This window comes from Natronorubrum thiooxidans (assembly GCF_900156475.1).
In the GTDB taxonomy this organism is placed as follows: Archaea; Halobacteriota; Halobacteria; order Halobacteriales; family Natrialbaceae; genus Natronorubrum; species Natronorubrum thiooxidans.
In genome coordinates this window covers 1-57,671 of sequence record NZ_FTNR01000017.1, presented here as the reverse complement: position 1 = coordinate 57,671, position 57,671 = coordinate 1, and the positions used below count along the sequence as shown (strand labels likewise).

General features: G+C 59.2%; 47 protein-coding genes, 2 rRNA genes and 1 pseudogene (1 of these 50 running past the window's edge). 20 read left to right on the top strand and 30 right to left on the bottom strand.

The features are described from left to right. The 3 genes from BW940_RS18030 to BW940_RS18020 form a co-directional block, all read left to right on the top strand. A protein-coding gene (locus tag BW940_RS18030) for an IclR family transcriptional regulator (protein WP_076610589.1) crosses the window boundary here: on the top strand, window positions 1–87 show its final stretch. Its footprint begins 681 nt before the window's first position; 87 of the gene's 768 nt are visible here — the last part of the coding sequence; the start codon falls outside the window, past its left edge; the stop codon is at window positions 85–87. A 79-nt stretch (window positions 88–166) separates the two neighbouring features. Further along, window positions 167–1,405: a Zn-dependent hydrolase gene (locus BW940_RS18025; RefSeq protein WP_076610588.1), complete on the top strand. Its 1,239-nt coding sequence runs from the start codon at window positions 167–169 to the stop codon at window positions 1,403–1,405. Beyond that, a complete protein-coding gene (locus BW940_RS18020) occupies window positions 1,402–2,439 on the top strand; it encodes an LLM class flavin-dependent oxidoreductase (RefSeq protein WP_076610587.1) in 1,038 nt (345 codons plus the stop codon). The genes BW940_RS18025 and BW940_RS18020 overlap by 4 nt, the downstream gene beginning before the upstream one ends. Before the next feature lie 120 nt (window positions 2,440–2,559). Here the strand turns inward: BW940_RS18020 and BW940_RS18015 are convergent, their stop codons facing one another. After that, entirely contained in the window at window positions 2,560–4,041 is a 1,482-nt protein-coding gene (locus BW940_RS18015) for a CoA-acylating methylmalonate-semialdehyde dehydrogenase (protein ID WP_076610586.1), read from the bottom strand. Window positions 4,042–4,220: 179 nt separating this feature from the next. On the opposite strand from BW940_RS18015, the gene BW940_RS18010 reads away from it, so the two are divergent. Then, entirely contained in the window at window positions 4,221–5,570 is a 1,350-nt protein-coding gene (locus tag BW940_RS18010) for an aminotransferase family protein (protein ID WP_076610585.1), read from the top strand. Window positions 5,571–5,645: 75 nt separating this feature from the next. Further along, window positions 5,646–6,161 carry an Lrp/AsnC family transcriptional regulator gene (locus BW940_RS18005; protein WP_076610584.1) on the top strand — a complete coding sequence of 172 codons (516 nt, stop codon included), beginning with the start codon at window positions 5,646–5,648 and terminating at the stop codon, window positions 6,159–6,161. 18 nt (window positions 6,162–6,179) lie between these two features. On the opposite strand, the gene BW940_RS18000 is transcribed toward BW940_RS18005, so the two are convergent. The 3 genes from BW940_RS18000 to BW940_RS17990 form a co-directional block, all read right to left on the bottom strand. Further along, window positions 6,180–6,641 (bottom strand): GNAT family N-acetyltransferase, encoded by a 462-nt coding sequence (locus tag BW940_RS18000; protein WP_076610583.1) that lies wholly within the window; start codon window positions 6,639–6,641, stop codon window positions 6,180–6,182. 142 nt (window positions 6,642–6,783) lie between these two features. Beyond that, entirely contained in the window at window positions 6,784–8,757 is a 1,974-nt protein-coding gene (locus BW940_RS17995; protein WP_076610582.1) for a hydantoinase B/oxoprolinase family protein, read from the bottom strand. Between the two features lie 2 nt (window positions 8,758–8,759). After that, window positions 8,760–10,784, bottom strand: a complete 2,025-nt coding sequence (locus BW940_RS17990) for a hydantoinase/oxoprolinase family protein (protein ID WP_076610581.1) — start codon at window positions 10,782–10,784, stop codon at window positions 8,760–8,762. 186 nt (window positions 10,785–10,970) lie between these two features. Between BW940_RS17990 and BW940_RS17985 the strand changes: the two genes are divergently transcribed. Further along, entirely contained in the window at window positions 10,971–12,404 is a 1,434-nt protein-coding gene (locus BW940_RS17985; RefSeq protein ID WP_076610580.1) for an amidase, read from the top strand. Window positions 12,405–12,560: 156 nt separating this feature from the next. Here BW940_RS17985 and BW940_RS17980 read toward each other — a convergent pair whose 3' ends face one another. Further along, a complete protein-coding gene (locus BW940_RS17980) occupies window positions 12,561–14,393 on the bottom strand; it encodes a hydantoinase B/oxoprolinase family protein (protein ID WP_076610579.1) in 1,833 nt (610 codons plus the stop codon). Then, window positions 14,390–16,489, bottom strand: a complete 2,100-nt coding sequence (locus BW940_RS17975) for a hydantoinase/oxoprolinase family protein (protein WP_076610578.1) — start codon at window positions 16,487–16,489, stop codon at window positions 14,390–14,392. The genes BW940_RS17980 and BW940_RS17975 overlap by 4 nt, the downstream gene beginning before the upstream one ends. A 128-nt stretch (window positions 16,490–16,617) precedes the next feature. Between BW940_RS17975 and BW940_RS17970 the strand changes: the two genes are divergently transcribed. Then, window positions 16,618–17,823, top strand: a complete 1,206-nt coding sequence (locus BW940_RS17970) for an acyl-CoA dehydrogenase family protein (RefSeq protein ID WP_076610577.1) — start codon at window positions 16,618–16,620, stop codon at window positions 17,821–17,823. 869 nt (window positions 17,824–18,692) lie between these two features. Here BW940_RS17970 and BW940_RS17965 read toward each other — a convergent pair. From BW940_RS17965 to BW940_RS17955, 3 genes are all read right to left on the bottom strand, one after another. Beyond that, window positions 18,693–19,430 (bottom strand): aspartate/glutamate racemase family protein, encoded by a 738-nt coding sequence (locus BW940_RS17965; protein ID WP_076610576.1) that lies wholly within the window; start codon window positions 19,428–19,430, stop codon window positions 18,693–18,695. An 82-nt stretch (window positions 19,431–19,512) separates the two neighbouring features. Next, window positions 19,513–20,955, bottom strand: a complete 1,443-nt coding sequence (locus BW940_RS17960) for an acetyl-CoA hydrolase/transferase C-terminal domain-containing protein (RefSeq protein ID WP_076610575.1) — start codon at window positions 20,953–20,955, stop codon at window positions 19,513–19,515. Continuing rightward, window positions 20,952–21,518 carry a MaoC family dehydratase gene (locus BW940_RS17955; RefSeq protein WP_076610574.1) on the bottom strand — a complete coding sequence of 189 codons (567 nt, stop codon included), beginning with the start codon at window positions 21,516–21,518 and terminating at the stop codon, window positions 20,952–20,954. The genes BW940_RS17960 and BW940_RS17955 overlap by 4 nt, the downstream gene beginning before the upstream one ends. A 213-nt stretch (window positions 21,519–21,731) precedes the next feature. On the opposite strand from BW940_RS17955, the gene BW940_RS17950 reads away from it, so the two are divergent. Continuing rightward, the gene (locus BW940_RS17950) at window positions 21,732–22,388 is read left to right on the top strand and encodes an SHOCT domain-containing protein (RefSeq protein ID WP_076610573.1); all 657 of its coding nucleotides are present in this window, start codon (window positions 21,732–21,734) and stop codon (window positions 22,386–22,388) included. A 19-nt stretch (window positions 22,389–22,407) separates the two neighbouring features. On the opposite strand, the gene BW940_RS17945 is transcribed toward BW940_RS17950, so the two are convergent. Both BW940_RS17945 and BW940_RS17940 read right to left on the bottom strand, forming a co-directional pair. Next, on the bottom strand, window positions 22,408–23,169 hold the full coding sequence (locus tag BW940_RS17945; RefSeq protein WP_076610596.1) for a polysaccharide deacetylase family protein: 762 nt from the start codon (window positions 23,167–23,169) through the stop codon (window positions 22,408–22,410). A 183-nt stretch (window positions 23,170–23,352) separates the two neighbouring features. Then, a complete protein-coding gene (locus BW940_RS17940; protein ID WP_076610572.1) occupies window positions 23,353–24,168 on the bottom strand; it encodes an ABC transporter permease in 816 nt (271 codons plus the stop codon). 168 nt (window positions 24,169–24,336) lie between these two features. Between BW940_RS17940 and BW940_RS17935 the strand changes: the two genes are divergently transcribed. Continuing rightward, window positions 24,337–26,109 (top strand): TCP-1/cpn60 chaperonin family protein, encoded by a 1,773-nt coding sequence (locus BW940_RS17935; protein WP_076610571.1) that lies wholly within the window; start codon window positions 24,337–24,339, stop codon window positions 26,107–26,109. Window positions 26,110–26,178: 69 nt separating this feature from the next. Here BW940_RS17935 and BW940_RS17930 read toward each other — a convergent pair whose 3' ends face one another. Beyond that, entirely contained in the window at window positions 26,179–27,087 is a 909-nt protein-coding gene (locus BW940_RS17930; protein WP_076610570.1) for an ABC transporter permease, read from the bottom strand. Window positions 27,088–27,135: 48 nt separating this feature from the next. After that, window positions 27,136–28,464, bottom strand: coding sequence for a type 2 periplasmic-binding domain-containing protein (locus tag BW940_RS17925; RefSeq protein ID WP_235847850.1), 1,329 nt, complete (start codon window positions 28,462–28,464; stop codon window positions 27,136–27,138). Between the two features lie 153 nt (window positions 28,465–28,617). Here BW940_RS17925 and BW940_RS17920 point away from each other — a divergent pair, with 153 nt between their 5' ends. The 4 genes from BW940_RS17920 to BW940_RS17905 all read left to right on the top strand — a co-directional run bounded on the left by BW940_RS17920 (window position 28,618) and on the right by BW940_RS17905 (window position 32,285). After that, on the top strand, window positions 28,618–29,601 hold the full coding sequence (locus BW940_RS17920) for an asparaginase (protein ID WP_076610568.1): 984 nt from the start codon (window positions 28,618–28,620) through the stop codon (window positions 29,599–29,601). 33 nt (window positions 29,602–29,634) lie between these two features. After that, on the top strand, window positions 29,635–30,408 hold the full coding sequence (locus BW940_RS17915) for an SDR family NAD(P)-dependent oxidoreductase (RefSeq protein ID WP_076610567.1): 774 nt from the start codon (window positions 29,635–29,637) through the stop codon (window positions 30,406–30,408). Window positions 30,409–30,413: 5 nt separating this feature from the next. Continuing rightward, window positions 30,414–30,854 (top strand): DUF3830 family protein, encoded by a 441-nt coding sequence (locus BW940_RS17910; RefSeq protein ID WP_076610595.1) that lies wholly within the window; start codon window positions 30,414–30,416, stop codon window positions 30,852–30,854. A 174-nt stretch (window positions 30,855–31,028) separates the two neighbouring features. Next, entirely contained in the window at window positions 31,029–32,285 is a 1,257-nt protein-coding gene (locus tag BW940_RS17905; RefSeq protein WP_076610566.1) for an RNA-guided endonuclease InsQ/TnpB family protein, read from the top strand. A 20-nt stretch (window positions 32,286–32,305) separates the two neighbouring features. On the opposite strand, the gene BW940_RS17900 is transcribed toward BW940_RS17905, so the two are convergent. Both BW940_RS17900 and BW940_RS17895 read right to left on the bottom strand, forming a co-directional pair. After that, window positions 32,306–33,505, bottom strand: a complete 1,200-nt coding sequence (locus BW940_RS17900) for an ABC transporter ATP-binding protein (protein ID WP_076610594.1) — start codon at window positions 33,503–33,505, stop codon at window positions 32,306–32,308. 2 nt (window positions 33,506–33,507) lie between these two features. Then, window positions 33,508–34,635, bottom strand: coding sequence for an ABC transporter ATP-binding protein (locus tag BW940_RS17895; protein WP_084776805.1), 1,128 nt, complete (start codon window positions 34,633–34,635; stop codon window positions 33,508–33,510). A 645-nt stretch (window positions 34,636–35,280) separates the two neighbouring features. Between BW940_RS17895 and BW940_RS17890 the strand changes: the two genes are divergently transcribed. After that, entirely contained in the window at window positions 35,281–36,519 is a 1,239-nt protein-coding gene (locus tag BW940_RS17890; RefSeq protein ID WP_394329409.1) for an MFS transporter, read from the top strand. A gap of 352 nt (window positions 36,520–36,871) precedes the next feature. Here BW940_RS17890 and BW940_RS17885 read toward each other — a convergent pair. Then, a pseudogene (locus tag BW940_RS17885) lies at window positions 36,872–37,834 on the bottom strand (formate/nitrite transporter family protein); the annotation flags it as partial. 136 nt (window positions 37,835–37,970) lie between these two features. Between BW940_RS17885 and BW940_RS21190 the strand changes: the two are divergent. From BW940_RS21190 to BW940_RS17870, 4 genes are all read left to right on the top strand, one after another. Beyond that, a complete protein-coding gene (locus BW940_RS21190) occupies window positions 37,971–38,189 on the top strand; it encodes a hypothetical protein (protein WP_143823934.1) in 219 nt (72 codons plus the stop codon). Window positions 38,190–38,345: 156 nt separating this feature from the next. Continuing rightward, window positions 38,346–39,119: a pyrroline-5-carboxylate reductase gene (proC, locus tag BW940_RS17880; protein ID WP_076610562.1), complete on the top strand. Its 774-nt coding sequence runs from the start codon at window positions 38,346–38,348 to the stop codon at window positions 39,117–39,119. Further along, window positions 39,112–39,951, top strand: coding sequence for a glutamate 5-kinase (gene proB, locus BW940_RS17875; RefSeq protein ID WP_076610561.1), 840 nt, complete (start codon window positions 39,112–39,114; stop codon window positions 39,949–39,951). Before proC ends, proB begins: the two co-directional genes overlap by 8 nt. Further along, window positions 39,944–41,281, top strand: coding sequence for a glutamate-5-semialdehyde dehydrogenase (locus tag BW940_RS17870; RefSeq protein ID WP_076610560.1), 1,338 nt, complete (start codon window positions 39,944–39,946; stop codon window positions 41,279–41,281). The genes proB and BW940_RS17870 overlap by 8 nt, the downstream gene beginning before the upstream one ends. A gap of 644 nt (window positions 41,282–41,925) precedes the next feature. On the opposite strand, the gene BW940_RS17865 is transcribed toward BW940_RS17870, so the two are convergent. The 8 genes from BW940_RS17865 to BW940_RS17835 form a co-directional block, all read right to left on the bottom strand. Further along, window positions 41,926–42,921: a cytochrome d ubiquinol oxidase subunit II gene (locus BW940_RS17865; protein ID WP_076610559.1), complete on the bottom strand. Its 996-nt coding sequence runs from the start codon at window positions 42,919–42,921 to the stop codon at window positions 41,926–41,928. Next, on the bottom strand, window positions 42,914–44,383 hold the full coding sequence (locus BW940_RS17860; RefSeq protein WP_235847848.1) for a cytochrome ubiquinol oxidase subunit I: 1,470 nt from the start codon (window positions 44,381–44,383) through the stop codon (window positions 42,914–42,916). Before BW940_RS17860 ends, BW940_RS17865 begins: the two co-directional genes overlap by 8 nt. 193 nt (window positions 44,384–44,576) lie before the next feature. Continuing rightward, the gene (locus BW940_RS17855) at window positions 44,577–45,335 is read right to left on the bottom strand and encodes a helix-turn-helix domain-containing protein (RefSeq protein ID WP_076610558.1); all 759 of its coding nucleotides are present in this window, start codon (window positions 45,333–45,335) and stop codon (window positions 44,577–44,579) included. Window positions 45,336–45,539: 204 nt separating this feature from the next. Then, complete coding sequence (locus BW940_RS17850) at window positions 45,540–46,595, bottom strand: sulfite exporter TauE/SafE family protein (RefSeq protein WP_216819679.1); 1,056 nt, start codon at window positions 46,593–46,595, stop codon at window positions 45,540–45,542. After that, on the bottom strand, window positions 46,582–46,743 hold the full coding sequence (locus tag BW940_RS21885; protein WP_173834913.1) for a DUF7512 family protein: 162 nt from the start codon (window positions 46,741–46,743) through the stop codon (window positions 46,582–46,584). Before BW940_RS21885 ends, BW940_RS17850 begins: the two co-directional genes overlap by 14 nt. A gap of 113 nt (window positions 46,744–46,856) precedes the next feature. Continuing rightward, the gene (locus BW940_RS17845) at window positions 46,857–48,032 is read right to left on the bottom strand and encodes an MBL fold metallo-hydrolase (RefSeq protein ID WP_076610557.1); all 1,176 of its coding nucleotides are present in this window, start codon (window positions 48,030–48,032) and stop codon (window positions 46,857–46,859) included. A 427-nt stretch (window positions 48,033–48,459) separates the two neighbouring features. Continuing rightward, the gene (locus tag BW940_RS17840) at window positions 48,460–48,732 is read right to left on the bottom strand and encodes a hypothetical protein (RefSeq protein ID WP_216819678.1); all 273 of its coding nucleotides are present in this window, start codon (window positions 48,730–48,732) and stop codon (window positions 48,460–48,462) included. Between the two features lie 132 nt (window positions 48,733–48,864). Further along, window positions 48,865–49,929, bottom strand: a complete 1,065-nt coding sequence (locus BW940_RS17835; protein ID WP_076610555.1) for an NAD(P)/FAD-dependent oxidoreductase — start codon at window positions 49,927–49,929, stop codon at window positions 48,865–48,867. A 184-nt stretch (window positions 49,930–50,113) separates the two neighbouring features. On the opposite strand from BW940_RS17835, the gene BW940_RS17830 reads away from it, so the two are divergent. Next, entirely contained in the window at window positions 50,114–50,422 is a 309-nt protein-coding gene (locus tag BW940_RS17830; protein WP_076610554.1) for a hypothetical protein, read from the top strand. Window positions 50,423–50,678: 256 nt separating this feature from the next. Here BW940_RS17830 and BW940_RS17825 read toward each other — a convergent pair whose 3' ends face one another. From BW940_RS17825 to BW940_RS17810, 4 genes are all read right to left on the bottom strand, one after another. Then, the gene (locus BW940_RS17825; RefSeq protein ID WP_076610553.1) at window positions 50,679–51,353 is read right to left on the bottom strand and encodes a peroxiredoxin; all 675 of its coding nucleotides are present in this window, start codon (window positions 51,351–51,353) and stop codon (window positions 50,679–50,681) included. A gap of 219 nt (window positions 51,354–51,572) precedes the next feature. Next, entirely contained in the window at window positions 51,573–52,418 is an 846-nt protein-coding gene (locus tag BW940_RS17820) for a helical membrane plugin domain-containing protein (RefSeq protein WP_076610552.1), read from the bottom strand. A 3-nt stretch (window positions 52,419–52,421) separates the two neighbouring features. Beyond that, window positions 52,422–53,594 (bottom strand): NAD(P)/FAD-dependent oxidoreductase, encoded by a 1,173-nt coding sequence (locus BW940_RS17815; protein ID WP_076610551.1) that lies wholly within the window; start codon window positions 53,592–53,594, stop codon window positions 52,422–52,424. Between the two features lie 206 nt (window positions 53,595–53,800). Further along, window positions 53,801–54,904 (bottom strand): rhodanese-like domain-containing protein, encoded by a 1,104-nt coding sequence (locus BW940_RS17810; RefSeq protein ID WP_076610550.1) that lies wholly within the window; start codon window positions 54,902–54,904, stop codon window positions 53,801–53,803. A 732-nt stretch (window positions 54,905–55,636) separates the two neighbouring features. Between BW940_RS17810 and BW940_RS17805 the strand changes: the two genes are divergently transcribed. Then, on the top strand, window positions 55,637–56,635 hold the full coding sequence (locus tag BW940_RS17805) for a transposase (RefSeq protein ID WP_076610549.1): 999 nt from the start codon (window positions 55,637–55,639) through the stop codon (window positions 56,633–56,635). 765 nt (window positions 56,636–57,400) lie between these two features. Here BW940_RS17805 and rrf (BW940_RS17800) read toward each other — a convergent pair. Together rrf (BW940_RS17800) and rrf (BW940_RS17795) are read right to left on the bottom strand one after the other, a co-directional pair. Beyond that, a 5S ribosomal RNA gene (gene rrf / locus BW940_RS17800) occupies window positions 57,401–57,522 on the bottom strand. Window positions 57,523–57,582: 60 nt separating this feature from the next. Next, window positions 57,583–57,671: ribosomal RNA gene (gene rrf / locus BW940_RS17795) — 5S ribosomal RNA — on the bottom strand; the annotation flags it as partial.

Below are 57,671 nucleotides of genomic sequence, written 5' to 3'. Positions count from 1 at the left end.
ATGCAAGGTGAGTGGTTCACCGAGGAAGTGCCGTCGATGCTACTGGGCACAGTCAACGAACTCGAACTCGATATTACGTTTTCGTAGCGACGACGTTCCCGTTTGTGATGAATATGCGTGTTGTTTCCACACAAAGGCTTATCTATGGTTCCCGAGAGGTAGCTGTATGCCCATTGCGTTACAGCGAGAGCGCTTCGTATCGACGATGAAAGAGCAGGCCGAAATCGGTGGGACTGCCGATGGTGGCTTACACAGACTCGCGCTGTCCGACGACGACAAGGAGATCCGCGACTGGTTTATGGAGCAGCTGACTGCGGCCGATCTCTCGGTCCGGGTCGATGAGTTCGGAAACATGTTCGGACGCCGTGCGGGCACTGATCCCGACGCAAAGCCAGTGTTGGTCGGCTCTCATCTCGACTCCCAGCCCTACGGCGGTATCTACGACGGTGCACTCGGCGTCATCGCCGCTCTGGAGCTGATCCGGACGCTTAACGACAACGAGCTCGAGACCGAACACCCCATCGAGATCGTCAACTGGACCAACGAGGAAGGGTCGCGGTTCCAGCCCGCGATGCAGGGCAGCGGCGTCTGGGCCGGCGCACACGACCTCGAGGAAGAGTACGCCAAGACCGACGTCGATGGGAACGTCTTTGAAGAAGAACTCGAGCGCATCGGCTACAAGGGCGAGGAACCCTGTGAGCCCCCCGAGGAGTACGAGGCGTATCTTGAACTCCACGTCGAGCAGGGCCCCTACCTCGAGGAAAACAAAAAGGACGTCGGCGTGGTCACGGGAATCGTCGGCTTCACGTGGGGGGCGATCACGTTCTACGGCGAGGCCGACCACTCCGGGCCGACACCGATGCACTACCGACAGGACGCGCTGGTCGCGGCGGCCGACGTCATCACCCAGATCCGGCGCATTCCGAGCACGCTCGGCGAGCGCACTGTCGGCACCACGGGCTACATCGACGCCAAGCCGAACTCGATCAATATAATCCCCGAGGAAGTCACCTTCACCTGGGGGTTCCGTGATCCCTCCGACGACGTGATCGACGAAGCCCGTCGGCGCGTCCTCGAGGAAGCGGAGTGGGCCGCCGAGCGGGAGGGCCTCGAGTGGGAGTACGAAGACCGAATGCGTGCTCCAGCGGTCGAGTTCGCCGACGGGTGTGTCGATGCGGTCCAGACGGCTGCGGACGAGCTCGGCTACGATAGTATGCAGATCTTCAGCGGCGCGGGACACGACGCAACACATATGCACAGCATCTGCGATACGGGAATGGTGTTCGCGGTGAGCGAGAACGGCAAGAGCCACAACGAGTCGGAGTACACGAGTTGGGACGACTGCTACAAGGCGTCGTCGACGATTGCGAACGCTGCCGTTGACCTCGCCGGAGGTGCGAAATGAGCGATCCGACGTTCGATCGACTCGGCATCTGGAACTGGGAGAGCGAGGATGTCGCCGACGAAATCGAGTACGCAAAGTACGCCGAGTCCAAGGGATTCGACTCGGTCTGGCAGGGCGAGTCGCGGCTCGTTCGCGACGCCATGACGATTATGGGGGCGTACACGCAGGTGACTGACTCGGTCAAGTTCGGGCCGGGCGTGACCAACTGTTATACGCGAAACGTCGCCCTGATGGCTCAGACGTTCTCGACGCTTCATGAACTGTCTGGCGGCCGGGCGATGCTCGGTATCGGCGCGTGGTGGGATCCGCTTGCGAGCAAAGTGGGAATCGACCGCCAAAATCCGCTTCGGTACATGTGGGAGTACTGTACCGTGCTCAGGAAGCTACTCGATCTCGAGACCGTCACCTACGACGGGCAGTACATTCAGGTCGACGACATCGAACTCGATCTGGTGCGGGCCAACGCCGAGCCGCGGACGGTGCCGATCTACATTGGGGCGACCGGGATGACGATGAACAAGATGGCTGGCGAACTGGTCGGTAACGGCACCATCGACGGCGTCTACATGAATTACCTGATCCCGCCAGCACACAACGAACGGGCGATGGAGAAGCTCACCGAGGGCGTCGAGAAACAGGGCGGGACGATCGACGACGTCGACCGGCCACAGCTGATCGCGGTCTCGATGGACGAGGACGCGGACGTCGCCATCGACAACGCTCGCGGGCTGGTCACCCAGTACATCGGCCAACAGCCCCACATCACGAAGGCGTCGGGGATCGACCCCGAAGTCGGCGAACAGGTCGGCGAGGAACTCGGTGGCTGGCCTGCCTCGGCCGAGGATATCGAGCGCGCCAGCCGACTGGTCCCCGACGAGGTCGTCACGAACATCGTCGCCGCCGGGACGCCAGAAGACTGTGTTCAGAAGGTCGCGGAGTACTGTGATGCTGGCTGTACCGAACCGTCGCTGTACTCGCTCGGCCCGAACGTCAAGGAAGTGATCGACGTCTTCGCGGAGTTCAAAGCCGAGTGAACCGCCTCGGGGCGTGACCCCGAGGCACTCGGCCTGCTCTGCCTGCAGATACTCGAGGACGGCGTTTTGGTTTGTCGACAACGCGACTCTCGCTTGAGACGGATATCGAGCTAGCCGGGATCAGTTATCTGGCCAGCGCTCGATGTAGACGTTCTTGTCCGTGTAGAAGTGGATCATGTCCTCTCCCTGTGCGTGGAGGTCGCCGAAGAACGAATCGCGCTGGCCGCCGAAGTGGAAGAAGGCCATCGGGGCGGAGGTGCCGACGTTGACGCCGAGGTTCCCCACGTCGGCGCGGTGGCGGAACTTGCGGGCGTCGAGGCCGCTGCCCGTGAAGAGACTCGCCGCGTTCCCGAAGTCGCTCATGTTGAGGACCTCGAGTGCCTCGTCCATGTCTTCGACAGCCATCAGTCCGAACACCGGCCCGAAGATCTCTTCTCGAGTGATGGTCATCTCCGGGGTCAGGCCGCCGAACACGGACGGTGCCAGGAAGTTGCCGTCCTCGTAGCCGTCGACGGTGACGTCGCGGCCATCGAGGAGGAGGTCGGCACCTTCGTCGATGCCGGTTTCGATGAACTCACGCACGCGCTGTTCGTGTTCGGCTGTGATGAGCGCGCCGATGTCGACGCCCTCGTCGAGGCCGTAGCCGACCGTCTGGGCCTCGGCTTTCTCGAGCACTAGTTCCTCGAACTCGTCGTAGACGCCTTCTTCGACGAGGACGACGTCGTTAGCGAGACAGCGCTCGCCGGCGCAGGCACACGCCGATGCGACCGTTTTTTCGGCGGCGAACTCGAGATCCGCCGTTTCGGTGACGATGATGTGGTTTTTCGCGCCGCCTTGGGCTTGGACACGTTTCCCGTGTGCGGCGGCGGTCTCGTAGACGTGTTCCGCGACGGGGGTGCTGCCGACGAAGGAGATGCCGGCGATGTCCTCGTGCTCGAGCAGCGTGTTGACGGTGTCGACGCTCCCGTTGACGAGTTGGACGACGCCGTCGGGAAAGCCCGCCTCGTCGATGAGTTCGAACATGCGCTGGGCGACTAGTGGATCGCGTTCGCTCGGCTTCAGAATGAAGCTGTTGCCGGTCGCGACGGCGTACGGCAGGAACCACAGGGGAATCATGCCTGGGAAATTAAAGGGGGTGATAGCTGCGAAAACCCCGAGCGGTTTGCGAACGGCGCTCTCGTCGATATCGGGAGCCGCGTTCAACAGGGTGCCACTTTGCATCATCGAGGGAATGCCACAGGCGACCTCGACGTTCTCGATGCCACGACGAAGTTCGCCGCGAGCCTCCGCGAGCGTCTTGCCGTGTTCTTCGACGAGAATCTCCGCCAGTTCCTCCTGGTGGTCCTCGAGAAGCCCTTTCAGCTTGAACAGCGGCTGAATCCGGGCTTCGACGGGCGTCGTCGACCACTCCTCGAACGCCTCGAGGCCGGCCGCAACGGCATCGTCGACGTCCGGTGCGGAGCTAAACGGGACGAACGAGAGTTCGTCGCCGGTCGCTGGATTGTCGACGGGCAGCCCGTCGCCGTCATCTGGGTGCGTCCACGTGCCGCCGACGTAGTTCTGTACCTCCCCCGTTTCCGAGAGTGATTCTAACTCGACCATGGGGGGAGATAACACAACCAATGAAATAACTCTTCGGTATTCGATCTACGCTGTTCAGTGGTAACCGGAAATAGCTGGACAGAATTCTATAGAAAATGGGATTGTCGGGAAACAGTCTTCTGAAATGAGGGTTTGGTAAAGATTAATGCAGGATGAGGAACAACGTAGGGGATATATCAATGTCAGATACGCAATCATCCGATGACGTGCTTCCGGCGGATGCGACCGAGACCGAACGGCTGGACAAAGAGTATGTGTTCGGCACTTGGTCGTTCCAGAGTGAGGTTTCTCCGACGGAGGTCACCGGCGGCTCAGGCGTCCGATTTACTACGGCAGACGGCGGGGAGTACATCGATTTCTCGGGACAGCTTATGTGTTCGAACCTCGGTCACTCCGCGGACACCGTCGCCGATGCGATGGCCGAACAGGCCCACGAGGGCGCGTACTTCGCCCCGGGCTTTACGACCGAACCGCGAGCGAAGCTGGGTGAGAAACTCGCAGAAGTGACGCCGGGGAACCTCTCGAAGACGTTCTTCTCGACCAGTGGCACGGAGGCCGTCGAGGCCGCGATCAAGATCGCCCGCATGTATACGGGCAAACAGAAGATCATCTCCCGCTACCGCTCGTATCACGGTGCCACCGCCGGCTCGATCAGCGTCACGGGCGACCCACGGCGGCTAATGGCCGAACCCGGCGTCCCCGGTTCGATCAAAGCCCCCGACCCGTACGCCTACGGCTCGACGCTCGAGCCCATGGAGAGCCTCGAGTACATCGAGGAGATGCTGATGCTCGAGGGCGACACCGTCGCGGCAGTGATCGTTGAACCCGTCGTCGGCTCGAACGGAATTCTTGTCCCGCCGAAGGAGTATCTCCCCCGGCTCAAGGAGATCGCCCACGATCACGGCGCGTTGCTCATCTGCGACGAGGTGATGAGCGGCTTCGGACGCACCGGCGAGTGGTTCGGCTGTGACGTCTTCGACGTGACACCCGACATTATGTCGATGGCAAAAGGGCTCAGCGGGGCCTATGCACCACTTGGCGCGACGATCGTCACCGACGAGATCGCTGCCCACTTCGAAAACGAGATGTTCTGTCACGGCCACACCTACGCGGGCCACCCCGTCGCCTGTGCCGCCGGGCTCGCTGCGGTCACCAGCTATCAAGAGCAGGACCTGATCTCACACGCTAACCGCGTCGGAGAGTACCTCGGGGAGCGACTCGAGGAACTCGCAGAAAAGCATCCAAGCGTCGGCGAGACACGAGGTGTCGGCCTCTTCCGCGGGATCGAGTTGACGAAAGACCCCGACGAGCGCGTCCCCTTCGGCCACCGTTCCGACAAGATCTCGATGGGCTCGACCGTCGTCGACGAGGTCAGCAGCGCCGCGTGGGACGAAGGCGTTTACGTTGGCAACATGATCAACACGCTCATTATCGCGCCGCCGCTTCCGATCACCGAAGACGATATCGACGAGGCCGTCGCAGCCCTCGACGTCGCACTCGAGGTCTCTGACGCGGCGATGGATAAGTAGCGACACGGCTCGCTCGAGGGTCGCCTCGTCGCGCTCGAATCGCGCTTTTAACTGTCCCCCGACGAACCCACTGATATGGAACCCAACGACCGACCGACCATCGACGAGACGGACATCAAGATCCTCGAGCGCGTCGAGCACGATGCCGACGTTAACCTTTCGGAGCTGGCGGCGGATCTCGGTCTCTCGAAATCGGCGGTCCATTACCGGCTAAACAAGCTCAAAGATGCCGACGTCATCACGACGGTGTCAGCTGACGTCGATCCGCTCGCACTCGGACTCGAGATGATGGTCATCACGGAGGTATCGGTGGCCCACGAGAGTGGCTACGCCGAAGATATTGGTCGTTCGCTCACCGCGATCGACGGCGTGTTTCAAGTGTACTATACGATGGGCGACGTCGACTTTATCGTCCACTCGCGCGTACAAGACCGCGAGCAGATGAACGACCTCATTGACGAGATCGTGACGATCGATGGCGTCAACGAGACTGCCTCGACGTTCGTGATGAACGAACTGAAGACTAACACGGGGACGGTCGCGAACATGTCCGAGGAGATGATCGAGACCGTCACCGACGGAACGGACTGATACGGTCTGCTGTAACGATTACTCGCTCGCTTCGCCGTCGTCGTTCGTGAGGTCGTATTTGAACGAGTAACAGTACTTCTCATAACCGAGTGTGTCGGTGTAGAATCGGTGTGCGTCGTCACGCCAGAGCCCCGACTCGAGTTCGACCGCTTCACAGCCTTCCGTCGCCGCCCAGTCGTGGACAAACGAGAGGAGCTGTTCACCGAACCCCTCCGAGCGCCGGGATTCAGTCGTCACGAGATCGTAGACGTAAGCGTGCTTCCCGAGGTAGAAGTTGGTCGAGACGGTGACGCCAGCAACGGCGACGATCTCGTCGTCGTCGTAGAGGCCGAACAGTCGATACCCTTCCTCGTGCATCTGCTCGTACAGTTCGAAAAACAGGTCTTCGTCCAGATGTGTTCGCAGTTCGTTGAGAATCGGAAACCCTGTGCGCAGATCATCCTCGGTCGATAGCTGTCTGATGGTGGTCGTGGTGCTCATCTGTGTCTCGCCTCGAGTCTCTGCCGCATATTGACTGCCCACTGACATGTCGACAGCGGCAGACGATCGATAGCAGTGTGATTGAGACAGCCTATCATAAAAAACGTTTCGTCGCATCATCGACAGGTTGAGAGTCGGGCGTTCAGCGCCACTCAGCCACGGCTCGCCGCTCGAGCATCTCCCGGAACTGGGCCGTCGTCCGCTCGAGGAGTTCGCCGGATTCCCACTCGAGGATCACGCCGTACCGTCGGACGAGATCCAGTTGATCGAGGTCGCCCTCGCGGTAGCGTTCGGCGACCGACTCGGGGTCTGCCTCGAGCCAGCCCTCGCGGTGCTCGCGGATGTGGTCGCGTTTGTCCGCCGTCGCTTCGTGATCGATCTCGTACTCGCACAGATCCGGATCGACGGCGTCGATCACCACGCCGTAATCTTTCGCCGCGCGTTCGATCGAGACGTAGTCGTCGATGACGTCCTCGCGGACCGCGTCGGGGTCGCGCTCGAGGGGATCGCCAAAGCCGCCACCGCCGGAGGACGGTCGAGTGAACTGATCGCCAGTCTCGATCGGTCTGTTCGAGAACACGGTCCCGAGATCTTTGGGATCCTCATCTGCACGCGTGAGGGTAACGCCGTGGGGCACGCCCGGCAGGCCGCCGTCTAATCCCCACGTGACCGAGTACGCCCGATCGGAACAGTAGGAGATGACGCTGTTTTCACACTCGAGCAAGCGTCCGCCTTTCTCGACGCCACAGCCGCCGCGGAACTCCCCGGGGCCGGCCGAGTCCGTGACGATCGAGTGCTGGCTCGTCAGTAGCGGCGTGTCGCGTTCTTGGCCCTCGAGCGACTGGACGGCCAGTCCCGCACCGAAAACGGGTGCGGTCGCGTTCGCGCCGTCTAAGCCGTCTCGACCGCCCCAGCCGCCGGCCATCCAGTCGTACCACATGAACTCCTCGCCATCACGGTCGGGACGGCGGTCCGTCCCACCCGAGAGCAGATACTCGAGGTTGAAGGCACAGGCCATCGCCCGCTCTGGCAACACCTCCGACCACATCTCGAAGATGGCGTTCATGACTTTCTCGTACGCCCCCGCAACCGACCCCGTAACGGGGACGGGCTCTGGGGCGTTGACCACTGTTCCTTCGGGAAGCGTCGCGTCGACGACCCGGTACATCCCCGAGTTGAGCGGCACGTCCGGGAAGAACATCTTCGTCCCGGCGATCACCGCCGAAAACGACGTCCCATACGTGGAGTTCAGGAAGTTGCCGATGTACTCGTCCGACCCCGAGAGATCGTAGTGGACCTCGTCGTCGTCGATCGTCATCTCGACGTCGATCGTGACGAAGCCCTCCTCTTTCGCCGGGTCACCGTCGATGTAATCCTGTGTTCGCCAGGTGCCGTTCGGGAGGTCGCGAATCCGCTCGCGCATGATCCGTTCGACGTAGTTTTTCGACTCGTCGAACGCCGTTTTCACGGTGTCGATCCCGTACTTGTCGACGAGTTCGAGCAGCCGCTCTTCGGCGATTCTGGTCGCTTCGGTCTGGGCACGCAGGTCGCCCATGCGGTCTTCCGAGAGGCGCATGTTCGTCACCAACAGGTTGGCGACGTCGTCCTGGAACTCGCCGCGGTCCCAGATTTTCAGCGGCGGAATCCGCAACCCTTCCGCGAAGTGGCTGTTCGCCTCGATGTTGAACGAGCCCGGCGACGGGCCGCCGACGTCGGCCCAGTGACCGTTCGATTGGGTGACGGCGATGAGTTCGTCGTCGTAGAACACCGGCCGCATGATCCGGACGTCGTTGATGTGTGTCGCCCCCAGATACGGGTCGTTGACGATGTAGACGTCGCCCGGGTTGATGTTCCCCTCGAAGTACTCGAGGGTCTCCTTGCAGGTGTAATGCAGCGTGCCGACGTGGACGGCGATGTCCTGTGAGCCCTGCATTACCGTGTTCCCTTCCGCGTCGTTCAGGCAGTTGCTGAAGTCGCGGTTGTAGATCACGAACGAGTAACACGTTCGCTGGATCTGTTCGGCCATCCGGTCGACGAGGTTCGTAAACGAGCTTCGCAGAACCTCGAAGGTGACCGGATCGAGGTCGATATCTGTGTGTGCGTCTGTCTGTGACATGGTTATATCTCGATGATCAGGTTCCCCGTCTGTTCGACTTCCACACTGGCCTCGGGGGGCACGACCACGGTGGAATCCATCTGTTCGACGATCGCGGGGCCACTGAACGTCGCCCCAGCACCCAGTTGCTCGCGCTGGTAGAGATCCGTCTCGACGAATCCGCCTGCGTCCTCGAAGTACACCGCTCGAGTGCCGAGGTGAGCGTCGTCGACGCTGCCCGACTCGATTTCGGGGAACGACGGCTTCTCGACGAGGCCACGTCCCGTGACGCGGATTCCATAGATTTCGACGGTCGCGTCGCGATCCGAGTAGGCGTAGACGCGTTCGTGTTCCTCGTGAAACCGCTCACGGATCTCGTCGACGCTCTCGATCGGCAACGAACACGGGACGGCCAGCGATCGCCACTGACCGGCATAGCGCATCTTCACCTCGTGTTCGAGGCGGATCTGGTCGTCTTCGATCTCTTCGGCGCGTAGTCGCTCGAGGATCTCCGATTCGACCTCGGCGAGCGCCGCTTCCAGGTCGTCGGCGATCTCCTCGGTTGCGTTCGCGACGAACGTCTTCGAAAGGTCGTGTTCGACGTCGACGAGCAGACAGCCCAGTGCGGAGTTGATCCCGGGGTACGGCGGGACGATGACGTTCGGAATGTTCATCTCGCGGGCGACGTGGGCGGCGTGCATTGGTCCGGCCCCGCCGAAGGCGACGATGGCGAAGTCACGGGGGTCGTAGCCCTTGCTCGTCGAGACGAGCCTGACGGCGTTGCACATGTTTGCAATGGCGATCTGTTCGATCGCGGACGCTGCTTCGGTCGCGTCGAGATCGAGTGGCTCGGCGATGTCGCGTTCGATTACCTCTCGAGACGGGCCAGCCGTGGCGTCCATCTCACCCCCAAGGAACTTGTCGGGGTCGACCCAGCCGAGCAACACGTTCGCGTCGGTGATTGTCGGCTTGTCACCACCGCGCATGTAACAGGCGGGGCCGGGGTCTGCCCCTTGGCTGCGCGGCCCGACACGGAGCGAGCCACCCTCGTCGATCCAGGCGATCGAGCCACCGCCCGCGCCGATCGTCTTGATATCCGTCGAGGGAAACATGATCGGGTAGCCGTACTCGACGGCCCACTCGTCAGTCATCTCGATGTCGCCGCCGTAGGTGAGCGAGACGTCGACGCTGGTGCCGCCCATGTCGAAGCCGATCGCGTTGTCGAACCCGCACTGTTCGGCGATGTACTGGCCGGCGATCGCCCCCGCCGTCGGGCCGGAGTTGGCGATCCGGGCCGCGTAGTAGGCGATCGCTTCGGTGGTCATCACGCCCCCGCCGGAGTGCATCGCGAGGACGTCGTTTTCGTAGCCTCGGGACTCGAGTTGGTCTGCGAGATCGGTCAGATACTCCCTGACGACGGGCACCAGCGCCGCGTTGACGATCGTCGTACTCGTCCGCTCGTGTTCGAACATCTCCGGGAGGATCTCGTGTGAACAACAGACGAACGCGTCGGGGTGCTCTTCTTCGACGATCTCTTGCACCCGCCGTTCGTGGTCGCCGTTAACGTAGGCGTTGATAAGCGAGATCGCGATCGTGTCGATGCCCCGCTTTTTGAACACCTGCACGACCTCCCGAACGTCGTCTTCGTCGAGCGGCGCGACGACCTCTCCGTTGTAATCGATTCGCTCCGTTACCTCGAGTCGATCACGTCGCGTTACGTAGGGGTCTGCGACGTCGGTATAAGCGTCCCAGACGTCTTCTTTGGTCGCGTCTCGGATCTCGTGGACGTCCCGGAAGCCCTCCGTCGTGATCAGGCCCGTTCGCGGCAGGTCGCGCTCGATCAGGGCGTTGGTCCCGACCGTCGACCCGTGCGAGAAGAAGTCCAGATCGCTGATCGCCGTCTCCGCTTTCGTCAGCCCGTTGATCACCCCCTCCGCGGAGTTGTCCGGCGTGGACGGCGTTTTCGTAATTTCGATACATCCAGTCTCTTCATCGAAGATTATCAGGTCGGTAAACGTCCCACCGATATCGATACCTGCTCGAGTCATGGTACCATCTCACGCTGTAGAACACGGAAGGAGTATATAACGTTTTACTCGATAGAACCATTTCCTCCACGGCTGTCGATACGACTAAGCACATTGGGTGTCATTCGAACGCATGACCCGACGCGTCAGCGATAGTACACAGTCTCGACAGTGCCGAACCCGACCACACGACCGAGGCGACCGCCGATGACCGAGTCCGACCTCGCCGCAATGCGAACCCAGGCCGAACGCCTCGGTTTCGACCTCTCCGAATCGCTGCTCGAGGAGATCCTCGAGACGGCGACGGCTGGCGACTCGGAGGCGACGGCGACCACGACGCAATCAGCTGAGGGTGTGGGCCACCGCTCGGATGACGACGAAAACGCCCTGCTCGCCGTCTTCGACGAACCACGCACTCGAACCGATTCGGGGCCGCTCGCGGGGACGACCCTCGCGGTCAAAGACAACATCGCTGTCGCCGACCTCGAGATGACTTGTGGCTCGGCGGCGTACTCCGTCGTTCCCTCAGAGACGGCGCCGTCTGTCGATCGGCTCCTCGATGCGGGTATCGCGCTCGTCGGCAAGGCCAACATGGAGCCGTTCGCGATGGGGCCGACCGGCGAGTTCAGCGACTTTGGCCACGTCACGAACCCGCTCGATTCCGAGATCGTTGCCGGCGGCTCCTCGAGCGGTAGTGCCGCCGCCGTCGCAGCCGGCAGCGTCGATGTCGCCCTCGGCACAGACACGGGCGGCAGCGTCCGCCTTCCGGCAGCCTGCTGTGGCATCGTCGGCGTCAAGTCGTCGCACCGACTCGTCCCACGGAACGGGTTCGTCGACTTCGCGCCCTCGCTGGATACGATCGGTCCGATGACGCGTGACGTCTCGACAGCGGCGAGCGCGCTCGCGGCCATGGCTGGTCCGGACCCCCGAGATCCGACGTCGGCCGATCGCTCCCTCGAGTTCGAGACGCTCGAGGATCTCGACGACGTCGAGGGACTGACCGTCGGCATCCCGGAAACGCCGTTCGAGCGGTCCTCGGACGAGGTCGCCGACGCCGTTCGGACGGTCACCGACCGGCTCTCGACGCTCGGCATCAAGACCGTTCCCGTCGAGTTGGATCTCGGCGACACCGAAGCTGCCTACCTGAACATCGGCGCAGCGGAGTTCTCGTGGCTCGTCTCCGGCAACGGCGTCACTAGAGGGCAAGGGACAGGCTACAACGAGGAACTTCGACAGGCGTTCGCGGCTGCCCGCGAAGCGGGCCTCGGTGAGCACGTCGCGAGACGGATTCTACCACCCGCGTTCCTCGACATGACCAGCGGCGGGGCGACCTATGCCGCCGCTCGAGCCGAGGGCATTGAGTTTACGACCCGACTCGAGACGGCGTTCGAGTCCGTCGACGTCCTCGTCGCTCCGACGCTTCGCGTCCGTCCGCCGGCCGTCGAGACGGTCACGACGCGTGCGGATCTCATCCCGATCCTCGGCAACACGGCCCCGTTCAACATCGCCGGTACGCCGGCCGTCACCGTGCCCGTGACGTCGCTCGATGGGCTTCCGGTGAGCGCCCAGGCGATCGCTCCGCAGTTCGAGGACGGCCTGGCACTTCGCGTTGCACGCGCCCTCGAGCGGGTTGCTGACTGATAGGGGTTCTCGTAGCCGGCCGGTTGTTTCTATCGATATGTGCAGCTTCCGTAGCTCGGTTTCCGTGCCGCAAATCTATGAGCTCCTACGAGAATCCCTCTGAGCCGGTTCGTCGCTCGAGCGCGTCCCACCTCGACCGGCAAAAATAATTACCGACTACTCGTTCCGCAGTTCGTCCGTCGCTGCCGTATCAAGCGTGCCGTCTTCGATGACGACGCCGTACTCCTTGCGGGCGTCGGTCTCCGAAACCAGTCCGTCGAGGTAGTCCTCGTAGACGGCGTCGGCTGGCCGCTCGTACGGATCGCCGTAGCCGCCGCCGCTCGCCGTCTTGATCAGCACACGATCGTTGGCTTCGAACTTGTAGCCGGACTCTTTCGAATGAAGATCCAGCACCTCGCCGTCGGCTTTGATGTGTTTCAAGTCGCCGTGAGTCCCCTCGCCGCCACCGAAGAGGCCGTGCGGGCGGTACGTGTTGCCGTCGCCTTCCATCGTCATCACGGCGTCCGTGAGGAACTGCGACTCGCGGACGATCCCGTGGCCGCCTCGAGTCCGTCCGGCACCGTGGCCGTCCTCACGGAGCCCGTAGCGTTCGATCCGCATCGGATGGGAGAGTTCGATGTCTTCGACGGGCCGGTTTTTGGTGTTGTGAACGAGCGCGTCGACCGCGTCGAGGCCGTCCGCTTCGGGCCGACCGCCGTAGGAGCCCTCGTTGACCTCGAGGTAGACCCAGTACTCGCCGTCGTCGTTCGTCCCGCCGTAGCTCACGAAGTACACCTGTCCGCAGGTGCCCGCACAGACCTTCTCGGGGATCGCATCCGCGAGCGCCTTGATAATGAGGTCGCTCATTTTGTCCACCTGATTAATGCGGGCGAACGCCGACGTCGGCGGCGTCGGATTGAACATACAGCCCGGTCTGGCCTTCGGATGGACGGGTGCGAACGTCCCCGAGTTCTGTGGCAGGTACTCGTCGCGAACGAAGGTGTCCATCAGGAGCGACCGAATCGTGAAGTAGATACAGACGTCGGTCGAGCCGTGGAACGGAATGTTGTACCCCGTCGGCGTCTGATCCGCCGATTTGCTCATGTCGACGGTGATGTCGCTGCCGTCGACGGTCACCTCCGCAGCGATCTTCAGTCGCTGCCCCCGGTTTCGACCGTCGTCGTCGAGATAGTCCTCGGCGTAGTACGTCCCATCGGGGATCGTCCTGATCTCGTTGCGCAGGAGCGCCTCGGCGTAGTCCATCAGCGCCTCGCCGGCCTGCTGGATCTCCTCGAGCCCGTACTTTTCGACGAGGTCGAGATACCGATTTTCGCCGACGTGACACGAGGAAATCTGGGCCTGCAGGTCGCCGATGACCTCTCGGGGCGTCCGAACGTTGTCCTCGATGAAGTCCCAGATGCCGTCGACCCGCTCGCCCTGATCGTAGACTTTCGTCGCCCGGAACAGGCTTCCCTCGGCGTACATGTCCTCGAGGTCGATCGCGAGACCGGGCGTCGCTGAGCCGATGTCGAGGTGATGGGCCGTGTTCGCCGCCCAGGCGATGTGCTCGCCCTCGTAGAAGATGGGGACAGCGACGGCGATATCCGGCGAGTGGCTCGCGCCGTAGTGGGGGTGGTTGTGGATGAAGACGTCGCCCTCGTTGATAATCTCCTCGCGGTCGACGCCGCGTTCCTCGAACGTCTTGTACATGCCGTCGAGGTAGCCGATCAGCGAGCCGACGTGCATCGGCGTCGAGTCGCTTTCACACAGCTCGCGACAATCCGTAGTGAAGATCCCCGCGCCCATGTCCTCGCTCTCGCGGATGATCGAGGAGTACGACGAGCGGATGAGTTTGTACCCCATCTCCTGGGCGATCGTATCGAGTTCGCCACCGATGACCTGCATCGTCACCGGATCGATCTCGCGTTCGCGGAGAACGTCCGCCGCGGTCGTCTCGTCGTGTTCGTCGTCCGGTGCCGTCTGGTCCGTGTGGTCTGGATGTGTCGTCATCGTTTCTCCGTCGTCAGTATGATCGATCCGTTCGCTTCGACCGTCGCCGTCCAGTCGGGGTTGACGACGACCGTGCTGTCGAACTCGTCGACGATCGCCGGCCCGTCGATTTCGGTGCCGGCTGCCAGTTTCTCGCGCTCGTATCGTGGGACGGTCAGCTTTTCAGGGGCGTCCGGAGTGCCGAAGACGATCGTCGACTCCGTCGTCTTGGCTGTCTCGAGCGTGCCGTCGGCGGCGATCTCGGGTGGCGCGTACGATTCCACGTCGCCGATCGCGGTCACGCGGACGTTGAGCAGTTCGACGGGGTCGTCCTCGAAGTAGTGGCCGTACTCGGCCTCGTGTCGCTCCTCGAAGCGCTCGCGGAGTCTGGCGTGCCAGTCGCCGTCGGTTCCGTCGAAATCGATGTTCAGTTCGTACCCCTGCCCGTCGTACAGGCAGTCGACCGACGATCTGAACGTCCACCGCGAGGGATCGATCTCGTCGCGCTCGAGTTGCTCGCGACCCCGTGTCTCGAGTCGATCGAACGCCTCTTCGATGAACTCGCCGTCGACTTCCTCGAGCGGGCTGCTGATCGTCTGCTGGTAGTCGTATTTTACGTTCCCCGTCAGGAGCCCGCGAGCTGAGGCGATCCCCGGCGACGGCGGCACCAGCACCGTCGAGACCTCCAGTTTCTCGGCGATGCTTGCGCCGTGCATCGGGCCGGCACCGCCAAAGGCGACCATCGTGTACTCTCGCGGGTCGTAGCCCCGCTGGACGGTCTGTTCGCGGATCGCCCGGTACATGTTCGTGTTCGCGACCTCGAGCGTGGCGAGTGCGGCCTGTTCGGGCGTCTCGAACTGCGCCTGGTCGGTTCGATCACACAGTTGCGTCTGCAGGGCGTCCCGAGAGCGCTCGGGCTCGAGGTCGAGGTCGCCGCCGAGGAAGCTGTCGGGATCGATCCGGCCGAGGACGACCTGCGCGTCGGTCGTCGTCGGCTGGTCGTTGCCGCGGGCGTAACACGCCGGCCCCGGGTTCGCGCCGGCGCTTTTCGGGCCGACGTTAAAGCCCATCGCGTCGTCGAACCAGGCGATCGAGCCGCCGCCCGCGCCGATCGTTTCGATGTCGAGCATAGGCGTGATCGTCGGATAGCCGCCGACGGTACTGTCTCGCGGATCGCGCTCGAGGACGCGCCCGGGAATCACGGAGATATCGGCGCTGGTCCCGCCCATGTCCAGCATGACGAGATTCGGTTCGTCGACGTTCCCCCCTTCGAACGCCGCCGAGAGCACGCCGGCGGCTGGCCCGGAGACGAGCGTCGTCACCGGCTGTTCGGCAACGTTCTGGACGCTTGCCATGCCGCCGTTGGACTGCATGATGAGCACTTCGGCGTCGAAGCCCTCGTCGGCGAGGCCGTCACTGAGCCGTGTCAGATACGTCGACATGACGGGCTCGAGGCGGGCGTTGATCGCCGTCGTCGTGAATCGTTCGAACTCACGGAACTGGGCGACGACCTCGCTCGAGGTCGAGACGCTGACGTCGGGGAACTTCTCGTGAATGAGTTCTTTCGTTCGGTCCTCGTGCTCGCGATTGAGATAGGAGTGGAGATAACAGACGGCGATCGATTCGACGCCATCGGCGACGAGATCACCGGTTTGTGCCAGTACCTCGTCTTCATCCAAGGATGTGATGACGTCGCCGGGTGGGTAGATTCGCTCGGTAATCTCTTTGCGATGTCGTCGTTCGACGATTGGCTGTTCTTGCCAGACAATCGTCTGCTGAAGGGAGAAACTGTGGGGTTTTCGATGGCGGCCAATATGTAGAACGTCTCGAAAGCCGTTCGTCGTGAGCAGTCCCGTTTTCGCTCCCTCGTGTTCGATAAGAGCGTTCGTCGCGACCGTCGTTCCGTGGAGGATCTGATCGACGTCGCCGGGTTCGATACCGGCGTGCCGACAGACTTCGACGATACCGGTGATCGTCGACTGCGATGGATCCGCTGTCGACGGGGTTTTGAACGTAAACTCGTCGTCCTCAGTGACGAGAATAACGTCGGTGTTCGTGCCACCGACGTCGACGCCGACACGGGTTTCACTACTTCCGTCTGTGCTCTTGCTAACCATACACAAGAAGTCACTCTCTGCTGGAGGATTTAACCGTTTCCCTCAGCCACCAAGTGGTTCGTCGTCAGATACCTGTAACAGTAGTGATAGGGCGTAGCTTTATTTGGCCGAACTCAGAAGGAACAGTGATGGTCACAGTAGCGACGGACACCATAGAGCTGTCAGAACAACAGCGACTCGTTAGAGAGAGTATCCGTGATATCTGTAGCGAGTTCGACGACGAGTACTGGCGGGAGAAAGACCGTGCTGGCGAATATCCACACGAGTTCGTTACGACGCTTGGCGACCACGGCTGGCTTGGCGTCCTCGTTCCCGAAGAATACGGCGGCGCAGGAATGGGGACTGCCGAAGTCGTCGTGATGATGGAAGAAATCGCCGCAAGCGGTGGCGGATTCGCCGCGGCACAGGCGATTCATGGTGGAATTTACAACTCCGTCCCGATCGTTCGCCACGGGAGCGAGGAACTGAAAGAACAGCTGCTGCCGGACGTTGCCGCCGGCGACGTGGCAATCCAATCGCTCGGGCTCACCGAACCGAACGCGGGATCGGATTCGACGTCAATCGAAACCGTCGCCGACAAACACGACGACGAGTACGTCATCAACGGCCAGAAGATCTGGACCTCGCGAGTCGATGCGAGCGATTATCTGTTGGTCGTCGCACGAACGACACCGAAATCCGAGGTCGAGAAACGAACGCGAGGGATTTCGATGTTCCTCGTGGACGTGCAAGACGCACTCGAGGCTGAGACGCTCGAGATGAAAGCGATTCCAAAGACGGCGAGTAACGCCGTCCACGCATACGAACTCTGGTTCGACGACCTCCACGTTCCTGCTGGCAACCTCGTCGGTGAGCGTGGAAATGGCTTCTATCACCTGCTGGATGGACTCAACGAAGAGCGGCTGGTGATCGCGGCGGAGTGTCTTGGCCTTGGCGAACTGGCGATTCAGAGCGGAGTTGATTACGCAAACGAGCGCGTAGTGTTTGACCGCCCGATCGGCCAGAATCAGGCCATTCAACACCCGCTGGCGAAGGCCTACGCTGAGGTGCAGGCCGCAAAGCAACTAACCTACAACGCCGCGACAATCGTCGAGGGTGAGTCGGGGGCAGCAGTCGGCGCACAGGCGAACATGGCGAAGTATCTGGCCGCCGAGGCCGCTTTCGCAGCCGCTGACGCTGCCGTCCAGACCCACGGCGGGTTTGGTGTCGCACGGGAGTACGACGTCGAACGGTACTTCAGGGAGGCACGGCTCACGCGACTCGTCCCGATCACACAGGAACTCGTGCTCAACTACATCGGGGAGAACGTGCTGGGACTGCCACGGTCGTACTGATCCTGTCGACTGTTCGGCAGTGACGCGATTCGACCAAGCCGATCGAACCGCGGTCCGTTTTCACCTTCTGTGCCAATTCGAGTACCCATACCTGTGTTGTCGTTCAACCCGCCATCATCGCTCCTCGAGTGATGCCATATATATCATTCGCTGTCGCCGGACTACCGTAGTTTTCAGTGATAGCTTTCAACTCGAGAAGAGCGCACGTTTGGGATCCGGACGCGGCAGTATTGGTCTGATTCCCTGCCAGACAATACCAAACTCGAGTAGTTACTGACTATTCAGTTGAAAGATAGTGCTTATGGTTCAGATTCACCAATAATAGGGATCAGAACTGGGCGAAAAGTGGACAAAAATCGAATATGGGAACAGATCTAGTAGAACGTTCTGGAATCCGACTGCGCTCGAACCATTCTGAACTCGGTCGTGGCGTTTGTATATAAAAGACGGTATCGCTGAACGCATTTGACTCGGTGGGTGCTGCTCGAAACCGCATGACAGTGAGACGTTTCTCCTCGATCGACAACTGTACTATACATGAGTCGCTCGTCTCTGCGACGACGCTTACAGTATACGTTACAATAGTATTACTGTAAATCCTGAATGGTGATCACAAGTACCATATCAATGATTAGCCGACTGTCAGCTCGAGTTACCAAGTGTTTACAACCATACGGTTGTAACTCATTTGACGGTGAACCAATATCATCAAAGACAAAATGGTTGCATAGAGCTTCCCAGACACTACAGTATATATAATTCGCCACTGACGGACGCTACACAGCCAACTCGAGCAGCGATTCCGGTGGTCGGAGTCCGTGGCAACTGCTCACATTGCCAGAAAATTGTGAACGGTTCGTGAGGCTTCGCTACAACTGGTAGCGGTCACCGTAGCCGACGATCTCCTTCGACTCCGGCGATTTATACGTCCGAATCGTACTCGTCTGTTTGCCCAGTTTGACGAGCGCTTCTGCGAGGACCGCACCTGCCCCGACGCTGTCGATGACGGGAACCGGGAGTTCCGCCTCGAGCGGTTCGTCGAGGCCACCCATGCCGGCACAGCCGAGACAGATCACTTCAGCGCCGTCCTCTTCTATCGCCTGCCAACTCGCCTCGAGGAGGGCTTCGGCTGCCGCATCGCGGGTATCTTCGGTTTCGACGACGGTCAAATCAGTACAGCGGACCGATGCGCAGTGGTCCTCCAGTCCCGTCTTTCGGACGGCTTCCTCGATGAAATCGCGCGCTCGAGGGAGGATCGTCGCCACCGAGAAGTTCGCGCCCAGCATGTTCGCGACGTACATCGAGCCCTCGGCGATGCCGACGACCGGTTTGTCGGTGACTTCCCGGCACGCGTCGAGTCCCGGATCGCCCCAGCACGAATTGACGAACGCGTCGTACTCCTCGTCCCCCTCCTCGGCTTTGAGGATTTCGTCGAGAAGGCCAGGCACGGCGAGATAGTCGTCGTAGTACGATTCAATACTGATCGGGCCACGCTCGGGCGAGACAGCGACGACCTCGGTCTCGTCGCTCGTGTACTTGTTTGCGACCGTGCCGATGTTCTCGGTCATCTCGAGTGTCGTGTTCGGATTAATGGCTTTGATTTTCATGGGTCTGCGCCACGCAGAGACGTTCTCCGGAGCGAGCAAAGCTGTTTCCCCGATCGCGCCGAGCGAAGCTAGCAACGCGCCGTTAGGACCGCCAGGAAAACGCCGACTCGAGGTGGTGTGGGACGTGGCCGCCGCTTGCTTCGCTGCGCTCGACGTACGCCTTGAGGTCGTCGACGAACTGCGGGTGGGCACATCCCTCGATGAGCAGCCGACTGCGTTCGCGCGGGGCGCTCCCCCGAAGGTCGGCGACACCCTGCTCGGTGATCACGACCGAAATGTCGTGCTCGGTGTGATCGACATGGGGACACATCGGCACGAGACACGACGTCTCCGCGCCGTGTCTCGAGGGCAGCGTCGTAATCGTGAGCGGAGAATTGCGGTTGAAATCGCCGCTGCCACCGACCCCGTTCAGGACGCGCGAGCCGCCAACGTGCGTCGAGTTGACGTGGCCGTAGAGGTCGACTTCGACGGCACTGTTGATCCCGACGACGCCGAATCGGTCGATCAGCGCCGGGCTATTCGAGAGTGCTGCCGTCCGGAGGACGACCGACTCGCTGTACTGGTCGATATCGCTGAACAGTTGCCGTTGTCCCTCGACAGAGAGCGCGAACGACGTCGCGCTGGCACCGGCGAGCGTCCCGTTCTCGATCATCTCGAGCAAGCCGTCCTGGAAAACCTCGCCGTAGTAGTAGACGTCGCGGTCGCCGAAATCGATGTCCGACAGCGCCCCCATGAGCGCATTGCCGAGGCTTCCGACGCCGAACTGCAGTGCGATTCGGTCGTCGAAGATCGAACAGCGCTCGAGTTCGGCCTCGAGGAACGTCGCGAGGTTGGCCGCGATCTCCCGGTCGGTCGCGGACGGCTCGCGGAAGCTGTAGGGATCGTCGGCCGTCTCGGTCTCGACGACGGCGAGGAGAGCATCCGGATCGAACCGAATCCGATCCTCGCCGATCCGATCGGCCGGATGCTCGAGGGGGATCGGCTTTCGATCCGGCGGCAGCTCGCGTTCGTAGACGTCGTGAAACTGGCCGATTTCCCGGGGGATCGCGCTGTTGACTTCGATAATTAGCGCCGATGCCGCCCTGACGTACGCTGCAGTGTGGCCGATCGACAGTGAGGGCACGAACCAGCCATCGCCGACGGCGACCGCTTCGACGATCGCGATATCGGGTTCTGGAAGAGAGCCTAGCGCGACCTCGTCGCCGACCGCCGAGATGAACCGGTCCTGGTACGCGATCGTCCCGTCGTTGACTGCCGCTCGAGCGGCCGGCCGCGACTGATACGGATACCGACGGGCGACCGCACTCGCCTCGACGAGTGCCGTATCGATCTCCGTGCCGACGCTGCCCCCGCTGATAATCGTCAGCTCGAGGTCCCGGTCAGCTTCGGCGAGCGCCAGCGGGAGCGCTTTCGGGTAGCCGACCGCGCCGAAGCCGCTGACGGCGACGACGGCATCGCTGTCGACGTGGGTGGCAGCCGTTTCGGCGTCGACGGGCGTGATCGCGTCCTCGAGTCTGTCGCTCATTGATCGGGCTCCGGCTGCGTGCCAATCCCTTCGGGCCAGCCTGGCGGCTGTGCTGCCGACGGCTCGGCGTGGCTGCGTTTTAACACCATCGGCGTTCGCTCGAGCGACAGGACGAGGTCGTTGTCTTGATTGTATGCCCGGAGTTCGGTCGTGACGATGCCGACGTGGTCGCGGGACTCGAGTTCTCGTTTGCTCACCACTTCGCTTTCGGCGAAGATCGTGTCGCCGTGGAAGACGGGGCTGTGGTGGCGAATATCGTCGTAGCCGAGATTTGCCGTCGCGTTGACCGAGATGTCGATGACGCTCATGCCGACTGCGAGTGCGATGACGAACGTCCCGTCGACAAGGCGTTCGCCGAACTCCGTCTCGGCCGCGTAGGCCTCGTTGAAATGCATCGGGTTGAGATTCATCGTCACGTTCGTCATCCAGACGTTGTCCGTCTCGGTGACGGTACGCCCGAACGGGTGTTTGTAAATGTCACCGACCTCGAAGTCCTCGTAGTAGCGACCGTGCCAGCCCTCGACGATACGGTTCTCTCCGTCTGTGTGCTCATCGGTTGTCATGGATTCCTCTTGACGTGGCTCTCGGCCAGCCGTCGATGGCTCGCTCGACAGTCCCGTCGGTTGTGTCACTCCGTACTGTGGGAGTAGTATTCGTTCTCGGCGAGTCGGTATAGCTGTTATCGCTACGAACTGTAACGTGGCCGTGGCACTCGAGAGTGTGCCCGACCGAGGTCTCGCTCGAGAATTTATATGTGTGCCCAGTCTCTGACCAGTATGACCGCAGACGACGAGACTGGCCGACAGGACGCTCCGGTATCCAGCAGCGATGTGCTCTCCGACCCGGCTGCCGAGGCGTTCGAGCGACTCGAACTCGGCAAGACGGACCGCCGGGCACTCCTCGAGCGACTGGACGACGACGAGCGAATACAGTCCGTCCTTCGCGGGCGGCTCATGGACTACGAACCGGACGATGACGATCGCGAGCGTCGCGAGGAGAGCCGCACCCGCAAGATGGCGAGTCACGGCCGCGACCTGTTGACGGTCGTCACGACCCAGCGGCTGCTGATCGTGGTCCAGCGGGAGTTGCCCGCCGACCACGAGTATCGATCGATCCCCGACGACGAACTGGAGCGCGTGACGCTCGAAACGGCGAACGGGAACCAGCGGCTGGTGGTTCGCGGAGCGAACCGATACTACATCGACGTCAGTCGAAGCCCAACTGACGTCGCCAGCGCTGCCTGTACCCGACTTCGCCAGCGCCTCGAGGACCAGCTAGCAGACGAGCAGCCGGCGGAGACCACGTCGGCTGCCGACCAATCGGACGACGACCCGCTCGAGACGATCGAGCGACTCGCGACCCTGTTCGAACAGGGACATCTCACGGAACAGGAGTTCGCGGCCAAAAAACGGGAGTTACTGGATCGGATCTGATCGCGGGCCCACCGAGCGATCAGTTACTCTCGCGGAACTCGGTGGCGACTTCGTCCATCTCTTTGAACTCGACATCGTCCTTGCTCTTCATGTGTTCGATCAGTTCCTCGAGTCGCGAGATGCGGTGGGCCTGGCCGATGACCTGCGGGTGCAGCGTCAGGATGAACACGCCGTCGTCGACGTTCTCGTGCATCCAGTCGAACTGGTCGTAGTAGCGCTGGAACAGCGAATCCTCGCTCACGTAGCCCATGCGGTGTGGGCGTGCCCAGGTAAACGTCAGTGCAGGCCAGTCGTCGCGCTGCCAGGAGACGGGGAGTTCGACAATATCAGTGGGTTCACCGCGGTCGTACGGGCCGTCCTCGGGGGCGCTCCAGTCGCCGTAGAGCCAGTGGGGTTCGAAGTCCGAAGCCATCTTGCTCGAGTCCCACTCGATGCCGACCTCGTCTAAGATGTCGAGCGTGTTCGCCGAGTAGTCCCACGCGGGAGAACGGTAGCCAGTCGGTTTGCGACCGGTGAGGTCGACGATCGATTCGATCGCTCGATCGACGTCCGCCTTCTCGTCTTCTTTGGTTTCATACGTCGCCGGTCCGGTGTGGCTCCAGCCGTGGTGTTGGATGTCGTAGCCGCGATCCCATACCTCGCCGCTGATCTCCGGGAAGCTGTCGATCGTGTGGCCAGGGATGAACCAGGTTGCAGGAATGTCGTGTTTATCGTGAAGGTCGAGCAGGCGCGGTGCACCGACGTTCGCTCCATACACACCTCGAGAATGCCGTGTTGGCATGTCCCAGGAGTCGTATGACCACAGCCACGTCGATACCGCGTCAAAGTCGTACGTAAGGCAGACGTTGGACGTCATTGCGAATTCGAGTTCGAGTGGTATCTAAAAAGCCTTTTCTTATGTTTGGCTGATAGTATCACACATGTAGCGGGCCGCGGAACCACCCCGTCGATTTCCAGGATGCCGTCAGGACTGTCTGGCACCGTAGACAACGAGGCCGCCAGCGACGAGGAGGAGGATCGTCGAAAACACCGTCGTCACGCTCCCGAGGGCGAACAGTTCCGGCGTCGCACGTTCCGCAGAGGCGATACTGAACACTTCCATCGGCATGGTTCGGTCACGGCCAACGAGGAGCAGTCCACGTTCCGCTTCGTTGTACGAGAGCGTAAACGCGAACACGGCGGCACCGAGGACGGTCGGCGCGATCTGTGGCAACACGATCTCACGGAACGTGGTCCGTCGATCTGCGCCCATCACGCGAGCTGCTTCTTCGTTCTGTGCCAGATTCGGCGGGAAGCCGGCGAGCAAGACGATGACGGCAAACGGGAGCGTCCAGACGACGTGGGCCGGCAGTGCAAGCCACATCGACCGCGAGAAACCAAGGACCTCGTTCAAAAACAGCGTCGAGCCGACGCTGAACGCGATTCCCGGCGTGATGATCCCGAGCACGATCAGGTACAGGAACAGCTTCCGGCCACGGAAATCAAAGCGATACGCGAGCGCTGCAGCAGTCCCGAGTATCGTCGTAATCACCGTCACGACGAGCGCGAGTTGGATCGACCGCAAGACCGAATTAATAATCCCCTGGTTGGACACCAGCTCACTGTACCACGCCAGTGTAAACCCTTGATACGGCGGCGAGATCCCGCCCGCGTTGAACGAAAACACGATCAGCGCGATCATCGGGGCGTAGATGTACAGCGAAATCAGGATGAAGTACGCCGCCAGCAGGCGTTTCATATCGAACCGTTGTATGAGCCGTGTTAACGCAGATTGATCCACCTGCGTGTCGACTGCAGTGTGCTTTGTTGCCATCTATCCTGAGTACTGGTGGCATATTATATAAAGATACTGCGTACGATTCGTATCAACACGCCAGAATCGACCACGGAACGCGGCTATTCGTGGACAGGTTTTTATTCACTGCCCGACGGAATGAGAGTGTTACACATGGAAGACGGACCCGAAACAGGTGGGGAGTTACAGTTTCCACACGCGAACATCGTCGCTGCTCGAGCGGTAACCGGTGCACTCGAGAGCTCTGTTGGCCCGCTGTCTCACGACACGCTGATTGCTGGTGGCTCGTCGGATGGGGAGCGAGAGCCGGGAGAGCCCCCAGCGCGGGTGGATACGATCAGCAGCGATGGGGCGACAATTCTCGAGGAACTCCCGATCGAACACCCAATGGGGCCGATTATTCGCCGCCTCGTCGCGCCGGAACGCCCGGGAACGACGGACGTCGTCGGGGAACTCGTGCCCGACGGGATCGGAACCACCGTGGTCCTGCTCGGAGCGCTGTTAGAGGAGGGAGAGCGCCTGATCAAGCTCGGTGTGCATCCCACGACTATCGAAGAAGGCTACAGCGCCGCCCTCGAGCAGGTCGAACACACAATACAGTCGCTCTCCCGGCCGCTCGAATCGTTTGCAGAGCCGACCGCGGCCGCCGAGATGGTTGCCAGTTCGGCCATGACGGGTAACGATATCGGGAACGCACGAGCAGCGTGGGCGGCTGGAGCCGTCGAGGCAGCCAGACAGGTGGGGATGCCCAACGAGGAGACGTTCGCGATTCGGCAGCTCCGGTCGGGGTCGATCGCCGAGTCGCGGCTCGTCTCCGGAACGGTACTCGATCGAAACGAGGTCTGTAACGAGCGGATGCCCTACCGAGTCGAAGACGCGAACGTGCTCGTGCTCAGTGGGTTCAAACGCGGGAAAGCAAACGACGGCAAGACTGGCGGGTTACAGGACCCTGATTTCCAGCAGGATGGTGAGCGGCTCATCGTCGACTCACCCGACGATATCGACGCGTTCGACGACGTGTTCGTGAGCCGTCGCGAGCAGGTCGTCGCTGGCCTCGTCGAGGCTGGTGTCGACGTCGTCGTAACTCGAGTCGGCATCAACGACGCGTACCAGGAACTGCTCGCCGAACACGGCATCATGGGGATCCGTGGCGTCAACCGTCTCAAGCTCACGCAGTTGGCGCGGGCGACTGGTGCGACACCCGTCGTCGACCCGACGGACGTGACGCCGGCGGATCTCGGCTTCGCGGGACTCGTCGAACAGCAGGTCATCGACAAGCGACAGGGCCGCCGAAAACGCCGCCGGATGATGGTATTCGACGAGTGTCCCGACCCGGAGTCGGTGACGTTTCTCCTTCACGGCGTGCACGGGCAACTCGGCGAACAGGCGGCGACGGAGGTCAGAAAAGCCGTCGCCGCGGTCGCGACGGCGAACGGGGAAACGGTCGGACCATCGGGTGTAGTTCCCGGTGGCGGCGCGACGGAACTCGAGATCGCGAGCTCGCTCCGTGCGGCCGCACTCGATGCGGACGGACGGGAGCAACTCGCTTTCGAAGCGTTCGCCGATGCGACGGAGCAGTTCGTGTCGACACTGGCACGGAACGCCGGGATGGATCCGCTCACGACGCTGACGAACCTGCGAGAGGCGACGACGAACGCGACGAACGGCACCACCCCAGGACTTGTCTTCCCCGCCGGGAAGATCGACGACGTCCTCGAGGCAGGGTTGCTCGATCCGACGGCGATCCGGCTCCGGTGTTATCAGCATGCAGTCGACGTCGCGTTGCTCGTGCTCCGCGTCGACGATGCCATCGATGCGACGTTTACCGACGAACCCACGGAGCCAGGGGATGCGATCTACGACGAACACGCGGAGCACCACCAGGAGTATCTCGACGAGCGAGACGATACGATCTGGCATCAGTGACCGGGCAGGAACACGATTCCGTGTGGACTACGTTATTGTACAGACCAATGAAAAACAGTGGGTTCGGAGTCAGTCCTGGCTGGCAATTTCCGTGATGTCGACGACTCTGAACAGCAGGAACACGAACGCGAAGATCACGACGAGCAACGTAATCGAGAGCGCCGCAGCCGAGGGGTAGTTGAGTCCCTGGCTGTAGCGGCTGTAGATCAGCGTTGGAACCGTGTTGGCACCGCCACTGAGGAACGATGGCACGGTGAAGTTTCCGATCGTCAGCACGAACGTGAACATACACCCGATCGCGACGCCGGGCAGGCTCAGCGGCCACGTGACGTTCTTGAACGTCTCGACTGGATTCCCGCGCAGCGTTTCGGAGGCGTTGAGCAGTCCTTCGTCGATCTGCGACAGCGAGATGTAGATCGGTGCCGCCATGAACACCACGTAGTTCTGCAGATAGCCAACCGCCTGTGAGAACCCGGAGAACAACAGCCACCCGATCGGTCCACTGGTGACCCCGATCCCCATCAACAGCCCGTTAATGATCCCGTTTCGTCCCAAAATTGGGAACCAGCCGAATGTGCGGATCAGCTCTGACGTCCAGAACGGGATGACGAGGAACAACAGCAAGACGAGTCCAACCATTGGCGTGGTGTGGAATCGCAGGTAGTACGCGAGCGGATAGCCGAATACGAGTGTAATGAGGGTCACGATGATTCCGACCCCGATCGTTCGGATGAACGCACCCCGAACCGCACCGGAGCCGAACACGCCATCGACCCACGCCGAAATCGTGAACTCGTTGATCACGTTGAACGACTGGTACGTGAGAAAGCTGTAGTAGAAAATAACGAGCAACGGCAGCAGTAAGAAGATGGCAAACCACAGGACAGTCGGGGCTATCAGGCCGGTTACTTCGTTGATCAGGTCGTCCCTGTCGGTCCCTAGCAGGCTCGAAATACCGGTTTTTGGTTCAGAACTCATGTAATACGTGTCTTCGATTGCAGCACAATGGTCGTAAGCATACTCGAGTTAGGCAGCTAGGAAGTCCTCCCACCGGGAGACCATGTAGTCAGCCTCGCTGGGCCAAATCTGGAAGAAGCCGATGCGGTCGATCCGCTCTTCGATCGGCCCACTATCACGGGTGCCGCCGTTCGAGTCGGGCGAGCCTTCCTCCATCGACCAGTCGTAATCGAGCGGATCGAACAGTGCCGGCTCGTCGATCTCCTCGTACGTGGCCTCGCCGCGGTACGCCCAGTCGTAGTACTCCGGCCCCATTCCCTCGCCGGAGTCATCTGAGCCGTCACGGACGAGCTCTTCGTTTTCGTAGTGGGGAACCGAGTAGCCACGACCTTGCACGAAGCCGGGGAACCACGCACCGAGGTGGACCTGATCGTACAGGAACGTGACCTGGTCGACGTTCTGGCGCTCGCGTGCGCCCTCGAGGGTCGCCATGCCGCCGTACCAGTACCGGTAGCCCTGAATGCCTTCGCTCATCGTGGCGTAGGTACACGGCGTCCCTTCTCGGCGAACGTCCATCGCCGCCGGCTGCCAGATGTCGCCGATAACCGCTTCCTCGCCGGCCATCAGCGTCACGGACTCGCCGTAGGCTTCCCAGGTCGAGCGGAACTGCCCGGCTTCTTTCTGCTCGATGAGGAAGTCAATCGCCGTATCGAGTTGGTCCTGTGTTGGATTGTTCAACTCGCCGATGTCACCGTCGATCATGTCGTTGTCCAGCAGGTGCATGATCGCCTGCGGGATCGTGATCGCCGCGGTCTCGCCGACGATGACCTCACCTTCGTACTGTTCGTCGAACTGCGTACTCCACAGGGAGACGTCGTCGACGAACGACGGGTTGTACCCCATCGCGTCGAAGTTGTAGGCATACGGCGAGAACAGAATCTCGTCGCGGGTGTCGCCGTCGACCCACAGCTCCTGGTTGACCGTTTCGACTTGCTCGCCGAGGTGGCTGAGTCGCTCGGCTGGATTCGTGAACAGATCGGAAATCTGCTCTTCGTCCCAGTTTTCCAGATCCTCGACCGGCATTGGAATCGTCACCGGGTTGTCTCGAGTGAGTGCCCCAGATCCGGTCGTGTCCGAGGTGAATACGTCCGTGTTTTCGGAGCCGCCACCGAGGAGTTGTGCCTGTGTGTCTCCGATCGTTGCGATCGTTGTGTTCACCTCGACACCCGACATCTCCTCCATTTTCGCGGCCTGCTCGTCACTGACTGCCCAGTCCGGGCCGATCCACTGCAGTGGTCGTGCTGGACCATCGTCGCCACCAATACACCCAGCAAGTGCGGCACCTGCTGCTGCGCCACCGTACGCCACAAAGTTTCGTCTACTGATACCGTCTGGCATTACAAGCTGTCACATACTCTGGGCCCTATTAAACGTTCCTCTTACAAAGACGATAATTGGGGGTTTTACACAGGAATACGTATTTCACTGAACATTCTGGGGTATCTACCGCTTGGACGAAAGAGATATCCAATGAGAGACTGATTCACCCACATGCCACCAACGATCGCCATCCTCAGTACGGGCGGAACCATCGCGAGTACGAGTGCCGAAGGCGGTGCGACACCGAGCAAACGAGGCGCAGACCTGGTCGCCGCCGTCCCGGAACTCGAGGCGTACGCCGAACTCACGGTCGAAGAGATCGCACAAGTGCCGAGCTACGACATGACGTTCGAAACGCTGTCGAAACTCGCCGCAGCCACCGAACGCGTCGCGGCTGCCGGCGCGGACGGCGTCGTCGTCACCCACGGAACCGACACGATCGAGGAGTCCGCCTATTTCCTCGATCTCACGCTCGGTTGTGAAACACCAGTCGTCTTCACCGGCGCGCAGCGTCGCCCCGACGAGATCAGCCCGGACGGCCCAGCGAACCTGCTCACGGCGGTCAGAGCCGCGAGCCACGAGCAGTTTGACGACGGTGTCTACGTGGCCGCAAACGACGAAGTCCATGCCGCACGCGATGTCATGAAGACCCACACCAGCGCGCTCGAAACCTTCGGCTCGCCGAGTACGGGACCGATCGCCTCGATGACGCGGTCGGACGTTCGGATTATCCGCGAGCCGCGAAGTTACTCGGCGACGTTCGACGTTGGATCCGTGACGAGCGAGGTCGTGATCGTCGCCAGCGGAGCCAGCATGGGTCGCCGGTCGATCGATTGGGCACTCGAGGACGACGTCGACGGGATCGTCGTCAACGGGACGGGACTTGGCAATGCGACGAGCGAACTCGGTGACGCGATCGCCGACGCAGTTACCGCGGACACTCCAGTAGTCGTCGTCTCACGGTGTCAGGCCGGCGCAACAGCACCGGTGTACGGCGGCGGTGGTGGCGGCAACACCTTGCAGTCATACGGCGCGATCCACGGCGACGACCTGCCAGCGCACAAGGCACGACTCAAACTCGCGGTCGTCTGTGCTGTTGCTGACGACCTCGAGGAGCAACGGCGACTGTTCGTCGGAGAGGAAGCCGAACGATAGCTATTTCACCTTTGCCATGGTTGCTGATACCGAATGTCAAAAGGACGCTTAGCGGGACGTGTTGCGCTCGTCACGGGGGCGAGTTCAGGTATCGGGAACGCGATCGCCGCGAAGTTCGGAGCCGAAGGAGCCAGTATCGTCGTCGCCGACGTCAGACGGGAGCCGAAACTCGAGGACGAACAGTCCGTCTTCGAGCGTCTCGAGGCAGTCGACGCCGACTACGAGTTCGTCGAGATGGACGTGACGGACGAAGCCGAAATCGTCAGGGCGCTCGAGACGGCCGAAACCGAGTTCGGTGGGCTCGATATCCTCGTGAACAATGCCGGGATCTACTTTCAGAACCAAGCCCACGAAACACCCGTTGACGAGTACGACGCGATCATGGACGTCAATCTTCGAGGGCTGTTTCTCACGAGTAAGCACGCCCTTTCAGCGCTGAAAGAGAGCGACCACGGCAAAATCATCAATCTCTCGTCGATTTACGGGCTGGTCGGCGGAGAGAACAGCGCCGCCTACTGTGCGTCGAAGGGTGGTGTCTCTAATCTGACCCGGCAACTGGCGCTCGACTATGCGGCTGACGAAATCAACGTCAACGCGCTCGCACCGGGAATCATCGAGACGGCACAGAACGCCGAGTGGCGTGAAACCGATCCGGAACTGCTCGCCGACTGGCAGACGTCGACACCGTGGCCGCGGTTCGGACTACCCGAGGACGTCGCAGACGCTGCGCTCTTCCTGGCAAGCGACGAGAGCGAGTTCGTCACCGGCCACGTGCTGCGTGTCGATGGCGGCTGGACGGCGTGGTGATCGCCGTGAGTGAACTCCACCTCACCGTCGGCGAGCACACGTACGTCGCGTCGCTTCTCGAAGCGGAAGCCCCCGAGTCGATTCGCGCGCTGAAGGTGGTCCTCCCGTTGTCCTCAGAGCTGATGCACGTCCGCTGGAGTGGCCACGCGACGTGGGTCAACATCGACGAGGTCAAACTCCCAGATCTTCCCCGGGAAAACCACACCGTCTACCCATCCCGTGGCGATATTCTGCTGTATCCCGGCTACAAGAACGAGCAGGAACTCCTGATCGCGTGTGGGCCAACGTGTTTCAAAAGCCCGGCCGGAGAACTCGCCGGTAACCACGTTGGAACGCTCGAGGCGACGCGTGCAGAACTCACCGCACTCGAGGAACTCACACTCAGAGACGGCGTTCAACCGGTGACGATACGGATTCAAGAGGCGGAGACGGACGGAAAAGTGTAGTCACAGCCGTTCGGAGACGGAATCAGTTCGTTTACCAGTAAATAGGCGAGAATGCCCCTTCCTCAACGAGCAACGCAGCGAACACCGTGAGCGAGTAGCGCAGTAGGGAGGGTATAAATTGCCGAACGAGTTACAAACAATTACATAACAACAAACCATAACCACAAGACAGCGATGGAGTACAGTAACCGCTACGCTGCCTACCCAACCCAAACCGTAGCGACTGAACTGGAAAGACACATTGACATTCATCGTCAAGCCTACAACTACACCCGATACGAATACGAGAACGTGGACGCTGACAACATCGGCTCCGCGTACAAACACCACTACCGACTCCCCGACTGGAAAGACGAGTTCCCCGTTTTCTCAGAAGTCAACTCAAAGGCGCTGCAACGAACCGTCACACGGTTCTACCAGAACCTATCAAACCTCTTCGAACAGAAGCAAAACGGGAACAAAGTCGGGTGGCTCAAGTGGAAGTCACCGAAGGAGTTCCAGAGTATGACGTACTCGCAGTCTGGCTTCGAACTCAAAAATACGAGTGGCCGACACGCAACGTTAGAACTCTCCAAAATCGGTGACATCCGTATTCGCTACCACCGCGAAATCCCCGACGACGCGACTATCAAAGAAGTCACGGTGAAGAAAGAGACAACGGGCGAGTGGTTCGTATCGTTCGGTCTCGTAACCGATGACGAAAACCTACCCGAGAAACTCGACGTAGACTCGCTTGATACGAGCAATAGTATTGGTATCGACCTCGGCATTCTCAACTACATCCATACGTCTGATGGACTCAGGGTGGACTGGCTCGACCTTGACGAAGAGTACGAGCGCCTCCGCAGAGAGCAACGCAAACTCTCGCGGAAAGAAGAAGGCTCGAACAACTGGGAGAAGCAACGCGTCGGAGTGGCGAAGGTGAAGCGTCGGATTCAACGGAAAGTCTTGGACTTTCAGCAGAAGTTGACAACATGGCTTGTCCGTGAGTACGATGCCGTGTTTGTCGAGGATTTAGACGTGAAGCCGATGCTTGAGGACTCGCACAACGCGCGGAACAAGCAGGATGCCGCGTGGCGGCAATTCATCACGTTGCTCGAATACAAGGCAAAACTGTATGGCGTCCACGTCGAGCAGGTTGAACCGCGTGGCACGAGGAAAGAGTGCGCGTCGTGTGGTGCTGAAACCGAGAAGCCGTTATGGGTCCGAGAGCATTCGTGTCCATCGTGTGGCTTTGAGTGTGACCGTGATGCGAACGCGGCGTTGAATGTCTTGCAGCGAGGTTTCGAAGAGTTAGGGCTGGGATGGCCCGAATCAACGCCTGTGGAGACTGCGCTCCCTACGGATGCTTCGGAGTTTTCTGAAGTGTCTGCAAAGCGTGTCATTGAATCAGGAAGCCCCACCCTCAACGAAGCGAAGGCGTTAGCCTGAGCGGAGTAGGGTGGGGTAGTTCACTCACCGAGGATATCCGTCTCGAGGTCGATGCCGTCGACGACGCTCGTCTGCTCGAGCAGCGTCGCGTGGGCCGCACTCCAGCCGACGGTGACCGTCTCCGAGGGCTCGATGCGGTCGAACGATTTCAGTTGCAGTTCGTGGGTATCTCCATCGGTCGTAGTCGCCTCGAGGATTATCTGCGTCCCCGAGCCGGGCTGGTGGATGACGTCGTCGACCTGGCAGCTGAGACTATTGTCCAGTTCACTATCGAGTTCGAGATACTGCGGGCGGACCGAGAACGGAACCTGCTCGCCGACAAGGGACATCGGTTCGGACCGAAGGTTTCCCGTCGTCGCAAGAAACGTCCCGAGTGGGGTTTCGATGTGGGCGCAACTACCGTCATCAGTGACGTCAGTCAGTTCACCCGTGAAGATGTTCGAGTCACCGACAAACGCCGAGACAAACGCCGTTGCCGGCTCGTTGTAGACGCGCTCGACGGAGTCAGATTGTTCTACTCTGCCGTCGTTCATCACGACGATTTGGTCAGCGAGGCGCATCGCCTGTGTCTGGTCGTGTGTGACGTAGACGAACGTCGTATCGAGTTCACGGTGGAGCCGAAGCAGTTCTCGCTCCATGTGTTTCTGGAGCTTGTAATCCATGTCTCCTAGCGGTTCATCAAGCAAGAGGAGTCTCGGCTCGAGGACCATGCTCCGGGCGAGTGCGACGCGCTGTTTTTGGCCGGCAGAGAGCTCCTCCGGCTGGCGGTCGAGGAGTTCTTCGAGGCGCATCATCTCGACGATATTGGTGACGCGATCAGTCCGCTCATCCGCGTCAACCTGCAGGCGTTTCAATCCGTACTCGATGTTCTCTTCGACGGTCAAATGTGGAAACAGCTGAAAATCCTGGAACACGAGTCCGATATCACGTTCATATGTGGGGGCGTGGGTAATGTCCTCGCCGCCGAGTCGGATTTCGCCCTCCGTCACCGGAATTTTACCGACGAGCGAGTGAAGTGTTGTCGACTTTCCACAGCCGCTGGGGCCGATCAGCACACAGAAATCACCGTCGTTGATACTGAAATCGATCTCTTCGACGGCGAGCGTTCCGTCGGGATAAATCTTCGTGAGTCCGCGAACATCGAGTGCGACGTCATCCGTCGCTCCCGGTGTCGGTTCGGCTGTCGAGACGTCCGTCCCGGAGTATTCTGTGTCAGACATTGTCATTCATCAAGGAGGTCGCTGGTGGTAACAGTATCGGTTACGCTGAGTTTGTCGAAGTAAAGCGCATCGTCGACGTTCCACCCCAGTTCGATCGAATCGCCGATCGCACCGATGTCGGGGTTGTTCGGGACGACGACGTAGAAGTCGCGATCGAGTCCCTCGAGTGACAGCGCAAACTCGGTGGTTTCGCCGGTATACGTTTTCCCCTCGAGAACGCCAGTGAACGTTACATCGCAGTCGGCTGCGTCGAGCGAGACGACTTCGGGACGGACGATCACGATACCGGTCTCTTTCTCGGCACCGTTCTGCGCGGTCGCCGTGATCGGTCCGATTTCGGTCTCGACTTCCACGACACCGTCGCCGACGTCGGTCGGTACACCCTCCGTAACGAGCGCGTTCGAGTCACCGACGAACCGGCAGACAAACGCCGTCTGTGGGTTGTGATACACCGATTCTGGTGTTCCGATCTGTTCGATCCTGCCGTGGTTCATCACAACCAGTTTGTCGGCGAGCTTGAGCGCCTGATCCTGGTTGTGTGTGATATAGAGGAACGTGCTCCCGAGATCAGCATGGAGACTCCGCATCTCGAGCTCCATCCGTTTCTGGAGCTTGTAGTCGAGGTCGGCCAGCGGATCGTCGAACAGCATGATCGGACACTCACGGCTCAGTTGGCGTGCCAGTTCCACACGCTGTTGTTGGCCGCCCGAGAGCGATCCTGGAAGATCGTCTCGCGTCTCTTCGATCGCTAACAGCGCCAGTATGTCATCGATCGTCTCCTCGATCTCGTCGGGAGAACGCTCTTGTTCGCCTTGCTCGAGGCCAAACGCGATGTTCTCGGCGACCGTCTTGTGCGGGAACAACGTCTCTTCGAACTCCTGGAACACGTAGCCCAGGTTCCGTTCTTGGACCGACATACCGGCCGTATCACGACCGTCGAGTGAGATCGTGCCATCGTCGGACTCGATCAACCCGGCAATACATTTAAGCAGCGTACTCTTTCCACAACCACTCGGCCCGAGAACGACACAGAACTCCCCGTCTTCGACCTCGAGTTCGATGTCTCGGAGAACTGTCTCGCGCTGAAATGATTTAGTCACTGACTCGATCGAAATTGCGCTAGCCGTCATCAAGTCACATTGTGTGTAGCGGGCATTTAGCTTTATCTGCTCTGCGGTCGGTACGAACCGCCGTACATAATTTTTATCTGATTGGAATGGGGCCTCGACGACTCGGTACTCGAGGGTGTCTTTCTACAGATGTACAAGGCGAACGCTTCAAGACCTGACCTCGAGACAGTTCACGGAGTCCGTCTGAGTTAGTATTTCGACTGACTAATCAATATGGTTATACATAGTTTGTTATATCGGAGTAATGATGTAGATATTTTACAATACTATACTCCCAAACTAGCCGTAGAGTGATGAATAAATACGATAGAGTAGTAGTTCAAATACCAGATGTTTCAACTCCGTTCTCGACTCAGTTTCGGTTGTTGCTATACAACTAACTCGTTCCGAATTGGATATTACGGCCAAATAGTCGAATAGATTTCCGAAATAGATTGCTAATAGAAGTAAGTCGGATTGCTTAGAATTACTAGATATAATAGATGGTACCAGTATTCAATAACGAATTCGGCCGTAAACTCGAGCTTATATTTGTGTGCTAACTACACAATATCTTGGGGCAGTAAATATTAATCAAAATTTTATAAAATGGTCTGTCAACAGAGAACAAAATACATATCACGATCTCGCCGAGTATCGAATGCTGTGGACGACAATGATCGGTCTATCGTCGGGTTCGTAATGATCGGTCACGCGATGGTACATACCTACGAGCTGTCGATACCGATCTTGATGACGGTCTGGCTGCTCGAGTTCTCGACGACGGCGGCGATGTTGGGAATCGTCGTCGCCATCGGCTACGGACTGTTCGGCGTCGGTGCACTTCCAGGCGGACTGTTGGTTGATCGGTTCGGTCCACGGACACTGATCAGTTCCTGTCTCGCCGGGATGGGGCTTTCATTTCTGGCCTTGAGCCTTGCACCAAGCGTCGTTGGGATCGCGGTCGCACTGGCGCTTTGGGGAGTTGCGGCGAGCGTATACCACCCCGCAGGGCTGACACTCATCAGCAACGGTGTCGAAGAACGGGGCCGAGGGTTCGCCTATCACGGTATGGCCGGGAACGTCGGGATCGCCGGCGGACCGCTTCTAACAGCCGTCTTACTGCTTGCGTTCGACTGGCGGCTCGTGACCGCACTCCTCGCGATTCCAGCCGTGATCGCCGCCGTCATCGGTATGACCATCGAGTTCGATCCAACCGCTGCGGCCGACGTCGCCGACAGCGACCGCGAGCGACGGATACCGACATCACTCGTGGGTTTCGCAGGTGAGACGCGACGCCTGTTCACCCTTAGTTTTCTGCTGGTGTTCGTCATCGTCTCGTTCAATGGGCTGTACTATCGTGGTGTTCTGACGTTCTTGCCGGATCTTCTCGGTGATTTCTTGACGGCGGCCGTTGGGGATATCCAACTGTTCAGTCCCGACAGTCCAGTCGCCGAGAAGTTCGACCTCGCCCAGTATCTCTATGCGGGGTTGTTGACAGTCGGCATTGGCGGCCAATACCTCGGCGGCCGGCTTACCGACACGATCGAACCGGAGCGGGGGCTGGTCATTATGCTGGCTATTCTAACCGCCATCGGACTCCTGTTCGTTCCCGCAGCCAAAGCGGGACTTGGAGGGCTACTGGCCGGCAGTCTAGTCCTCGGTTTCGCCCTGTTCGCTATGCAGCCGCTCACGCAAGCAACGATCGCCAGATACTCGATTCCGGAATCTCGAGGGCTGTCGTTCGGATACACGTATCTTGCAACCTTTGGGATCGGTGCTCTTGGAGCGGCAGTCGTCGGAACGGTACTCACCTACGCGTCCGTATCGATCGTCTTCGGCGTGCTGGCAAGCTTTTCGGTGCTTGGAGGGCTTTTCGCGATCGCGCTCGTGACGAGCCAGTAGGTGAGCAACCCCGGAGTCGTCGACCGTCTCAACCGTCTACTGAACGCGTTCGACACAAATAATTCGAGAATAAGAACAGTATTCGTAATAGAGAGTTTATCAAGTTGTCGAGAAATATAACATTCATCGCTGATTTTACCAGGCACTATAAATTAGAATGTAAATACTACATAGTGTAACAGGCATGTTCATCATATTATAGACATAATTAGTTCAAAATCGAAAGTGTTTTTCCACGGTTTGCATAATATGACTGTTTTCCGATATAATCAACTAAGTGAGTACTTAGAAGAACCCTATACAATGCGTCATAGAAACGGTGCGGCAGTGATCAGTCGTCGTTCGACTCCGGTAATGGGACGTAGTCACCGCCAACATATTTGCCGAAGATCATCTCTCGCATCGAGAGTTGGTAGTTTTGTTCCTGATACGTTCGTTCGACCGCCTGGAAGTAGTTAACGACGGTCACGAGCAGGATGCCACCGATCGTATTCCCGAGCAGAACGGGCAGGACAAACTCGAACACGCCGGTTGCGAGCGCGAGGTCCCCTCGAAAGACGAGGAACATCGCCTCAGTAGCAGAGACCACGACGTGATAGAGATTCCCCAGTGGAATGGCGAGAAATGCGAGGTAAATCATCAGCAATCGAGACGTCGTATCCTGTGCTGCGTAGTCGAGCCAGACGACACCGGCGACGATCAGGCCGGCGAATACTGCCTTGAAAAACAGCGACCACCACGATGTCGCAACGCCGCTTTCAGCGATACCGACCGCTGTTGCCATCACATCCGGTGAGAAAACGCCCGTCGATGCCAAAATAAACGCACCCAGCGTCCCACCAACGAGGTTTCCAATCAACACGATCGTCCAGACGGTGAGCAACGCCGGAATACTCGCTAATCGCTCGAGGACGAGTGCGACTGGTGGCAACGTGTTCTCAGTGTACAGTTGATAATCGCCGAGAATGATATAAATGAATCCCAGCGGATAGAGAATTGCACTCAGAACCGGTGCACCACCGGTTGCGTCCGTCACAGATGCATAGAGCATGAACGTCAGCGTGATCGCAAAGCCTGCAGCCAACGCGCTGAAAAACAGTTCCCGTGTGCCAGTCGAAATTTCCTCGTCTGCTGCAGCGACGATCCGATGAAAAATCTCGTCCGATGAAAATCGATCGCGGACGACTGCACCAGCCGCTGGCGCGCCGCTTCGAGATCGTTCGACAGCTTCTCGAATCGACTCGTCAGGTGTCGGTTCGTCCGATACCGACGCCTCTCGCGTCGAATCATCAGATATCTGCTTGCCAGTACTCATACTGACGTGTTCGAGAAGAACTGAATAAAGCTGTCGTCATACTGCAAACATACACATTAGAGACGGATACGTTTCCGGAATTAGATTGACAAACGTCCATATAATTACTCCGAGAGTGCGGTAGTTCTATGGAACGATGGCAGAGTCACGAGAAACGCCACCAACGAGTTCGAATGGGGGCTCGAGGGTGGTTCCGATCGATTGTGAACACGCAGTGCCAATCATCGCCTTTGCGCCAGTCCGCCAGTTTCGGGTCGAACTCGCCGAGACACCGACTTTCGACGTCGAACTCGAGCAGCCCGCGGATTCGAAGACCGGAAGAGAACAGTCCAGACTCGAGTGCGAATTCTCGTAAACGAGCTTACGACCGTCAATCGGTGGGATCCAGAGTCCGCACTGCTGGTGGAGTCGTCGAAACCGGCGATGTCCAACCGAGACTCATATTGGAGAAGAGCTACTGCGGAGCGAAACCAAAGTTGTATGTCTCTCTTGTCGCTTCCAATAGAATAGGATGACAGATGTGAGCGTCATCGGGTGCGGAAATATGGGAAGTGCCCTGATTACGGGGCTCTCGAAGGCTGGAAAGCACACGCTGACGGCGTGTGACCTGGACCCGGACGCACTCGAAGCAGTCGCGGAGTACAGTTCGACGACGTCGGATCCCGACGTGGCAGCGGAGTCGGACGTGGTGATCATCGCCGTAAAACCCGACATCGTCGGGAGCGTTATCGATGATCTCGACCTCTCAGCAGACCAGACGCTGGTCACGCTCGCTGCAGGAGTTTCGACGGACGCACTCGAGGACAGAACGGACGCGACGGTCGTTCGGATCATGCCGAACCTCGCGGCCGAAACGGCAAACATGGCAGCAGCGGTAACCCAGCATAGCGTTACCGACGACGTCAGGGAACTGCTCGACGACGTCGGCGAGTTCGTCGAGATTGACGAACAGCAGATGGACATCGCAACCGCCGTCAACGGAAGCGGTCCTGCGTTCGTGTTCTATCTCCTAAACGCGATGAAAGAGGCCGGCGTCAACGGCGGCCTCGACGAAGACGAGGCCCGAACGCTCGCCGCACAGACGTTCAAGGGAGCGGCCGAAACGGTACTTCAATCCGAGGAGAGCATCGAGGACCTGATCGATGCGGTCTGTTCACCTAAGGGAACGACCATCGAAGGGATGAACGTACTGTGGGACAGCGACGCCGATCAGGCGGTCATCGACGCCGTCGGTGCGGCCGAAAACCGATCCAGAGAGCTCGCGGACGAATTCGAGCATGAGTGACACGACTGAAATCGACGCGACGGAAGTCGAACGGGCGAGACAGTTCGCAGCCGACGCCGACCGTGTGATCATCAAAGCCGGGACCAACTCGCTGACGGACGAGGAGTCGAACCTCGACGACGAGAAGCTCGACAAGCTCGTCGACGATATCGCCGACCTCCTCGAGCAGGACAAAGACGTGATCCTCGTCTCCTCGGGCGCAGTCGGCGCTGGAAAGGGGCGAGTTGGGTACACCGGTGAGACCGTCGAGGAATCGCAGGCACTGTCGACCGTCGGTCAGAGCCATCTCATGCGACGGTATACGGAGAGTTTCGAGCGCTACGACGAGAAAGTCGCTCAGATCCTGTTGAGTCAGCACGACCTCGAGAATCCGGAGCGGTTCACCAACTTCGGTAACACCATCGAAACGCTACTGGAGTGGGACATCGTCCCGATCATCAACGAGAACGACGCCATCGCAACCGAGGAGATCCGCATCGGCGACAACGACATGCTTTCTTCCTCGGTCGCCATCGGCATCGACGGCGATCTGCTGGTCACGCTGACCGACGTCGGCGGCGTGTATACCGGCAATCCGAAAGAAGACCCCACCGCAGAGCGCATCGAGGCCGTCGGTCACAACTACGACGAGGTACAGGCGATCATCGACGAGAGTTCGTCGTCCGAGTTCGGCGGCATACAGACGAAAGTACAGGGCGCACGGGACGTCAGCGAGTACGGCATCCCGGCTATCATCGCCAAATCGACGGAAGACGACATCCTCGAAAAAATCGCTGCTGCCAAGCCTGTGGGCACACTATTCGTTCCCATAAACGGTGTCACCGATGACTGAGAAATCGACGGAAACCAAAGTCGACGAGGCACAGACCGCTGCCCTCGGACTCGCAAAGCGCTCCGACGACGAGCGCAGCGAGGGGCTTCGAGCGATCGCTGATGCGATCGACAACCGCCACGAGGAGATCCTCGAGGCCAACGAAAAAGACGTCACTGCGGGGGAGAAACTACTCGAGGAAGGCGAGTACAGCCAGGCGCTCGTCGATCGCCTCAAACTCTCCCCCTCGAAACTCGAGAGCATCAGCGAGATGGTCAGAAGCGTCGCAGCACAGGACGATCCGCTCGAGAAAACGCTGGCCTCGAGACGGCTCGACGACGATCTCGAGCTGTACAAGCTCGCAGTCCCGATCGGTGTCATCGGGACGGTCTTCGAGTCCAGACCCGACGCACTGGTCCAGATCGCTGCCCTCAGCCTCAAATCCGGCAATGCCGTGATCCTGAAAGGCGGTAGCGAGGCGAGCCACTCGAACCGGGTCCTCTACGATATCATCCGGGAGGCCACTGCCGAGTTGCCCGACGGCTGGGCACAGCTTATCGAGGCACGGGAAGACGTCGACGCCATGCTCGAAATGGACGATTCGATCGATCTCCTCATGCCGCGGGGCAGCTCCGAGTTCGTCAGCTACATCCAGGACAACACGAGCATTCCCGTCCTCGGCCACACAGAAGGCGTCTGTCACGTGTACGTCGACGAGGATGCCGACCTCGAGATGGCCACCGAGATCGCCTACGACGCGAAAGTCCAGTATCCAGCGGTCTGTAACGCCGTCGAGACACTGCTGGTCCACGAGGACGTCGCCGAGGAGTTCCTGCCCGAGATCGCAACGCGTTATGAGGAGGCAGGCGTCGAAATGCGGGGCGACGACACCGCACGCGCCATCGTCGAGATGAACGAAGCGACCGAAGACGACTGGGCATCCGAGTACGGCGACCTGATCCTCTCGATCAAGGTCGTCGACTCGCTCGAGGCCGCCATCGCTCACATCACCGAGTACAGTTCGAAGCACACGGAATCGATCGTGACCGACGACGCCGACCGAGCCAGTACATTCATGCGGAGTCTCGACTCGGCAAGCGTGTTCCACAACGCCTCGACGCGCTTTAGTGACGGCTACCGATTCGGTCTCGGCGCGGAAGTCGGCATCAGTACCGGGAAGATCCACGCCCGAGGACCGGTCGGTCTCGAGGGGCTAACGACCTACAAGTACCACCTCGAGGGCGACGGACAGCTCGTTGGGACGTACGCCGGCGAGGACGCAAAGCCGTTCCGCCACGAGGAGTTCGACGGAGAGTGGAACCCAGGCCGTCTCTCCACGGAGTCTGAGTAACGGAGAGCAATCTCGATTCGAGTCCCGGTCGTCATCGCGATCTCAGACGGACTGTTATTATAGTCCCAGAGCGACCGCGAACCCGCTGCAGATCCAAACAAATACAGAATTTATAGTATTCATATACTAATAGAGAATTACACATATTGGTGTAGTATAATTTTTGAGCAAGAACCACAGATAGAGAGATAAAAATAGCACACATATGCCTATAGAAGAGCTCTAAACGCAGTTTAGCAATCAGACGCCCGTATTGTGGGACCGAAACGAGTCGTCGATATCAAAAGCGTGTTCAAATCTGTAACTCCCGTAGACAACGTCTACTGCGTCTAAGTCTATCGAATAACAAGCTACCCTCGAGACAAGCGCTTTTGCTCTCGAGTCGGAGATAATATGTCGAGAAGAATAGGAGATCGGATATATATTTGTTTACGTACTATTCACGATCCCGACCCAGCTACAATCAAACACGGTGATCGAATCGCCGGACGGATCATCGGACGAGAGTCGGATTCGAAACACGGCCGTCACGACTCATACGGTCTGCTGGACCGAGTTACGGCCGATCACCAGAGACGGGGTCGGTGATCGGCGGTCAGTGACGACAGCAGTCCGTATCAAAGAGGAGCGAACTCGAGAGAGGGTCAGTGGTACCCGGTTTCGGGACTCGCTGGGCCGCCGAACAGCGTATAGAGGAACACGAAATAGGCACCGATGATCGGCAGGAACACGGCCGCAAAAACGGCCGTCAGATTGAGCGAGAGCGGTGAGACGACGGCATCGGTGATCGACAGGCCAGCCGCTGGATCGACGGCAGGATACAGCAGCGTGGCCACGAAGAGAACGAACGCGACTGCAAGCCCCGCCGCCGCGAGGAACGCCTCGCGGTCGCGTCCGCTGGCCGCGGCGATGGTGCTCAAAAGCGCGAAGACGAGCGTCGAGATGACGATCGCAGCGGTCGACAGCGACCAGATAACCGACTGGAACTCCGGATAGCGAACGAACAACAGCGCCGCCGTGAGCACGAATAGACCGACGTAGACGACCGTCGCCGCTCGCCCTCGACGAATGACTCGCTCGCGGAGCGTCCCACGGGTCTTGCCGGTGAGAAACGCCGCCCCGAGGACGACCGAGAGTGCGACGACGGTGACCCCGACGACGATCGGCCCCACAGCAAGCGCCGACGATTCGCCGAGCACCCAGCTCGCGACGAACGCGCCGAGCAACAACGGGGAAGCAGTGCTGCCGGCGACGAAACAGGCGTCCCAGAACCGGATCCACTGCTCGTCGTCGCGTTCCTCGCGGAGTTTCACGCCGAGCCCCCGGAGGCCCAGTGCCAGCAAGATCGCAAAGACCAGCATGTAGTGACGACTGAGGATGTTCGCGTACACCGCCGGAAAGCCGGCAAACAGCACGGTCCCGAAGAGGACGAGCCAGACTTCGTTCGCCTTCCAGAGCGGGCCAAAGGCGGCGAGCATAGTCTCCCGTTCGGTCTCGTCTGCCTCGGCGAACAGGATTCCGAGACCGAAGTCGAAGCCATCGAGCAGGAGATACACGCCAAGTGTGAGCATCACGAGCCCGAACCAGAGTTCGGGTAACGACTCGAGTACGTACGCCGAGTCCGAGAGGAGTTCAGTCATCCGCGATCACCCCCGGCGAGTCGGGTCGGTCGTCTTCCTCGATGCCGACCGTGTGTCGCTCGGCTTCCTCGTCGATGAGTCGCTTGAGGACATAGAGGAAGACCCCGAACAGCAGCACGTAGCCGACCACGAACGCGATCAGCGTGAAGGTCGCTTCCGCCGACGACAGCGGCGGCGAGACGCCGTCTGCGGTCGTAAGCACGTCCTGGATGATCCACGGCTGACGACCGATTTCGGTGACGTACCAGCCGGTGATCAGTGCGACGAACCCCAGCGGCGACGACAGCATCAGCGCCTGCAGGTAGCGTTCGTCATCGTAGAGACCGCCTTTCCAGAGGCGGTACGTGCCCCAGGCACCCAGTCCGATAAACCAGAAGCCGAGCCCGACCATGATCCGGAAGGACCAGAACACCCACGCCACGGGCGGTGATTCGTACTCGAAGTCGTTGAGGCCGGTCACCTCGGCGGTTGGATCACCCCCGCTAGCGAGGAACGACCCGAGTTGGGGAATGCTGATCGTATAGAGGTTGTCCGCCCGCGGATCGGTGATCGCATCGAGATCGGTCGGGATCGCGATGAGGTGGAGATCGGCCTCCCCCGTTTCATAGTGGGCTTCCATCGCGGCGAACTTGTGTGGCTGTGTCTCAGCGACATGGCGGCCGTACATATCACCGTGGATCGCCTGAAAGGCCGACGTCACCAGCAGGACGACGACGGCAGCACGGAGTGCGGTCCGCCAGACGTCGCTGTCGCGATTTTGCCAGACGAAGTAGGCGGCTATCCCTGCAATTACGAGCGTCACGGAGATGATCGCTGCGTTTTGCATGTGGACGTACATCCACGGAAATCGGGGATTGAAAAACGCCGCCGTCGGATCGGTGAGTTTCGCGATTGGCACACCGCCCTCCATCACGACTTCGTACCCGCGTGGCGTCTGCATCCAGGAGTTGACGACGAGGATCCAGAACGCGGACAGCCACGCACCGAGGGCGACAAAAACCGACGAGAGGGCGTACATCTTGCCCGAAACGCGCTCACGACCGAACAGCAACACGCCAAGCGCGACCGCCTCGAGCATGAACGCCATCTTCGCTTCGAACGAGAGCGGACCACCGATCATCTCGCCGGCGGCCGTCGAGAACGCGGCGAAGTTCGTCCCGAACATGAATCCCATCGGAATGCCGGTAACGGTCCCCATCACGAATCCAATGGCGAAGACTTTCGTCCAGAACTCGCGAAGCCGTGCGTATCGTTTCTCGCCGGTCCTGACCTCTTGGACAGTGACGTAGACGAGAAACGGCGCGAGTCCGACCGAGAGCGCCGCGAAGATGATGTGGATCGTAATCGTCCAGCCAAACTGGATGCGACTTGCCAGTTCGGGCGTCAGAAACGCCAGTGTCAGTACATCTCCCGCATACGCGGATGCGAGTGCCGGTATCGAAGGCTCCGAGGTAGGGAACATGCTGTCTACACCTGCTATCCGACGGTAGGGGTTACACATCAGTAAACTAGTCTTTGGCTATAGCCAAGATTCGATTGTTAAACCAAAACCACTGTACTAGATACTGTTCTGACAAAAACAGCTGCCGATGCTTCTCACCACTGCTCGGCCCACTGGCACGCAATCGTCCGACAGAAGGGGAGCGACGACGTCGTCAAGCCAAGGGACCGTCGCCGAACCGCTCGAGATGGCGCTTGACGAGCGTCGATTCGGCCATCCGAAGCCGGTAGGAAAGCGTCGATTCCGGGACGTCGAGGTCCGAGGCGAGTGCCTCGAGGGTGATCTCTCGGGGCCGCTCGTAGTACCCGCGCGAGGCCGCCGCTTCGAGCGCCTCTCGCTGTGAGCCCGACAGGCCGACGTCGACGATGCCGTCGCCGTGCCACTCCGTCGCCGTTCCGAGATGGCCCATCTCGAGCGTTACGTCTTCCCCGAGGATGCCGTGAAGACGATCGTAGAGCGTGCTCACGGCCTCGTCGGATCGCATGAGCAGTCGCCACCACACCGTCTCGCCGCAATGTCGACTCTCACAGATCGTACCGCAGTTCAAGTTCGTCGTCAAAAGCGCTTCGACGGACGGGCACGACTGGACGTCTTCAGCGTACACGTAGATCAGTCGACGCCTCGGGGAACACTCGAGACGATACCACGACCGCTGTCCCCCACAGGCCTCGGGATCGACCGCACGCGGACAGTAGTCGTGGTCCTCGAGCGCCGTCTGGAGGGAGTCAGCCGCGTCCGGATCGCCAGTGAGCTGGACGAGTCGCGTGTACGAGCCGTTTCCGAGGACGATGTCGATCGTCGATAGCTCGAGTGTCTCATGCTGGCACAAGATCGTCGTGATTCGATCACCGTCGGGATCGTGCTCGAGGCGGAACGTGAGTTCGCGAAGTCGATCGGCCGGCACTGCGCTCATGGTCCCAAAGCCGGTCGCAGATGTCCGTTCATAAACTGGCAGTGGCGTGTGTCTCTCGAGTCTCGGTTCGGTCTCGTCGCTCCCATCACGAGTGTGGCTAGGGACCCACGGGGCCTAAACCAGTCGGACGCAACGATTTTCGGCGTGTGATCGCCGGCGGAACCGGCGACAGAAAATATTGCCTCAACCTCGCCGCTCGAGCCGTCAGTCCGCTACCGACGGCTGCTGACGGCGGGTTTCGCGAAGCGACTGCAGACTGGTGTAGACGACCGCGGATGCGACGATCAGCGCCGCACCGAGGACCAACACCAGTCCGACGGTCTCGAGGAGTTCGTTCCCGAGATAGCTTCCGACCTCGCCGATGCCGACCGCGACGGAACCGGCGAGCAACATCCCGCCGAAGTAGACTTTGATGCCGTCGGCATCGACGACGGCGGTCGCAGCCGAGCCGATCCGGGCCCCAAGTGCACTCCCGAACAACAGCGGGACGACGATACCGAGGTCGACGCCGCCACCCTGTCCGTAGAGGTAACTCCCGATCGCCCCCGAGAAGACGATCTCGAAGAGGTCAGTACCGACGGCGACGGGAACCGGTGCGCCGATGGCATAGATCATTGCTGGCATCCGGATGAAGCCGCCGCCAACGCCGAGAAAGCCCGACAACAGGCCGGTCGAGAAGGCGACGGCCGTGATCACCCACGCTGACACGCGGACGTCGCCGCGGAGCGTGACCATCGGCGGAATACGGACGGTCTGCTGGATGGTCTGTGCGATTTCAGGAATCTCGTAGTCGCTGAGATCCTTGTCGGCGGCGTCGTGGTCGACCCCACCGCCACCATCGCCGTTCAGCGCGTCCCGTGTGACGAGGAAACCGATCGCGCCCAGCAACAGGACATACACGACGCTGATGATCCCGCCTGCCAACCCGAGTTCCTCGAGATAGAAGACGGCCGCACGACCGACCTCAATGCCGATGGTCGTCCCGGCGATCATGATACCCCCGAGTTTGTAGTCAACCTGGCCGAGGTCGTGGTGTTTCATCGTCGCGATGACGGCCGTCCCGAAGACGAACGCCATCCCGCTGCCAACCGCGACCCGGGCTGGATACCCCATCATCAGCAACGCTGGCGTAACCAGGAACGACCCGCCCATGCCGAAGAACCCGAACAGGATGCCGACGAGAAGCCCGAAACCGACGAACAGGGCCAGAAGCTCCGGCGAGCCGCCTATCGTGCCGAGGACGGAGTCAAGCAGTATCATCACCCCCGACGAAGGCGTCAATCAGGTGCGAGCCGACGAGGCGTTCGAGGCCCCCGTACCCGACGTACAGGACGATCGCCTCGAACAAGACGACCCCGATAACGAGTGCCGCCTGTGGATCCCAGCTCGGTACTTCTAGTCCTGCCATAGTTCGTTGCTGTTCGGTGAACGTTCAGTAGTTCGTGAAGACATATCTACTCGTGTAATCAGGTCCGTCGGCCGTCTACGCAGATCGTGTTCATCGCGGTGTGAGGTCGCTGCTCAGTCGTCGGCAACGGCACTATCCTCGGTCGCCGCACAGCGGTTGGGGCCGAGTTCGAGTTCGTTGCGCTCGTCCTCGCCATCGGGTTCGTAGACGCCGAGGTTCGTCTCGATAACCTTCTCGTAGTTCGGCGGCTTGGACGGCAGGTTATCGAACATGTGCTCGACGAACTCGTCTTCCTCGAGCTGGATAATCTCGTTTTTCGCCCAGATCTCACCGACAGTCGAAAACATCGGCATACCGGGCTCAACATCGATGTACTCGCCGCAGTTGGTCAGCGAGAAGTGCCCGGGAAGGATCTTGACATGGTCGGGCATCGTGGCGATTTTGTGCTGGAGCGTCTCGTACTGAACACGAGCGCCACCCTTTGCGTCCTCACCGGCAAACTGCAGTTCAGTTCGGCCGATCGACTCGACGAACAGCGTGTCGCCGGTCAGCAGCGCCTCGCCGTCGACGAGATAAGAGGTCATGCCGGTCGTGTGACCCGGCGTATGAACGGCCTTGACGGGAATGTCGCCGACCATGACCGTCTCGTTTGGTTCGAGACCATCGAACTCGAACTGCGGGTCACGTGTGTTTGCGGGTTCGCCGAGATGGTACGGGACACCGTACTTGTCGGCGAGGTCGCGGCCCGCGGAGATGTGATCAGCGTGGATGTGCGTATCGAAGACGCGATCGATCTCGTAGCCGCGATTGGCAGCAGCCTGCTCGAAGGCAGCAGTCGCACGAGTGACGTCGACCAGTGCCGCCTTCCCGGTTCGTTTCGAGCCGATGAGGTAGCCGAGACATCCCTTCGCGCGTCGCTGGAGTTGCAAGAGTTCGAGGTCCTCACGCTCGGTTGCGATCGGAACGACGTCGTAGACCAGACTCCAGTCTTCCATCCCGCCATCAACGTATGCGACGTTTTCGAAGCCTTCGACCTCCTCTAAGTACGCAGCGAACTTCCCGGCAGAACGACCGGTCGCACACGTGACGACGACTTCGTCGTCGGTCTCGTACTCGCTGGGATCGAACTCGCCAACGAGTTCGTCGTCAGATCCGGAGTACTCGATGTTTTCCGCTTCCGAAATGCGCCAGTCCTCGTAATCGTCCGGTGCTCGCGTGTCGAAGAGCACGTCTAGCGTTCCCGCTTCGATTCGGTCCCGAAGATCCGCTGCCGAAATCGTCTCAACCATACGGGAGAGCCTTTGAGAGGGCTGATATTAAGGGTTCGAGCAGGCAGAATAATTGTCCCCTTCGAGGCGAACCGACAGTCTACCGGAAAGAATCTACAGAAAAACAGGCTAAGTGCCTCGGGATCGTTCGAGAGAGCTTGAGTGGTCTGCATCACTGCTGAATCGTGGCTACGCCGGTACGCTATTCGAATCCGGCGACTCAAGCGAACGCTTCTGGAACGAGTATTCAAACCAAACCCGATCACTCTCGCTCTCTCGTGATGACGAGACGCTTACGGCGCCTCGAACCACTTGACCCCGAGACGGGTCACAGAAATTGCCCAGAGCACTGCACACCGACTTCCCTGACAGTCCAAGAGACCGTACCCAATTATCTCGATCGGTACAACACCGCGACAAGATCGATACCGGGAGAAACCATGCGGTATTACTGCAAAATTTTCACAGAAACCAAAACAGTCGGGATGATGATCGGAATCGTCAGGATTGCACCACTGATGACGACAAAGGGCGCAACCTCGTGAACAGGATAGGCGAGATAATCAACCGTCACCCAGTTGACAACGTTGGCAGTCACAGAGTACGCGACGGCCGAAAGCAACAGGATAACACTGAACGATCCCAGTACGACGCCGACGACACGACGGGCGGATCCAGAGACGGCTTTTGTCTCAGTTTTGACACTCATATCGTTCTTCATAAACCGGTAATATCCTAATGGGGATAAATGACTCGCATTCATATCTGGCGAGAGACAGCAGGCTGGACGTCAGCGCTGGCGCGGCCGTGGAACTGACACAGTCGAACCGAGAACTCGAGACAGCAGTCCGGCTCAGTCGTCGGAGGCGACTGGCGACTGCCCGTCAGGACCACCAGCGTGGCCCTCGTGATCGACAGCAGTCGACTCGAGTTCCGACGAGATTGCGGGGACGTCCGCAGCCGTCACCTCACCCTCCGACTCGAGTTCCTCGAGCGAGCGCGGGAACCTCCGTAGGTCTTTGTTGATGGCGATCCCCGCGTTCGCTCCCTCGCCCATCGCGACCGGGATCTGCTTGTGCCCGGGGGTGAGATCGCCGACCGCGTACACTCCTTCGACGGAGGTCTGGCCGTGGTCGTCGACAGCAACGGTACCGTCGTCGTTTCGCTCGAGATCAAGCGCGTCGACAATATCGTCGTGGTAGTCGGACCCGTACATCGGGAAGCCGCCGGTGTAGGAGCGAGTCTGTCCGTCATCGAACTCGAAGGACTCGAGCCAGCCGTTCTCGCCTTTGTTCATCCCGACAAGCTCTGCGGTGACGATGTCGACGGGATGGGCCTCGAGCATCGTCGCCGTCTCGTCACTCCAGGACGGCTCCTCGCCGCGGGTAAGCAGATCCACATCATCGGTGTAGTTCAGCATGATCATCGCGACGTATGCAGCGGCTTCGCCAGTCCCCATTACGTAGACAGGTTCGTCGACGAACATATAAGAATCACAGTGGAGACAGTAGTGCAACCCTCTGCCGGTCGGCGGGAGCGGTGGCTCCGGGCGGTTGTCGGTAAAGCCCATCGCGAGGACGACACGGCAGACATCGTAGCTCTCGTCGCCCATCGAGACACGGTAGCCGTCGTCCACGTCGTTGCCGAGTGGCGTGACGTCCTCGACGAGGTCGCGCTGGTACTCCGCGCCGTAGCCCTGAATCTGCTCTCGAGCGGTCTGCAACAGTTCGTTGCCCGACGTCCCCTCGCCGATCCCGATGACGTTGTGCGTTTCACGCATCATCGCTGCGCGACCGCCGCCACGATCGATGACGATCGTATCGAGCCCCAATCTCGTCGTATAGAGCGCACTCGTCAGCCCGGCCGGCCCGCCGCCGACGACCGCAACGTCATAGTCGAATCCGTTGTCCGTGTACATTCGTACATAGAGGGTGTCGTTCGGTAAATAAAAATGTGTCCTCAGCGGGCGTTTCGATGCCTGAAAGCGCTGTCCTCAAGAGCACAAAACCGAGAGGGTGTCACCGGTCTCGAACGCGCTGACGTATCCATCACCGCGAGAACCGTCGAAAGCATATAAGTATCTTGGCCGCCGAGAAACGAGCATGACGGACGATTCCGACGACGAGAGTTCCCTCTCGCTCCCTGAGCGGATCAATCGGCTGGCAGCCGACGGTGACGAGAACGACGAGACGATCAAACAGTTCGCACTCAAGGTCGTTCAGACACACCACGATCGGATCAACGAACTCTACTACGAGGATGGACTCTCGGATGCCGAGGCAGAAGCCCTCGCGCTGGACGAAGCCGGCGTCACCCCGGCTGGAACCACCCTGATTATGACGGTAACGGGACGGAGTAACGACGACATAGAGACCGCTATCGCGTCTGTCCAAGAACAGACGGCAGTCTGATCCTCGATTCGGCAGCAAAAACGGGTCGTACGGAACTCGGATCGATTTCGTCGACGCAACGAACAGCCCACGGCATCCACACAAACGGACGGCGCTGATGGGTGTGGATACGCCGTCCGCGACATGCCTGCTGACACTACTCGAGTCCGCCCTTCGAGTGCTCAAGTAGAGGAAATCAGTCACACGGAAAGGTGGTGGGGCCCAGCTGACAGGGATCACCCTCACGAACTGCGTGTGACGTATCGCAGTCGGGTGTCTAGATGTCTTTCAGGGTGAACCACCAATCGTATGACTCGTACCCCTCCTGGGCGGCTTCGGCCGTTCGCGCTTTCGCCTCGTCGACGGTTCCCGGCGGCGAGAGGAGTGCCTTGTCGCCGAAGTTGTCGTTCGCTGGCCAGTTCGCCGGCAGCGCGACGTTTTCCTCATCGGAGGTCTGGAGCGCCTCGAGCGAGCGAAGAACTTCGTCGATATTGCGACCGATCTCTTTTGGATAATAGAGGACCTGTCGGGTGACTCCCTCGGGGTCGACGATGAAGACTGCACGGACCGTCGAGGTCCCCTGACCGGGATGGACCATGCCGAGCGCGTCGGCGACGTCGCCGCTCTCGTCGGCGATAATCGGGAAGCCGATATCCTCATCGAGTTCCTCGTTGATCCATTCGGTCCACTTGATGTGGGAGTGAACGCGGTCGATCGAAAGGCCGATCAGTTCAGCGTTGAGTTCCTCGAACTCCTCACGGCGCTGCTCGAAACCGACGAACTCAGTCGTACAGACCGGCGTAAAGTCGCCAGGGTGGCTAAAGAGGACGAACCACTGACCCTCGTAGTCGTCAGGGATCGTCTTGGGTCCGTGCGTCGTCGCTACCTCGAGATCGGGGAACCGGTCCCCGATGAGTGGGAATCCACTTGCGTCACTTTCGTCTTCGGACATTACATCTGGGGTTAGGAACCTCGCAACCATAATCCCTTTTCAAAAAGATATTTTTTCGTATTCCGAATAGAATACCGGAAGATCGCGAAATAATTGCCCTACTCCGTTATAGTGACATACCAGAGACTCCCACACACGCTACGGCCGGCGACGAAAAGAGAGGTGGCCTAATCGATCGGGTTCGAGGAGCGTAGGATAGGTCATTCGACCCGAAGCCGGTCACTTCGACTTCGAGGCACCCATGCGTCGGAGGAACTCGATGAGCACACCGAGTCCCTGTTTGACATCGTCATCACGAAGCGCACCGAGCATTCCGAGCACACCGACTTTCTCCGGTGGCTCCTCTTCGGTGAATGCACCAAGCCCCGACTCGACGGTGTCGATGAGTTCCTGATCACCAAGTTTGGAGCCAAGCACGAGCATGTTACCGAGGTTCTGTCCGAGCTGGTGTGGCTCGAGGTTGGCCTCGGAGTACGTGCTACAGAAGCCGGCGACCATCATCCGCAGCTCCGCGATCGGCTTTCGGTTCTCGCGAGCGACGTTGACAGCCTCCGGAATCAGATTCTCTGCGAGATCGTACGTTACATCGAGCAACTCGAGCAGTTCGATGATCGTGTCGGTATTCTCACCGAGCCGCTCGAGCAAGACGAGCGTCTCCTCGCGCTCTACGGCGACCCGCAGTCGAGCGATCGTCTCGCGGTTCTCGCGAACGATCGTCTGCAGTTCCGGGACCAGATCACTCACGAGGTCGTCTGCAACCTCGAGCTTTTCGAGGAGTTCGACGAGCATATCGGCGTTCTCACCGACACGCTGGATGAGAACGAGCGTGTCCTCGCTCTCCAAGGCCATACGCAACTCCGCGATCGGCTCCCGAGAGTCGTGTGCGGCCTCACGCAGTTCGGGTGCGAGATCCTCGGAAAGCTCCTGGACGACGACGAGAAGTTCGAGCAGTTCGGCGAGCTCCTCGTCGTGTTCCTCGAGCGTCCGAGCGAGTTCGTTTATTTCGGCAGACTCGAAGGCAGTCCCATCGAAGTCGCCGTCGACCGGTTGATCTTTCTGTGCCATTGTTTACGGAAGTGGGTCGTAGCCTTTCATCCAGGCGTCCCAGTAGACGGATGGAAGGACGTTAACGTCCATGATCCAGTTCATCTTGCTCTCGACAGGTGCGGAGATGGCACCATCGTAGTCGAACTCGGCGACCATTGCCTTCCCTTTCTCAGTGAGCAACGGACAGGCCGCGTAGCCGTCGTACTCGGCACGCATAGGCTTATCCTGGACCAGTGACGTCAGGTTCTTGCCGACAATATGAGCCTGTTTGCGAGCTGCTGCGGCCGTCTTGGAGTGGGGTGCGTTCTCACAGTCGCCAAGCGCGAAGACGTTGTCATACCCATCGTGCTGGCAGGTGTGTTTATCGATCGTGACGTACTCGCCGTCCTCGGAGCCCTCGGTCAGCGGCGAGTTCTCGGTAATTGGCTTCTGACCGAACTGCGGTGTGACCGGTGCGTAGAGATCGTATTCGATCTCTTCACCGTCCGCGCCGTAGACGACGCCCGCGTCGGGATCGACCTCTTCGACCGAGAAGTTCTCCTTGAACTCAATGTCGCGGTCGTTCCAGATTTCGTAGAGTTTGTCACGGTACGGCTGGACACCAAAGTGGTGTTCGGCATTTCGCGTCATGATGACCTCGACGTCGTCGCGAATGCCCTGTCGCCGGAAGTAGTCTTCCGCGAGCATCGTCATCTTCAACGGCGCACCAGGACACTTGATCGGCGTGTCGGGTTGCGTAACGAGGAACGTCCCCCCGTCGAAGTTCTCGAGGGCTTCGCGCATCTCGAGGGCAGCCTCGTAGTGGTAGAACGGATAGACATCGTCGTGGTCCTCCCACGCTTCAGTCAATCCAGGCATCGCGCTCGGATCGAGTCGATGGCCGGTCGCAACCACGAGGTAGTCGTACTCGAGGTCGTCGCCGTCCTCGAGTGCAACTGCCTGGGCATCAGGGTCGACACCCGTCACAGCGTCGTGGACGAACTCGACACCCGGCTTAAGAAGGTCATTGATATCCCGTGACTGATCGGGCTCGAGATATCCAAACGGCACCAGATAAAACGAGGGCTGGTAGAAGTGGTCAGTACTCTTGTCGACAACAGTGATTTCCGCTTCGTCCCCATCCAGTTTGCGCCGAAGGATGTTCGCCGTCATGGCTCCGCCAGAGCCGGCACCCAGTATCGCTATTCTCGTCATGTACAGTCGAATATTGTAGTCTGATCCATCTAAACACACGTCTTTCAGAAACAATTGTGTGGGAAAGATCGCCACAACGACGATACGGAAAATATTGCTTGGTCCATTCGTTATCGACAGTGCAGTCGCTTGAAATCTATCGATCGCCCAAGAATCCATCAGCCGTCCCAGGTCACCAACTGGCCTGCGTTCCGTTTCTAGCCCGGCTACGTCTCTTCTACGTCGGATTCGACCGGCGCATTAATCAGGTTCCCCCACTCGATCCAGGAGCCATCATAGTTGGAAACAGTCTGGTACTCGAGCAGTTCTGAGAGGACGAACCAGACGATTGACGAGCGTTCCCCGACATGGCAGTAGACAATTGTCTCCGTCTCGGGGGAACTGTCGTGACTGCGAAACAGTTGTTCCAGCTCCGATTGATCCTTGAACTCTCCGTTTTCGTCGATCACTTCCGACCACGTGATATGAATCGTGCCCGGGATGTGACCTGCAGTGCGAGCCTCAGGCAAATCCTTGTTCGGTGGCTGTGTTAGATCGCCGTGATACTCCGGTGAGGATCGAACGTCGACGATAGTGACATCCTGTGCAAGCGCCGCTTCGATATCGGTTCGATAGGCGCGAATCCGCTCATCGGGTGCGTGTGCACTGTACTCCTGTGGAGTGACCTCAGGGCGGTCAGTCGTTGTCGGATATCCGAGCGCTTCCCACCGCTGCTTTCCACCGTCAAGAAGTCGAACATCAGTGTGACGATAGTACTTGAACAGCCAGTAGAGATACGCCGCGTACTGATTGTGATGCGTGCTATAAATTACGACTGTACTCTCTTTCGAGATTCCACGAGCTCCCACGTACTCCTCGAAACATCGCTTGTCCGCGATTCCACAGCCGTTGACGTCAACAAGGTCACCGAGAACGTCGACCTGAACTGCTCCCGGAATGTGCCCCGGATCGTACTCGTCATCTGCCTCAACGAGTCGAAGCCCCGGATCGTCTTGTTCGAACTCTAAGAGCCGCTCTTCGACCCACTCAGGTGAGACAATAACTGTAGATCCCGCGTCACTCTGGTCCCCGCAAGAACCAGTAGCAAGTTTGTAACACGTCTGTCTCCCATCATGGAGAGCAGGTGACGAATCGATGAGACCAGCTTCGTCGAGTTGATCCAGCCCGTATCGCGCCGTCCGTGAGGAAAGCATCGTCTCCTCGGTTAGCCCCTTGAGTGTCATTGGGCCGCTGTCTTCGAGTGTTTTATAAATGAACTTCGAACTCGGCGGCAAATCCTCGAGTACGGCTTTAGTCTGGTTATCCGCCATAGCTGGTCTACAGCCAAGTAGTGCGTCAGGATATACAGTTCTTTCGTCACTGCTCAGGTCCCTGACTACGACGATAGTTACAATCTTCGATTATATCAACTCGACCAGTGGCTACACGTATAGTAACAATTAAAACAGATTACACCCCATACACAGGGTCGTCGTGCGATTGGGTGTACATTGAGAATCAGTAGCTACGATAGTTGCGAAAATATTGCTGCATCACTTACATCCGTACTACTGTAACTCAATGACAATACCCTCAATAATCACATCTTCTTCACCTACTTTCAATTACCAGGAAAACAGCTCTGGGAATATCAATCAGCGACTCCGTCGAATTGATTAGGGATCATCGCTCTCAACAGAAACACGAGACGAATATCCGGAAGTGAAGTTTCGTAATCAAAGACATTCCGTCTGCGGCCTATGAAGCTGCCAGTCTTGCAGCATAGCGAGATTTCGAAGTGGCTGGAACATCGGACTCCAAAGTGATCTACACTGCTGATGTTCTCTCAAAATTAGTCATTCGAATAATAAACCAGTATACTAATTTCGGTACCAAGGTAATACGCAGATGCCGTTCGACGTATTCACCTCTTATGAACAGTAGTACAGGGAGCTACCTGTAAAGTTGGCAACGATTTTTCGTCAAAACAGTTCAGGTTCAAAAACGTTAGTGGGGGCGGTGGTGCAGAAGGCTTCACAAGGAAGTGGTAGGACGAATTTGATGTGTCCAGCAACAAAGCCGTCCTACCGGATAATAATACGGTCGCACAGGTTTTCAAAGCTCTGGAAACAGAGACGACAGCACTTTTCGAAAACCTTGACCTCGCGTTTTTGACAGACTATCCCGTGTTCGCCCCCGATTCAAGGGGGCGAACACGGGTTCATGAGCCACCCGAACTTCTGAAAGGCATTCTCCACTGTTTCTACGACGAGATCTACGGCCCTCGTCCAATGGCACGAGAGCTTCGGAACGAGGATGTCTGGCGACAGTGTGGCTTCGAGCGCCCGCCGTCCCGGCGGACGCTCTCGCGGTTCATCGCTGACTTCGAACACGTCGCAGAAGAGGTTTTCATTAAGTTAGTCCATGAGCTTGCCGAGCAGGTCCCGCTCGGCAAGTTCTTCCGAATGGACAAAACAGACATTCCTGTCGATCAGCGTGATGAGGACGCTCAGTGGAACTACGATCACGCTGAAGACGACTTCTACTACGGCTACGGCTGCTGTATCGTGACCGCAGCGAACAACATTCCTGTCGCAGCAGCGTTCACACCAGCCAAGAAAGTCGATCAGGAGACGGCGATGCGCGTCACACACGACGCGCTCGCCGTCGAATCGCCACGCTGGATGATCGGTGACTCGGAGTTTGACATGCTTGAGTGGCACGACCACCTGCTGGCGCAGGCGGTCGTGCCGATTGCCCCGTATAACCCACGAAACACGGCTGATCCGCTTGATATCGACTACCGCGTCGAAGATCGTATCAAAGAGCACAGCGACACGGCTCGTCTTCGGCAGGAACAACTTGACAAGACGTATTCAAACCGCTCACAGGTAGAAACAGCGATTGGTGTCTGCAAGGATCTCGGCCTCGGGACCCCGAGGGTCCGAGGCCGAGTAAGGGTCAAATCACACGTTTTCATCGCTCTCTGCCTTCGTCTGGCTGTTGCACTCGCCAATCATAACCACGGAAACAATGTCGCTAGCCCCAATATCATGCTGTGAGATCTATTCTTCCCCACCGCCCGTTAGTGGGATCTATCGATACTGTCTCTTGCATATATGTTTAATTTATGTTATTTTTAGTGAAAGGTTGTCGAAACTACCATTTTGTGGCCAGTAGATTCACAACATGAAATGGTTTGAAAATAAGGAGGGGTAGTTCTATATCACTCTAAATATATGTTGGACAGCATTACGGTTTCCATATCGAAATCAGAGCCTTTGTGATGAAGTAGAATTCGAAAATTGTTTGTTCCTCGATGAGAAATGCAGTATCTTCGAAGTCATATTTTCAGACCACTCTTGCAGAAGGAGTTTTATGAGAATAGAGATAGTCGGCAAAAATAACGGCAAGTGTGGTACTCTGTTCATTTTAGGATCGAAGCGAAATACAGCTGATCGTGCTGACTATCGATTTGAAGCGAACTCTCATCAACTACAATGTAATTCGGTGAACCCTCGTCGACGGACTGTAAATCGTAGTTGTCTACCAGTCGTGAACTGCTTTTTGAGAAAGTTAATACCGGACTTTTCAAATTCTCAAATTATATAGAAGAGCGATAGATCAGCAAGCCAAATCAAACACCGAGCATCATTAGCTGACGCAGTATCCGTTCTCGGTTCATAATATCCAAATCGATTCAGTCGCTATAACCACTGAAGCGAGTGATTTCTGCGATCGAAGCCGATCACACTTGACCGACTCATCACACAACAAAAATCCGTAGACAGCCGCTGCTATGGCTCGCTGCGAGTAGTAAGTATGAGTGGAAGCGGCGAAACGAGTTTCCCAGAGGGTCGCCCACTCCAGTACTCACCGTAACGCAGACGGGCTTATCTTCCGTGTTCGGGATGGGTACGGGAGGAACCCCGCCGCTATGGCCGCTGTAATGCCGACCGGCGGAATCGAACCGCCGTCAGACCACTGTCGGTCGCTGCTACGATATGAATGGAGGCGGCGAAACGAGTTTCCCAGAGGGTCGCCCACTCCAGTACTCACCGTAACGCAGGCGAGCTTATCTTCCGTGTTCGGGATGGG

Excerpts from the sequence above, each read along its gene's own strand:
- BW940_RS18025 (WP_076610588.1), top strand. The coding sequence starts at position 167 with ATGCCCATTGCGTTACAGCGAGAGCGCTTCGTATCGACGATGAAAGAG.
- BW940_RS18020 (WP_076610587.1), top strand. The coding sequence starts at position 1,402 with ATGAGCGATCCGACGTTCGATCGACTCGGCATCTGGAACTGGGAGAGC.
- BW940_RS18015 (WP_076610586.1), bottom strand. The coding sequence starts at position 4,041 with ATGGTCGAGTTAGAATCACTCTCGGAAACGGGGGAGGTACAGAACTAC.
- BW940_RS18010 (WP_076610585.1), top strand. The coding sequence starts at position 4,221 with ATGTCAGATACGCAATCATCCGATGACGTGCTTCCGGCGGATGCGACC.
- BW940_RS18005 (WP_076610584.1), top strand. The coding sequence starts at position 5,646 with ATGGAACCCAACGACCGACCGACCATCGACGAGACGGACATCAAGATC.
- BW940_RS18000 (WP_076610583.1), bottom strand. The coding sequence starts at position 6,641 with ATGAGCACCACGACCACCATCAGACAGCTATCGACCGAGGATGATCTG.
- BW940_RS17995 (WP_076610582.1), bottom strand. The coding sequence starts at position 8,757 with ATGTCACAGACAGACGCACACACAGATATCGACCTCGATCCGGTCACC.
- BW940_RS17990 (WP_076610581.1), bottom strand. The coding sequence starts at position 10,784 with ATGACTCGAGCAGGTATCGATATCGGTGGGACGTTTACCGACCTGATA.
- BW940_RS17985 (WP_076610580.1), top strand. The coding sequence starts at position 10,971 with ATGACCGAGTCCGACCTCGCCGCAATGCGAACCCAGGCCGAACGCCTC.
- BW940_RS17980 (WP_076610579.1), bottom strand. The coding sequence starts at position 14,393 with ATGACGACACATCCAGACCACACGGACCAGACGGCACCGGACGACGAA.
- BW940_RS17975 (WP_076610578.1), bottom strand. The coding sequence starts at position 16,489 with ATGGTTAGCAAGAGCACAGACGGAAGTAGTGAAACCCGTGTCGGCGTC.
- BW940_RS17970 (WP_076610577.1), top strand. The coding sequence starts at position 16,618 with ATGGTCACAGTAGCGACGGACACCATAGAGCTGTCAGAACAACAGCGA.
- BW940_RS17965 (WP_076610576.1), bottom strand. The coding sequence starts at position 19,430 with ATGAAAATCAAAGCCATTAATCCGAACACGACACTCGAGATGACCGAG.
- BW940_RS17960 (WP_076610575.1), bottom strand. The coding sequence starts at position 20,955 with ATGAGCGACAGACTCGAGGACGCGATCACGCCCGTCGACGCCGAAACG.
- BW940_RS17955 (WP_076610574.1), bottom strand. The coding sequence starts at position 21,518 with ATGACAACCGATGAGCACACAGACGGAGAGAACCGTATCGTCGAGGGC.
- BW940_RS17950 (WP_076610573.1), top strand. The coding sequence starts at position 21,732 with ATGACCGCAGACGACGAGACTGGCCGACAGGACGCTCCGGTATCCAGC.
- BW940_RS17945 (WP_076610596.1), bottom strand. The coding sequence starts at position 23,169 with ATGCCAACACGGCATTCTCGAGGTGTGTATGGAGCGAACGTCGGTGCA.
- BW940_RS17935 (WP_076610571.1), top strand. The coding sequence starts at position 24,337 with ATGGAAGACGGACCCGAAACAGGTGGGGAGTTACAGTTTCCACACGCG.
- BW940_RS17930 (WP_076610570.1), bottom strand. The coding sequence starts at position 27,087 with ATGAGTTCTGAACCAAAAACCGGTATTTCGAGCCTGCTAGGGACCGAC.
- BW940_RS17925 (WP_235847850.1), bottom strand. The coding sequence starts at position 28,464 with ATGCCAGACGGTATCAGTAGACGAAACTTTGTGGCGTACGGTGGCGCA.
- BW940_RS17920 (WP_076610568.1), top strand. The coding sequence starts at position 28,618 with ATGCCACCAACGATCGCCATCCTCAGTACGGGCGGAACCATCGCGAGT.
- BW940_RS17915 (WP_076610567.1), top strand. The coding sequence starts at position 29,635 with ATGTCAAAAGGACGCTTAGCGGGACGTGTTGCGCTCGTCACGGGGGCG.
- BW940_RS17905 (WP_076610566.1), top strand. The coding sequence starts at position 31,029 with ATGGAGTACAGTAACCGCTACGCTGCCTACCCAACCCAAACCGTAGCG.
- BW940_RS17900 (WP_076610594.1), bottom strand. The coding sequence starts at position 33,505 with ATGTCTGACACAGAATACTCCGGGACGGACGTCTCGACAGCCGAACCG.
- BW940_RS17895 (WP_084776805.1), bottom strand. The coding sequence starts at position 34,635 with ATGACGGCTAGCGCAATTTCGATCGAGTCAGTGACTAAATCATTTCAG.
- BW940_RS21190 (WP_143823934.1), top strand. The coding sequence starts at position 37,971 with ATGGCAGAGTCACGAGAAACGCCACCAACGAGTTCGAATGGGGGCTCG.
- proC (WP_076610562.1), top strand. The coding sequence starts at position 38,346 with ATGACAGATGTGAGCGTCATCGGGTGCGGAAATATGGGAAGTGCCCTG.
- proB (WP_076610561.1), top strand. The coding sequence starts at position 39,112 with ATGAGTGACACGACTGAAATCGACGCGACGGAAGTCGAACGGGCGAGA.
- BW940_RS17870 (WP_076610560.1), top strand. The coding sequence starts at position 39,944 with ATGACTGAGAAATCGACGGAAACCAAAGTCGACGAGGCACAGACCGCT.
- BW940_RS17865 (WP_076610559.1), bottom strand. The coding sequence starts at position 42,921 with ATGACTGAACTCCTCTCGGACTCGGCGTACGTACTCGAGTCGTTACCC.
- BW940_RS17860 (WP_235847848.1), bottom strand. The coding sequence starts at position 44,383 with ATGTTCCCTACCTCGGAGCCTTCGATACCGGCACTCGCATCCGCGTAT.
- BW940_RS17855 (WP_076610558.1), bottom strand. The coding sequence starts at position 45,335 with ATGAGCGCAGTGCCGGCCGATCGACTTCGCGAACTCACGTTCCGCCTC.
- BW940_RS17850 (WP_216819679.1), bottom strand. The coding sequence starts at position 46,595 with ATGATACTGCTTGACTCCGTCCTCGGCACGATAGGCGGCTCGCCGGAG.
- BW940_RS21885 (WP_173834913.1), bottom strand. The coding sequence starts at position 46,743 with ATGGCAGGACTAGAAGTACCGAGCTGGGATCCACAGGCGGCACTCGTT.
- BW940_RS17845 (WP_076610557.1), bottom strand. The coding sequence starts at position 48,032 with ATGGTTGAGACGATTTCGGCAGCGGATCTTCGGGACCGAATCGAAGCG.
- BW940_RS17840 (WP_216819678.1), bottom strand. The coding sequence starts at position 48,732 with ATGAAGAACGATATGAGTGTCAAAACTGAGACAAAAGCCGTCTCTGGA.
- BW940_RS17835 (WP_076610555.1), bottom strand. The coding sequence starts at position 49,929 with ATGTACACGGACAACGGATTCGACTATGACGTTGCGGTCGTCGGCGGC.
- BW940_RS17830 (WP_076610554.1), top strand. The coding sequence starts at position 50,114 with ATGACGGACGATTCCGACGACGAGAGTTCCCTCTCGCTCCCTGAGCGG.
- BW940_RS17825 (WP_076610553.1), bottom strand. The coding sequence starts at position 51,353 with ATGTCCGAAGACGAAAGTGACGCAAGTGGATTCCCACTCATCGGGGAC.
- BW940_RS17820 (WP_076610552.1), bottom strand. The coding sequence starts at position 52,418 with ATGGCACAGAAAGATCAACCGGTCGACGGCGACTTCGATGGGACTGCC.
- BW940_RS17815 (WP_076610551.1), bottom strand. The coding sequence starts at position 53,594 with ATGACGAGAATAGCGATACTGGGTGCCGGCTCTGGCGGAGCCATGACG.
- BW940_RS17810 (WP_076610550.1), bottom strand. The coding sequence starts at position 54,904 with ATGGCGGATAACCAGACTAAAGCCGTACTCGAGGATTTGCCGCCGAGT.